60 protein-coding genes, 1 tRNA gene and 2 pseudogenes (2 of these 63 cut by a window edge) are annotated in these 56,993 nt (G+C 55.2%); 21 read left to right on the top strand and 42 right to left on the bottom strand.

The genetic code is table 11. From position 1 onward, the window contains the following. On the bottom strand, positions 1-877 hold the 5' portion of the coding sequence (locus tag J2Z49_RS06800) for a D-alanine--D-alanine ligase (protein WP_307401196.1). The gene continues 257 nt to the left of window position 1, outside the view; the window shows 877 of its 1,134 coding nt (coding positions 1-877); the start codon lies at positions 875-877; its stop codon lies off the left edge, out of view. A 311-nt stretch (positions 878-1,188) separates the two neighbouring features. Next, positions 1,189-1,539, bottom strand: coding sequence for an aspartyl protease family protein (locus J2Z49_RS06795; RefSeq protein WP_307401194.1), 351 nt, complete (start codon positions 1,537-1,539; stop codon positions 1,189-1,191). A 230-nt stretch (positions 1,540-1,769) separates the two neighbouring features. Between J2Z49_RS06795 and J2Z49_RS06790 the strand changes: the two genes are divergently transcribed. After that, on the top strand, positions 1,770-2,003 hold the full coding sequence (locus J2Z49_RS06790; RefSeq protein WP_307401190.1) for a putative signal transducing protein: 234 nt from the start codon (positions 1,770-1,772) through the stop codon (positions 2,001-2,003). A gap of 361 nt (positions 2,004-2,364) precedes the next feature. On the opposite strand, the gene J2Z49_RS06785 is transcribed toward J2Z49_RS06790, so the two are convergent. The 20 genes and pseudogenes from J2Z49_RS06785 to gltX all read right to left on the bottom strand — a co-directional run bounded on the left by J2Z49_RS06785 (position 2,365) and on the right by gltX (position 19,911). After that, the gene (locus J2Z49_RS06785; RefSeq protein WP_307401188.1) at positions 2,365-4,287 is read right to left on the bottom strand and encodes an aconitate hydratase; all 1,923 of its coding nucleotides are present in this window, start codon (positions 4,285-4,287) and stop codon (positions 2,365-2,367) included. A gap of 87 nt (positions 4,288-4,374) precedes the next feature. Beyond that, entirely contained in the window at positions 4,375-4,572 is a 198-nt protein-coding gene (locus J2Z49_RS06780) for a hypothetical protein (protein ID WP_307401217.1), read from the bottom strand. 53 nt (positions 4,573-4,625) lie between these two features. Beyond that, a pseudogene (locus J2Z49_RS06775) lies at positions 4,626-4,703 on the bottom strand (hypothetical protein); the annotation flags it as partial. A 169-nt stretch (positions 4,704-4,872) separates the two neighbouring features. After that, complete coding sequence (locus J2Z49_RS06770; protein WP_307401185.1) at positions 4,873-5,205, bottom strand: DUF3870 domain-containing protein; 333 nt, start codon at positions 5,203-5,205, stop codon at positions 4,873-4,875. A gap of 93 nt (positions 5,206-5,298) precedes the next feature. Further along, positions 5,299-6,513: an MFS transporter gene (locus J2Z49_RS06765; RefSeq protein ID WP_307401182.1), complete on the bottom strand. Its 1,215-nt coding sequence runs from the start codon at positions 6,511-6,513 to the stop codon at positions 5,299-5,301. 214 nt (positions 6,514-6,727) lie between these two features. Beyond that, complete coding sequence (locus J2Z49_RS06760; protein ID WP_307401178.1) at positions 6,728-7,285, bottom strand: 2-oxoacid:acceptor oxidoreductase family protein; 558 nt, start codon at positions 7,283-7,285, stop codon at positions 6,728-6,730. 20 nt (positions 7,286-7,305) lie between these two features. Further along, positions 7,306-8,127, bottom strand: a complete 822-nt coding sequence (locus tag J2Z49_RS06755; RefSeq protein ID WP_307401175.1) for a 2-oxoacid:ferredoxin oxidoreductase subunit beta — start codon at positions 8,125-8,127, stop codon at positions 7,306-7,308. Then, the gene (locus tag J2Z49_RS06750) at positions 8,111-9,271 is read right to left on the bottom strand and encodes a 2-oxoacid:acceptor oxidoreductase subunit alpha (protein ID WP_307401172.1); all 1,161 of its coding nucleotides are present in this window, start codon (positions 9,269-9,271) and stop codon (positions 8,111-8,113) included. The genes J2Z49_RS06755 and J2Z49_RS06750 overlap by 17 nt, the downstream gene beginning before the upstream one ends. After that, entirely contained in the window at positions 9,268-9,489 is a 222-nt protein-coding gene (locus J2Z49_RS06745; RefSeq protein ID WP_307401169.1) for a 4Fe-4S binding protein, read from the bottom strand. Before J2Z49_RS06745 ends, J2Z49_RS06750 begins: the two co-directional genes overlap by 4 nt. 284 nt (positions 9,490-9,773) lie before the next feature. Beyond that, complete coding sequence (locus tag J2Z49_RS06740; RefSeq protein WP_307401167.1) at positions 9,774-10,415, bottom strand: 2Fe-2S iron-sulfur cluster-binding protein; 642 nt, start codon at positions 10,413-10,415, stop codon at positions 9,774-9,776. A 106-nt stretch (positions 10,416-10,521) separates the two neighbouring features. After that, positions 10,522-12,420 carry an NADH-quinone oxidoreductase subunit NuoF gene (locus J2Z49_RS06735; protein ID WP_307401164.1) on the bottom strand — a complete coding sequence of 633 codons (1,899 nt, stop codon included), beginning with the start codon at positions 12,418-12,420 and terminating at the stop codon, positions 10,522-10,524. Between the two features lie 4 nt (positions 12,421-12,424). Then, positions 12,425-12,955, bottom strand: coding sequence for an NADH-quinone oxidoreductase subunit NuoE (gene nuoE, locus J2Z49_RS06730; RefSeq protein ID WP_307401160.1), 531 nt, complete (start codon positions 12,953-12,955; stop codon positions 12,425-12,427). Between the two features lie 154 nt (positions 12,956-13,109). Next, positions 13,110-13,448 (bottom strand): nucleotide pyrophosphohydrolase, encoded by a 339-nt coding sequence (locus tag J2Z49_RS06725; protein ID WP_307401158.1) that lies wholly within the window; start codon positions 13,446-13,448, stop codon positions 13,110-13,112. Between the two features lie 120 nt (positions 13,449-13,568). Then, positions 13,569-14,213, bottom strand: coding sequence for an RNA polymerase sporulation sigma factor SigH (sigH, locus tag J2Z49_RS06720; RefSeq protein ID WP_307401155.1), 645 nt, complete (start codon positions 14,211-14,213; stop codon positions 13,569-13,571). A 245-nt stretch (positions 14,214-14,458) separates the two neighbouring features. Continuing rightward, positions 14,459-14,971 (bottom strand): NYN domain-containing protein, encoded by a 513-nt coding sequence (locus tag J2Z49_RS06715; protein WP_307401152.1) that lies wholly within the window; start codon positions 14,969-14,971, stop codon positions 14,459-14,461. After that, complete coding sequence (gene rlmB, locus J2Z49_RS06710) at positions 14,949-15,719, bottom strand: 23S rRNA (guanosine(2251)-2'-O)-methyltransferase RlmB (protein ID WP_307401151.1); 771 nt, start codon at positions 15,717-15,719, stop codon at positions 14,949-14,951. Before rlmB ends, J2Z49_RS06715 begins: the two co-directional genes overlap by 23 nt. Continuing rightward, positions 15,712-16,119: a Mini-ribonuclease 3 gene (locus J2Z49_RS06705; RefSeq protein WP_307401212.1), complete on the bottom strand. Its 408-nt coding sequence runs from the start codon at positions 16,117-16,119 to the stop codon at positions 15,712-15,714. Before J2Z49_RS06705 ends, rlmB begins: the two co-directional genes overlap by 8 nt. A 20-nt stretch (positions 16,120-16,139) precedes the next feature. Then, positions 16,140-17,591, bottom strand: coding sequence for a cysteine--tRNA ligase (gene cysS, locus J2Z49_RS06700; protein ID WP_307401148.1), 1,452 nt, complete (start codon positions 17,589-17,591; stop codon positions 16,140-16,142). Between the two features lie 94 nt (positions 17,592-17,685). Continuing rightward, the gene (gene cysE / locus J2Z49_RS06695) at positions 17,686-18,423 is read right to left on the bottom strand and encodes a serine O-acetyltransferase (protein WP_307401144.1); all 738 of its coding nucleotides are present in this window, start codon (positions 18,421-18,423) and stop codon (positions 17,686-17,688) included. 39 nt (positions 18,424-18,462) lie between these two features. Continuing rightward, positions 18,463-19,911, bottom strand: coding sequence for a glutamate--tRNA ligase (gene gltX, locus J2Z49_RS06690; protein ID WP_307401142.1), 1,449 nt, complete (start codon positions 19,909-19,911; stop codon positions 18,463-18,465). 247 nt (positions 19,912-20,158) lie between these two features. Between gltX and coaE the strand changes: the two genes are divergently transcribed. Next, on the top strand, positions 20,159-20,770 hold the full coding sequence (gene coaE, locus J2Z49_RS06685) for a dephospho-CoA kinase (protein ID WP_307401139.1): 612 nt from the start codon (positions 20,159-20,161) through the stop codon (positions 20,768-20,770). Between the two features lie 10 nt (positions 20,771-20,780). Here the strand turns inward: coaE and J2Z49_RS06680 are convergent, their stop codons facing one another. From J2Z49_RS06680 to J2Z49_RS06665, 4 genes are all read right to left on the bottom strand, one after another. Then, positions 20,781-21,485, bottom strand: a complete 705-nt coding sequence (locus J2Z49_RS06680; protein WP_307401136.1) for a DVU0298 family protein — start codon at positions 21,483-21,485, stop codon at positions 20,781-20,783. Between the two features lie 36 nt (positions 21,486-21,521). Further along, positions 21,522-22,748, bottom strand: a complete 1,227-nt coding sequence (ispD, locus tag J2Z49_RS06675) for a 2-C-methyl-D-erythritol 4-phosphate cytidylyltransferase (protein ID WP_307401133.1) — start codon at positions 22,746-22,748, stop codon at positions 21,522-21,524. Beyond that, complete coding sequence (locus J2Z49_RS06670) at positions 22,741-23,880, bottom strand: PIN/TRAM domain-containing protein (RefSeq protein ID WP_307401131.1); 1,140 nt, start codon at positions 23,878-23,880, stop codon at positions 22,741-22,743. The genes ispD and J2Z49_RS06670 overlap by 8 nt, the downstream gene beginning before the upstream one ends. A 157-nt stretch (positions 23,881-24,037) precedes the next feature. Beyond that, positions 24,038-24,514: a CarD family transcriptional regulator gene (locus J2Z49_RS06665; RefSeq protein ID WP_307401129.1), complete on the bottom strand. Its 477-nt coding sequence runs from the start codon at positions 24,512-24,514 to the stop codon at positions 24,038-24,040. A gap of 203 nt (positions 24,515-24,717) precedes the next feature. On the opposite strand from J2Z49_RS06665, the gene J2Z49_RS06660 reads away from it, so the two are divergent. Beyond that, complete coding sequence (locus J2Z49_RS06660) at positions 24,718-25,113, top strand: nucleoside triphosphate pyrophosphohydrolase family protein (RefSeq protein WP_307401209.1); 396 nt, start codon at positions 24,718-24,720, stop codon at positions 25,111-25,113. 23 nt (positions 25,114-25,136) lie between these two features. Here J2Z49_RS06660 and disA read toward each other — a convergent pair whose 3' ends face one another. From disA to J2Z49_RS06640, 4 genes are all read right to left on the bottom strand, one after another. Then, positions 25,137-26,210 carry a DNA integrity scanning diadenylate cyclase DisA gene (disA, locus tag J2Z49_RS06655; protein ID WP_307401126.1) on the bottom strand — a complete coding sequence of 358 codons (1,074 nt, stop codon included), beginning with the start codon at positions 26,208-26,210 and terminating at the stop codon, positions 25,137-25,139. Between the two features lie 12 nt (positions 26,211-26,222). Further along, positions 26,223-27,584 (bottom strand): DNA repair protein RadA, encoded by a 1,362-nt coding sequence (gene radA / locus J2Z49_RS06650; protein WP_307401122.1) that lies wholly within the window; start codon positions 27,582-27,584, stop codon positions 26,223-26,225. A 269-nt stretch (positions 27,585-27,853) separates the two neighbouring features. Continuing rightward, positions 27,854-28,309 carry a type II toxin-antitoxin system VapC family toxin gene (locus J2Z49_RS06645; protein WP_307401119.1) on the bottom strand — a complete coding sequence of 152 codons (456 nt, stop codon included), beginning with the start codon at positions 28,307-28,309 and terminating at the stop codon, positions 27,854-27,856. Further along, on the bottom strand, positions 28,221-28,499 hold the full coding sequence (locus J2Z49_RS06640; protein WP_307401115.1) for an AbrB/MazE/SpoVT family DNA-binding domain-containing protein: 279 nt from the start codon (positions 28,497-28,499) through the stop codon (positions 28,221-28,223). Before J2Z49_RS06640 ends, J2Z49_RS06645 begins: the two co-directional genes overlap by 89 nt. A gap of 519 nt (positions 28,500-29,018) precedes the next feature. Between J2Z49_RS06640 and J2Z49_RS06635 the strand changes: the two genes are divergently transcribed. Continuing rightward, the gene (locus J2Z49_RS06635) at positions 29,019-29,309 is read left to right on the top strand and encodes a UPF0175 family protein (protein ID WP_013824162.1); all 291 of its coding nucleotides are present in this window, start codon (positions 29,019-29,021) and stop codon (positions 29,307-29,309) included. Continuing rightward, positions 29,287-29,772, top strand: a complete 486-nt coding sequence (locus tag J2Z49_RS06630) for a DUF3368 domain-containing protein (protein ID WP_307401111.1) — start codon at positions 29,287-29,289, stop codon at positions 29,770-29,772. Before J2Z49_RS06635 ends, J2Z49_RS06630 begins: the two co-directional genes overlap by 23 nt. A 415-nt stretch (positions 29,773-30,187) precedes the next feature. Here J2Z49_RS06630 and J2Z49_RS06625 read toward each other — a convergent pair whose 3' ends face one another. Further along, positions 30,188-30,871, bottom strand: a complete 684-nt coding sequence (locus tag J2Z49_RS06625; RefSeq protein WP_307401110.1) for a response regulator transcription factor — start codon at positions 30,869-30,871, stop codon at positions 30,188-30,190. A gap of 233 nt (positions 30,872-31,104) precedes the next feature. Here J2Z49_RS06625 and J2Z49_RS06620 point away from each other — a divergent pair, with 233 nt between their 5' ends. The 13 genes from J2Z49_RS06620 to J2Z49_RS14885 all read left to right on the top strand — a co-directional run bounded on the left by J2Z49_RS06620 (position 31,105) and on the right by J2Z49_RS14885 (position 41,980). Beyond that, complete coding sequence (locus J2Z49_RS06620) at positions 31,105-31,653, top strand: hypothetical protein (RefSeq protein ID WP_307401107.1); 549 nt, start codon at positions 31,105-31,107, stop codon at positions 31,651-31,653. Between the two features lie 181 nt (positions 31,654-31,834). Next, positions 31,835-32,053 (top strand): hypothetical protein, encoded by a 219-nt coding sequence (locus J2Z49_RS06615; RefSeq protein WP_307401104.1) that lies wholly within the window; start codon positions 31,835-31,837, stop codon positions 32,051-32,053. A 119-nt stretch (positions 32,054-32,172) separates the two neighbouring features. After that, the gene (locus tag J2Z49_RS06610) at positions 32,173-32,730 is read left to right on the top strand and encodes a PH domain-containing protein (protein WP_307401101.1); all 558 of its coding nucleotides are present in this window, start codon (positions 32,173-32,175) and stop codon (positions 32,728-32,730) included. Further along, positions 32,727-33,713 (top strand): radical SAM protein, encoded by a 987-nt coding sequence (locus J2Z49_RS06605; protein ID WP_307401099.1) that lies wholly within the window; start codon positions 32,727-32,729, stop codon positions 33,711-33,713. The genes J2Z49_RS06610 and J2Z49_RS06605 overlap by 4 nt, the downstream gene beginning before the upstream one ends. Continuing rightward, positions 33,697-34,269, top strand: coding sequence for a hypothetical protein (locus J2Z49_RS06600; RefSeq protein ID WP_013824172.1), 573 nt, complete (start codon positions 33,697-33,699; stop codon positions 34,267-34,269). The genes J2Z49_RS06605 and J2Z49_RS06600 overlap by 17 nt, the downstream gene beginning before the upstream one ends. Before the next feature lie 39 nt (positions 34,270-34,308). Then, positions 34,309-36,135, top strand: coding sequence for an ABC transporter ATP-binding protein (locus tag J2Z49_RS06595; protein ID WP_307401097.1), 1,827 nt, complete (start codon positions 34,309-34,311; stop codon positions 36,133-36,135). Between the two features lie 125 nt (positions 36,136-36,260). Next, positions 36,261-36,959, top strand: a complete 699-nt coding sequence (locus J2Z49_RS06590; RefSeq protein WP_307401095.1) for a YIP1 family protein — start codon at positions 36,261-36,263, stop codon at positions 36,957-36,959. Positions 36,960-36,977: 18 nt separating this feature from the next. Next, a complete protein-coding gene (locus tag J2Z49_RS06585) occupies positions 36,978-38,222 on the top strand; it encodes an efflux RND transporter periplasmic adaptor subunit (RefSeq protein ID WP_307401093.1) in 1,245 nt (414 codons plus the stop codon). After that, positions 38,215-38,895 carry an ABC transporter ATP-binding protein gene (locus J2Z49_RS06580; protein ID WP_166349115.1) on the top strand — a complete coding sequence of 227 codons (681 nt, stop codon included), beginning with the start codon at positions 38,215-38,217 and terminating at the stop codon, positions 38,893-38,895. The genes J2Z49_RS06585 and J2Z49_RS06580 overlap by 8 nt, the downstream gene beginning before the upstream one ends. Continuing rightward, positions 38,892-40,097: an ABC transporter permease gene (locus J2Z49_RS06575; RefSeq protein ID WP_307401090.1), complete on the top strand. Its 1,206-nt coding sequence runs from the start codon at positions 38,892-38,894 to the stop codon at positions 40,095-40,097. The genes J2Z49_RS06580 and J2Z49_RS06575 overlap by 4 nt, the downstream gene beginning before the upstream one ends. A 120-nt stretch (positions 40,098-40,217) precedes the next feature. Beyond that, positions 40,218-40,442: a beta/alpha barrel domain-containing protein gene (locus J2Z49_RS06570; RefSeq protein ID WP_307401086.1), complete on the top strand. Its 225-nt coding sequence runs from the start codon at positions 40,218-40,220 to the stop codon at positions 40,440-40,442. 9 nt (positions 40,443-40,451) lie between these two features. Continuing rightward, a complete protein-coding gene (locus tag J2Z49_RS06565) occupies positions 40,452-40,910 on the top strand; it encodes an alpha-hydroxy-acid oxidizing protein (protein WP_307401083.1) in 459 nt (152 codons plus the stop codon). Between the two features lie 863 nt (positions 40,911-41,773). After that, a complete protein-coding gene (locus J2Z49_RS14885) occupies positions 41,774-41,980 on the top strand; it encodes an AbrB/MazE/SpoVT family DNA-binding domain-containing protein (protein WP_456151683.1) in 207 nt (68 codons plus the stop codon). Here J2Z49_RS14885 and J2Z49_RS14880 read toward each other — a convergent pair. After that, positions 41,974-42,169 (bottom strand): annotated as a pseudogene (locus tag J2Z49_RS14880) (IS481 family transposase); the annotation flags it as partial. The gene J2Z49_RS14885 and the pseudogene J2Z49_RS14880 sit on opposite strands and share 7 nt — an antisense overlap. A gap of 220 nt (positions 42,170-42,389) precedes the next feature. Between J2Z49_RS14880 and J2Z49_RS06555 the strand changes: the two are divergent. Further along, on the top strand, positions 42,390-43,412 hold the full coding sequence (locus J2Z49_RS06555) for an AAA family ATPase (protein WP_307401077.1): 1,023 nt from the start codon (positions 42,390-42,392) through the stop codon (positions 43,410-43,412). 85 nt (positions 43,413-43,497) lie between these two features. Next, a complete protein-coding gene (locus J2Z49_RS06550; RefSeq protein ID WP_307401073.1) occupies positions 43,498-45,966 on the top strand; it encodes a S8 family peptidase in 2,469 nt (822 codons plus the stop codon). Positions 45,967-46,106: 140 nt separating this feature from the next. Here J2Z49_RS06550 and J2Z49_RS06545 read toward each other — a convergent pair whose 3' ends face one another. From J2Z49_RS06545 to J2Z49_RS06520, 6 genes are all read right to left on the bottom strand, one after another. Beyond that, on the bottom strand, positions 46,107-48,593 hold the full coding sequence (locus tag J2Z49_RS06545) for an ATP-dependent Clp protease ATP-binding subunit (protein WP_307401070.1): 2,487 nt from the start codon (positions 48,591-48,593) through the stop codon (positions 46,107-46,109). Between the two features lie 28 nt (positions 48,594-48,621). Beyond that, complete coding sequence (locus J2Z49_RS06540) at positions 48,622-49,695, bottom strand: protein arginine kinase (RefSeq protein ID WP_307401068.1); 1,074 nt, start codon at positions 49,693-49,695, stop codon at positions 48,622-48,624. A 4-nt stretch (positions 49,696-49,699) separates the two neighbouring features. Next, positions 49,700-50,221 (bottom strand): UvrB/UvrC motif-containing protein, encoded by a 522-nt coding sequence (locus J2Z49_RS06535; protein ID WP_307401065.1) that lies wholly within the window; start codon positions 50,219-50,221, stop codon positions 49,700-49,702. A 55-nt stretch (positions 50,222-50,276) separates the two neighbouring features. Then, positions 50,277-50,747 (bottom strand): CtsR family transcriptional regulator, encoded by a 471-nt coding sequence (locus J2Z49_RS06530; protein ID WP_307401063.1) that lies wholly within the window; start codon positions 50,745-50,747, stop codon positions 50,277-50,279. A gap of 259 nt (positions 50,748-51,006) precedes the next feature. Then, positions 51,007-51,081, bottom strand: a tRNA-Asn gene (locus J2Z49_RS06525). 123 nt (positions 51,082-51,204) lie between these two features. Further along, positions 51,205-52,503, bottom strand: a complete 1,299-nt coding sequence (locus J2Z49_RS06520; protein ID WP_307401061.1) for a Glu/Leu/Phe/Val family dehydrogenase — start codon at positions 52,501-52,503, stop codon at positions 51,205-51,207. A gap of 209 nt (positions 52,504-52,712) precedes the next feature. Here J2Z49_RS06520 and J2Z49_RS06515 point away from each other — a divergent pair, with 209 nt between their 5' ends. Next, positions 52,713-52,880 carry a helix-turn-helix domain-containing protein gene (locus J2Z49_RS06515; RefSeq protein WP_307401059.1) on the top strand — a complete coding sequence of 56 codons (168 nt, stop codon included), beginning with the start codon at positions 52,713-52,715 and terminating at the stop codon, positions 52,878-52,880. A gap of 190 nt (positions 52,881-53,070) precedes the next feature. Here J2Z49_RS06515 and J2Z49_RS06510 read toward each other — a convergent pair whose 3' ends face one another. From J2Z49_RS06510 to J2Z49_RS06495, 4 genes are all read right to left on the bottom strand, one after another. Then, positions 53,071-53,727 (bottom strand): anaerobic ribonucleoside-triphosphate reductase activating protein, encoded by a 657-nt coding sequence (locus J2Z49_RS06510; RefSeq protein WP_307401057.1) that lies wholly within the window; start codon positions 53,725-53,727, stop codon positions 53,071-53,073. Then, a complete protein-coding gene (locus tag J2Z49_RS06505; protein WP_307401055.1) occupies positions 53,724-55,796 on the bottom strand; it encodes a ribonucleoside triphosphate reductase in 2,073 nt (690 codons plus the stop codon). The genes J2Z49_RS06510 and J2Z49_RS06505 overlap by 4 nt, the downstream gene beginning before the upstream one ends. Positions 55,797-56,031: 235 nt before the next feature. Continuing rightward, a complete protein-coding gene (locus J2Z49_RS06500; RefSeq protein WP_307401052.1) occupies positions 56,032-56,358 on the bottom strand; it encodes a DUF2250 domain-containing protein in 327 nt (108 codons plus the stop codon). A gap of 44 nt (positions 56,359-56,402) precedes the next feature. After that, positions 56,403-56,993 carry the 3' portion of a TatD family hydrolase gene (locus tag J2Z49_RS06495; protein ID WP_307401049.1) on the bottom strand. Its footprint extends 171 nt past the window's final position, so 591 of the gene's 762 nt are visible here — the last part of the coding sequence; its start codon lies off the right edge, out of view — the gene reads right to left on this strand; its stop codon occupies positions 56,403-56,405.

Here is a 56,993-nt window from a genome sequence, read left to right as displayed (position 1 = left end):
GGGCCTTAAACGCGCGGATCGCCAATTTTTGCAACTCCAGCATGGTTTCTCCCGGCAACTGGGCCGGTATAACCAGCCGGGATTTTCCCTCCACGTATTTGGCTTCATAATCGTAGAACTCGTTTAAAGGAATGATTTCCCCCGGCAGGGAAGCCATGGGATCATCGTTGCCCAGGACGCTTACTTCCACCTCCCGGACATCCGCAAATTCCTCCACGATAATCTTGCGATCGTAGCCGGCGGCTAGGTCTATGGCCTCCCGCAGTTCCTCCCGGTTCCTCACCTTTGATATGCCCACACTGGAACCCAGGTTGGCTGGCTTGACAAAGACGGGATAACCCAACTGTTCCACCCTGTCCAGCACCGCCTCCGGATCCCGCTCCCAATCACGGCGCAGGAAGTGGCAGAAACGCACCTGGGGCAGGCCGTGCCGGGCAAAGACGGTCTTCATCATTACTTTATCCATACCCACTGCCGAAGCCATCACCCCCGCCCCTACATAGGGGATGTTGGCCAGCTCCAGAAGTCCCTGGACGGTACCATCCTCGCCAAAGGTACCGTGCAATACCGGGAAAGCCACATCGATAGGACACAACTGTTCCACCCTTACGCACCCGTCCCCCACAGGAGCCAGGCCCCCATAAGTGGGGTCCGCCAGCAGAACGACCCTTTGTCCCAGTTGCTCCGGGTCCTCTCCGGCCAGCAATTGTGCCGGCTCAATGCCTGCGAACCATTTTCCTTCCGGAGTAATGGCCACGGGAATAATCTCGTACCTTTCCTTATCCAGGGCGCCAATCACCGAAGCTGCCGAGTTTAAGGAGACCTGGTGCTCTCCCGAACGCCCGCCAAAAATGACCGCCACCCGTTTTTTTGCCATCGACCGTCCTCCCCACCATAGTTTTGTAATAATCTATTCGAACTTGCTCTTTTTTAGATTTATTTCCCATCAATGATACCGGAATATCATAAGTATACCACAAAAAAAGGGCGGAATGGGTTCACACCGGGATTATAACCGGCCGCCGACTTAAAGAAACGAAGAAACCCCAAGGGTAGCAGACCCCTTGGGGCTTATTTACTAGATGCCGGCATTCAAACAAACTGATCTACTGACCATACCAGTGGAAGACTGAACCCCCGGAGCTTAATAACAGGTCCCTATCCCGGTAAACTGTCAGGCACCACTCGCTAAAGGGCCATCCGCATGGGCTGGAGAATCCGGTTGAACGGGTTTAAAACCAAACCGAGAATCTCCAGCGTAACCACTCCCAGCAAGGCCTCATCCCCCGGTTCACCAAGGATAACCGGCGTATGGGCTTCTCCATGGGGAAGGATTATATAACACTCCGATACGTGTCTTTCCATCTCGGTACCATCGGCCAGGATAAAGGTCATTTTTCTTTTGGGTACCAGTTCGATCTTCTGCCAGACATCCAGGGGAAGCAAGGAGTATTTGGCCCCGCTGTCCACCAGGAAACTGACCCTGGCTTCCTTGCCAGTGGGTCCGATTACCGTACCCTCGATATACGTGATGCCCATGTTCATCTCACCTACCAGGAGGTTTTGCTACCACATTTTATCTCCCGGCAACCAGACCTGTCAACCGGGCCTCTGCTTTTTACGCCCTCACCCGGCCGGCGATACGCCGCCCCAGGGCCCCATACTGGTACCCGGTTTATTTTACTTCCTGACCACGACGTTATTCTAAGGGCCAAAATGGTATACAAAAATGCGGCCGGGCCGGAAAGAATAATTAAAAAAAGAATGAGGTGGGGGAAGTGGCCTGGGAAAAACTGTGTACTGCCGCCAATGACCTGGAAGCGGACATGATTGCCGGCCTGTTGAATCATGCCGGCATCCCCACCCAGCGCAAATATTCCGGCATCAACCGCTGCTTGAAGGTTATCATGGGTCCGGTAGTCGCCCTGGAAATATGGGTGCCGGCGGCAAGAATCCAGGAAGCCCGGGAGATCCTGGCCGCCTTCACCCAAAATCAGGCATAGAGTGGCTCTTTTACAGGAATTAACGTCTTTCAGCCGTGGTTGCTTCCCAGTCCGTGCGGGAGGAAAGGTTATATTTGGCAATTTTGCGGGGCGGCTTGTTTTGCCCCCGGCGACACCGGCCAAAATACGCGCCGCTGCGACCATGCCCATGTAATTATCCCGGGCCAGGGGAAATACTGTTCCGCAGCAGGTCCATTGGGGCAGCTCGGCCAGCTCCAACCCCAGAGCGGCCAGGGAGGCCCGGGTAGAATTATCCAGACCTCTTGCTTTATTGTATAACGCATCGGGCTCCTTTAATTATTTCCGGATACCGTACCGTCCTTATTTCATGTCAAGCACTGATGCTCCCTGTTACGCATGTCTAGCCCCTGCGCGTATAATTAAGCAAGCCTCCCGCCAGGATGATCTCCACCTGCCGGGGCGTTAGCTGCGTCCGTGCTTTAATGGTAAAATTACGGGTGACATTTTTAACCTCCAGGTCCGCTCCGTCTTGCAGTGCCTGGTGTATCTGATCGATCTGCAGCACATCGTCCTGCTCCAACCTGTCGTAATCTGCAGGTTCAATGAAGGTGAGGGGCAGAATACCAAAGTTGATCAGGTTGTCCCGGTGAATGCGGGCAAAGGATTTGGCCAGCACGGCTTTCACACCCAGGTACATGGGAACAAGCGCGGCATGCTCCCGGCTGGAGCCCTGGCCGTAATTTTCCCCGCCCACGATAATCCCGCCTCCGGCCTCCCTGGCTCTGCGGGAGAAAGAAGGATCTACGGCGGCAAAAACATACTCGGCCATGGCCGGGATATTGGAACGCAGGGGCAATACCTTGGCCCCGGCAGGCATAATGTGGTCGGTGGTGATGTTGTCGCCTACCTTAATGAGCACCCGGCCCTGTATGCTCCGGGGTAGAGATTCAGCCACCGGCAGGGGCTTTATGTTTGGACCGCGCACGATTTCCACGTCATCCGGGTTATCAGCAGGGGGTAAGATCATGCGGTCATCCACATGGAATCTTTCAGGCAGCGCGATTTCCGAAGGGTCGCCCAGTTCCCTTGGATCGGTCAGCCTGCCCGTAAGGGCAGTTGCTGCCGCGGTTTCCGGGCTTGCCAGGTACACCAGGGCATCGGCCGTACCGCTGCGTCCCTTGAAGTTCCGGTTGATGGTCCGCACCGAAACCCCGCCGGAAGGGGGGGCCTGCCCCATGCCAATGCACGGCCCGCAGGCGCACTCCAGGATCCGGGCACCGGCGGCCACCAGATCCGCCAGGGCACCGTTTTGTGCCAGCATGGCATATACCTGCCGGGAGCCGGGGGCGATAACGAGACTCACCCGGGGATGCACCACTTTCCCCTTGAGAATGGCCGCAACCTTCATCAGGTCCAGGTAAGAAGAGTTGGTACAGCTACCAATGACCACCTGGTCCACGGCCAGCGGCCCTACCTCGCGCACGGGCTTTACGTTGTCGGGACTGTGGGGGCAGGCCACCAGGGGCTCCAGGGTGCTTAAATCAACATCCAGCACTTCATCATATGCGGCATCCGGATCCGGCCCCAGTTCCACCCAGACCTCTTCCCGGCCCTGGGCCCGTAAAAAGGCCCTGGTTACTTCATCACTGGGGAAGATGGAAGTGGTGGCTCCCGTCTCCGCCCCCATGTTGGTGATGGTAGCCCGTTCAGGCACGGTAAGGTATTTGATCCCTTCCCCGCCGTACTCCAGGATCTTGCCCACCCCACCCTTAACGGTAAGGCGGCGTAAAACCTCCAGGATCACGTCCTTGGCCGTGGCCCACGGCGCCAGCCGGCCGTGCAGCCGGACGTTGACCACCCTGGGCATCACCATATGGAAAGGACCTCCGCCCATGGCCACCGCCACGTCCAGACCACCCACCCCAATGGCCAGCATGCCCAGGCCCCCGGCCGTGGGGGTATGGCTGTCCGATCCCAGCAGGGTTTTGCCGGGTACGCCGAACCTTTCCAGGTGAACCTGGTGGCAGATACCGTTACCCGCCCTGGAGAAATAAGCCCCGTATTTAGCCGCCGTACTTTGTAAAAACCGGTGGTCGTCGGCATTTTCAAAGCCGGTCTGCAGGGTATTATGATCCACATAAGATACGGAAAGTTCGGTTTTAACCCGGGGGATGCCCATAGCCTCAAACTGCAGGTAAGCCATGGTACCGGTAGCATCCTGGGTAAGAGTTTGATCTATCCTGATGGCGATCTCCTGACCCGGTTGCATGGTACCGGAAACTAAGTGATTGAGCAGGATCTTTTGGGTGAGATTATAGCCCATAAATACCACCTCTTCTATTGGAGTAACGAAACCAGGCCGCTTCCAGCGAAGGGTAAATGCTTATTATCCAATTATATCATTAATAATTTAACTATAGCGACGCTCTTTAACTTCGGGACGGGTATAATCGGGAAGCAACAGCGGTGAGACGCGCCCCTTTTCAATGCCTTCGGCAGCCAGTTCCCGATGATAACGGCGCACGTGTTCCAGCGTAAGCTTTCCAGGTGAAGGACCCCCCTGGCAAAAAGCGCCGCTGCCTGTCCGGCCCGCCGGCCAAAGACACAAATGTCCACCAGGGAGTTCCCGCCCAGGCGGTTCCTGCCCTGCACTCCTCCCGCCACCTCGCCGGCCGCAAAAAGGCCGGGTATATCTGTTCTCCCTTCCGGATCAATTCCCCAAACATCACTCCCCTGCACGAATATAAGTAAAAGTCCAAACCAAACCAAAAATCCGAAAATAAAAATAGGTAACCGTTGACGCCCGGCGTACAACTGGCTACCTATCTACTCGCACCGCCCGATCGCTCGGGCGATTGTAGATATTACAGTTGACGACCCTAATTACGGGACGCTGACTTATTTTATACTACCTGGCCTTTTGACTTGCCTGCCCGGCACCGTTAAGGTAAGTCCGGTACAAGTCTTTGAGGGCGGCAATTAGGGCATTCTGCGCCGCCCCGTGATAATATTCTTTAATTTCCTGAATTGGCCCTTCTATGCCATCTAAAAGGCTGTGGCCCACCAGAATTGATCTGATATACTCCTGAGCCAGCGGAGTAACCAGTGTGCAGGATGCCTGAACAATAACGCCGTACTTCCGATCAATTTCCGCTACAATGGCCAGCGTGCCGTATATACCCTTGGCGGCCATACCCTGGGGAAGACTGGCATGGCCGGCCACAAACACCGTCTTTTTCACCTTCAAGCCTCCATACCATCCCCGCTGAAAGCATTAAAGTCCCTGTTGTAAATTTTTTGAAAACCGACTTAATAGTGTATTCGCCATAAATATTTAATTTTCCTCCTGCCGGGGGTTAAAAATTTTTCTGGGTTCCATCAGGGATTTAACCACCCACACCGCATTGATCAGTAACAGTGCACCGGTAACCGGGAAAACGGCATGCACACTAAACCGGGCGGCAATCAATCCCCCGGTCAGCGGCCCGGCAAAATTGCCCAAAAAAGTGGCGCTGGAAATTATGCCGTAGGCCTTCCCCCGCTTTTCCTTCGGGAAAAGGTGCCCCACTATGGCATTGGCGGACGGGAAAATGCCAGCCATGCAAAAGCCCAGGAAAAATCTTAAAATGCCCAGTTGCCAGGGGGAACTGGCCAGAGTTTGGGCCAGATACAGAAGACCCGCACCGGTAAGGGACAGAACCAGGGTTAACTTATAGCCGGATCTGTCACTGCGGCGCCCCAGCACAGGGGCGCCCAGCACATTGGCCACACCCGTGGAAGCAATGACTATCCCGGCAATTAAGGACAGAAAGCGCTCATCCTGGTATAAGGATTTCACAAAGATAGGTACCATTGGTTCCACAATACGTACGGACAACTGGGCAATGAAAATAACAACAAAAACAACCCAGAGAGGGGTTTGTCCGGGGGAAGATCCATTTTTCTCCGCCGGATCGCGAATATCCCGTACGGTGCAGCCAGGGCCAAAACTTTCCCTGATCAAAATATAAACCATTACCGCAGCCAGGCCATTAATCAATGTAATCAGATGGAAAACCTGATGGTACCCGTAAAGGCTGGCTATTACTCCACCAAACAGGGGGCCTGTTATGGTTCCCGCCACCTGGGCCGTTTGCAAAAGCCCAAGGGCATAACCCAGGTGCTGTTCGGGCGTGTTCACCGCCACCAGGGCAATGGCTGCCGCATTAAAGCCACTGAAGGCCCCCATCAAAGCTCTGATGGCCGTAAACTGGTAAACATTCTGCGCCAGACTTAAAAAGACGGCAAATGTCGCCAGGGCAACCAGTGAACGCAGAACCATAATTTTACAACCAAGGCGATCCGTCATATTCCCCCACACCGGGGACATAATGGCCGAAGCCAGAAAATTGGCCGAGGCAATGATACCCGTCCAGACGGTTACGGCTCCTGGTTCTGTAACGCCCAGTTTCTCAATATAGAAGGGAAGAAAGGGCATGATCAACTGCATTGAAGACATGGCCAGAAACTGGGTCAGGCACAGAACATACAAATTTTTCTTCCATAGCAATCTTTTTCCCCCCGATGGCCCCCGTGGTCCAATTCAGCCCGTAATTAAGAAACTGTCGCAAAAGCAGCCGGAAGGAAATCTTCCCCGGACTGGCGACAGTATCAATTACAGCCCTATTTATTTCTTCTGCACCGGGAGTGTTTTCCCTCCCGCAGTTTCTGGCAGCCAAATAATTTTCTGGTAATGTGTTCCCCGTCTGGAACAACCCTTCTTTTTAAGCCGGAACCTTTACCGAAGAGGCCTTCGCCATTTCAAACCCCGCTTCCAGGGCCTGCATGTTCAAGGTTTCGGTACCTTTGGGGATGCGGAAAAGCAGCGCCTGCTGCAGCGCCCGGCGGGAAACGGCGCCGGTGAGGCCCACCAGGACGCCCAGGGCCACCATGTTGGCCACCAGTTCCTTGCCGGTCCTTTCCCGGGCCAGGCGGCTGATGGGGAAGCTGTACACCCGGGCGGGAGTGGGCGGCACATTTTTCACGTATGTGCTGTCCACAATCAGCAGGCCGCCCTTTTTGACTTTCCCGGCATATTTATCGGCCGCATCCTGGCTCATGGCCAGGACTACATCGGGCAAGACCACCTTGGGGTAATCAATTTCACCGTCACTGATAATCACTTCCGCCTTGCTGGCGCCACCCCGGGCTTCCGGGCCGTAGGACTGGGCCTGTACGGCGTTTTTGCCGTCCCGGATGGCCGCATCGGCCAAAATCACCCCCGCCAGAATCAGGCCCTGGCCACCCGAACCGCTCAACCTGAATTCTATCGTTCTGGACATTTTACTCATCTCCTTTGCTCTCACTGGTTTTTGCTCTTTACCCTGGCAATAATTTCTTCGTACATGGCGGTGTATTCGGGGGCTTCCCCCCTGTACAACTCACCAATGATTATTTTATCCTGAAGCTCCTCCGGGTTCATTTTTTCCGCCTGTTTCACCGTTACCGCGTGTTCCTTCTGCCAGAGAAGCATTTGCAGCCCGTTGCCCATTTTGTTGCGCCGCCCGTACCCCACCGGGCAGGCGGTAATGGCCTCAATGACACTGAAGCCCTTGTTTCTGGCTCCGGCCACAATCAGTTTTTCCAGCATGGTGGCATGATAGGTGGTGGTCCGGGCTACATAGGTGGCGCCGGCACCTTTAGCCAGTTCGGCAATATCAAAGTTCCGCTCTATATTCCCGTAGGGGGCGGTAGTTGCCCTTTTGCCGGGAGGAGTAAGGGGCGAATATTGCCCCCCGGTCATACCATAGATGCTGTTGTTGAAAATGATGGCCGTGAGGTCTATATTGCGCCTGGCCGCGTGTATAAAGTGATTGCCGCCGATGGCCGTGGCGTCGCCGTCTCCCATCAGGACGAAGACATCCAGTTCAGGCCTGGCCAGTTTGATCCCGGTGGCAAAGGCCAGCGCACGACCGTGGGTGGTATGCAGGGTGTTGAAATCGAGGTAACCCGCCGCCCGGGAGGAACAGCCGATGCCGGAGACCACCACAGTTTTGTCCGGGTTTAAGCCCAGTTCCTCAATGGCCCTGACCAGCGCCGCTAAAACTATGCCGTTGCCGCAACCGGGACACCAGATATGGGGAAACCGGTCAGACCGCAGGTGGGATTCAACCTGACTGAGCATCTGATGTCACCTCCTTGACGGCGGACAGGATTTCGTCAAAGGTGATCAGTTCCCCGTTCAGCCGGTTAACCCCCGTCACCCTCACCCGGCCCTGCACCGCCCGTTCCACTTCTCCCTTGAGCTGGCCCAGGTTCATTTCGGCCACGATGATGTGCCGCACCCGGACGGCCAGTTCCGCCACCTCTTTTTCCGGGAAGGGCCAGATGGTTACCGGCCGGAACAGCCCCGCCTTGATCCCCGCCGCCCGGGCGTCTTTGACCGCCCGTTTAGCCGATCTGGCCACCGCACCATAGGCGACCACAACTACTTCCGCATCCTCCAGCTGATAACCCTCTACGGTAACCACATCATCCAGATGATCGTAAATTTTCCGGTGCAGCCTCAGAATTAAGCTTTCAGCAACCCGAGGGTCGGTGGTGGGGTTGCCCTGCTCATCGTGCACCAGGCCGGTCACGTGGTAACGGTAACCGTCTCCGAAGTTGGCCATGGGCGGCACGCCGTCTTCATCGGGACGGTAGGGGTAATAATCTTTTGGCTCCCCAGCCGGCTTTTTACGCTCAATTATCTCCACTTCCCCGGCCCGAGGCAGCACCACCCGTTCCCGCATGTGACCGATCACTTCGTCCATGAGCAGGATCACCGGCACCCGGTACTTTTCCGATAAATTCACCGCCCGGATGGCCAGCATGTACGCCTCCCGCACCGAGGCAGGACAGAGGACGATAACCGGGTGATCGCCGTGGGTTCCCCACCTGGCCTGCATCACATCCCCCTGGGAGGGAGCGGTGGGAATGCCCGTACTGGGACCCCAGCGCTGCACATTGACAATCACGCAGGGAATTTCAGCCATAGCAGCATAGCCGATGTTTTCCTGTTTCAGGGAAAAGCCCGGGCCGCTGGTGGCCGTAAGGGCCTTCACCCCAGCCAGGGAAGCACCGATTACCGCGGCCATACTGGCGATCTCATCTTCCATTTGGATGAACTTACCGCCTAACCCGGGCAGGCGCTCGGCCATCAGCTCGGCAATCTCCGTGGAGGGGGTGATGGGGTAGCCAGCAAAAAAACGCACGCCGGCTGCCAGAGCCCCTTCCACCACAGCCTCGTTGCCCTGCATCAGACGGGCCATTTCCACCACATCGCTCATTGTTCCTTCACCTCTATGCCAATGGCAAAGTCCGGGCAGTGGATTTCACACCGTCCGCAGCCGATGCACTGGCCGGGATTGGCCACCGCGACCTTGCCGGAATCATCCAGGACCAGCACTCCTTTGGGGCACAGGGCCACGCAAATCCCGCAGCCCTTGCACCAACTCTGGCGCACCTCTATGTTCACAGCTTGTGGAGCGGCTAGAACTTTAGCCATTGCCATCACCTCGCGCGGTTTGGAGCCTTTACTTGATTATACACGCAAGAGTTGTGCCAGACTCTTTGTAATTGCTGGCGGTTGGGGGAATAAGCGGCAGGGCCTTGAGCCGTCCAGGCAGCAGAAAAAATAAAGCAGGAAGAAAGTACTTCCTGCGGCAGTATTTTTTCAGCATCCATCTCAAAGCGAAACGTGAGTTTATCTCATTCTGCGACGATGGGGTAAACTTTGGCAGCATTACAGCTAAATTCGGTACTTCCGGTATTGATCTCAAATTGGGAAGATCAGACCTCTTTCCCCGTCAAGGCACCCACGGGACAGACTCTGGTACATTCGCCGCAACCGTTACAGCCCGACTGGCCAAGGGGAACATCCCCAAAGGTGGTTACTTTGCGCTCGAATCCCCTTCCGGCAAAACCCAGCACTCCGGTACCTTTTTCCCGGCAGACCCACACACACCGCCCGCAGAGGACACATCTGTTGGGGTCGTAGCGCAATACCGGGCTGGAGTCGTCCAACGGCAAGTTCCGTTCCAGCTTTCTCAGCCGTTTCACCCGCAGGGGGAAGCGGCGTTCCCGGGCAATCCTTTGTAATTCGCAGGAGCGGTTGCGGGGACAGGTGGCGCAGTCCAGGCGGTGATTGGACAAAAGGAGCTCAAAGGCCGTACTCACCAGCCGGTCGACCCGCGGGCTGCGGGTGGACACCACCATGCCTTCCACCACGGGCTCGGTGCAGGCGGTCACCGGACGCGGGTAGCCCTCGATCTCCACAAAACACAACCGGCAGGCGGCAGCCGGGTGTTTTACTCCGGGAATGGCGCAGAGGTTGGGAATGTAGATGCCGTTTTCTAGGGCCACCCGGAGCAGCTTTTCCCCTTCCCGCGCCTGCACGGCCCGGCCATCTATGGTTAAGGTGACTGTTTTCATGTTGAATCCTCCGGCTATATTTTTACAGGATCATGTGGTCAGTGAACCTGGTTGGATGCGGGGCTCGGCTCAATGTCGCTCGCTCAGTGCAAAACGGCGGCCATTTTCATCCTCTGTTGGTAGCACCCCTTTCGGCCACCAGCTCCGGCGGCGAGAGCTTGATGACCGCTTTATACTGGGGCGGGCATGCTTCCAGGCAGCTTGCGCACTTAACACATTTCTGCTGATCAATAACTTTAATGCGGTCCTCGTTGGGGTAAATGGCCTCCACCGGGCAACTGCCCACGCAGGCATCACAGGAGCGCTCGCATTTTTCCGGCAGGATGTAATAGGCAATCAACTCCCGGCACATCAGCGCCGGGCAGCGGCGTTCCTTGATGTGGGCCTCGTATTCGTCCCGGAAATAGCGGATGGTGCTTAAAACGGGATTGGGCGCCGTCTTGCCCAGCCCGCACAGCGAGCCGGACTTCACGTCTTCAGCCAGTTCCAAAAGAAGCTCTATATCCCCGGGCCTGCCCTGTCCCTTTGTAATTGCCTCCAGGATGTCCAGCATCTGTCTGGTTCCCAGGCGGCACATGGTGCACTTGCCGCAGGATTCCTTCTGGGTGAAATCCAGGAAAAAGCGGGCTATTTCCACCATGCAGTCGTCCTCATCCAGGATGACCATTCCGCCGGAACCCATCATGGCCCCGGCCTGGCTTAAAGAGTCGAAATCTATGGGCATATCCAGGGCTGCTTCAGGCAGGCACCCCCCCGACGGACCACCAATCTGCACGGCCTTAAAGGACTTACCTTTGGGAATACCGCTGCCCACGTCATAAACCAGTTGTCTTAGGGTGGTGCCCATGGGCACCTCGGCCAGGCCGGTATTGATCACTTTCCCGGCCAGGGCAAAGACGGCTGTACCAGGGCTGCCGGCAGTACCGGTCTCCCTGAACCATTGGGCACCCCGCTCAATGATATGGGGCACGTAAGCCAGGGTCTTTACGTTGTTAATCACCGTGGGCCTGCCCCGCAACCCGGCAGTGGCGGGAAATGGCGGCCGGTGGCGGGGCAGGCCCGGCTCCCCTTCCATGGAGGCGATCAGGGCCGTTTCCTCGCCGCAGACAAAGGCCCCCGAACCCTGAAAAACATCCACGTCAAAGCTAAAACCGCTGCCCAGGATATTGGTCCCCAAAAGGCCGGCCCGACGTGCCTGTTCGATGGCCTTTTTCACCCTTTCCACGGCCAGGGGATACTCGGCGCGGATATAGAAATAGCCCCGGCGGGCTCCCACCGTGTAGGCGGCAATGGCCAGCCCCTCCAGCACCTCGTGGGGGTTTGACTCCAGGATGGCCCGGTCCATAAAGGCCCCCGGGTCCCCTTCATCGGCGTTGCAAATGACATACTTCTCTTCCCCCGGCGCCAAACGGCAGGTTTCCCACTTGCGCCCGGTGGGAAAACCGGCCCCACCCCGCCCCCGCAGGCCGGAAGCCTTTATTTCTTCAACCACCCAACCCGGTTCCCGGGCCAGGGCTGTGGCCAGGGCGGCATACCCGCCCAGGGCGATGTAGTGCTCAATTTGCTCAGGGTCAATTAGACCACATTTGTCCAGAATAATGGGCCTTTCAATCATTCCCCGGGGAAAGTCGGTGAGGGCCGGAACCATATCGTTGGCCTCCAGCGCGGCCAGGGCAAATTCCAGGCAGGGATCGTCACCGGCCAGAAAATCCTCCACCAGCCGCCCGGCAATGCCCGCGGTAACGTAGCCGTAGCTGATGGGTGGAAAACCGGGCTTGTAAACGGTAACCAGGGGTTCCGCATAGCAATGGCCCATGCAGCCCACTTCCAGGACCTGGGCGTCAATACCGTGTTTTACAAGCTCTTCTTTAATTACCTTTAAAATCTCCAGGGCTCCGGCTGCGCGGCCGCAGGTGGCCGTGCCCACCAGAATCAGGGGCCGGTCCCGCAGGCTCTGCCAGACAGCCCTGGACTTTTGCTGCAATTTTTCAAAAATTTCTGTCACTATGCTACTCCCGCCCAATTGCTTCCCCTTCTTTCTGCTGGCCTTTTGGGATTTTTACGCCAAAGGAAAAGAGCAATCCGTCCACCCGGGTAGGGGTTACCCTGCCGTGCACCTCTTCATCGATCACCGTTACCGGTGCCATGGTGCAGCATCCCACGCAGGCCACCCTTTCCAGGCTGAATTCCCGGTCCGGCGTAACCTGGTTAACGTCAATGCTCAGCCGCCTCTTCCAGCAGTCCAGGATGATATTGCCCCCCTTCATGTGGCAGGCCGTGCCCATGCATACTTTGATCTGGTGTTTCCCCGGGGGAATGAGACGAAACTGGTTGTAAAAGGTGGCCACGCTGTAAACATCCACGGGGGGCATACCCAGGTGCCGCGCCACTTCTTCCATGGCCACCAGGGGCACATAACCCAGCTTTTCCTGTACCTGCTGTAAAATAGGAATCAGGTTACCCCGCTCACGAGAATAACTCTCCAGGATGTTCCCGGTTTGTTCTAAGGCAACCTTTTTTTCTTCTTCCGTTAAATGCATGGACATCTCTCCCGACTGACTTATTGAAAAACCGCTCAATTACCCGGTTATTCTGAAAACCTCTCCATAATCATAACGCTAAACATGTTAATGGTCAACAGTCTTAAAATTATTTTAAGAAATTATTCTGCACTTACTTTAATTAGCCAAAAAACTACCGGTACCTGCCCCGGTAGAGATCTGCAGGATATTTCCTGGCATTGGCCGCCATTTTTTGCTTTACCACCCGGGCCAGGTCAATGCCTGCGGTGTTGGCCATGGCCAGACAGTAAATCAATACATCGGCCAGTTCTTCCTCCACCCGCTCTAAAAGCCCGGGTTCCAGCTCCCGCCCGTCGGACCACTGGAAAAGCTCCATTAGTTCGGCGGCCTCAATGGCCACAGACATGGCCAGATTCTTGGGCGTATGAAACTGCGCCCAGTCCCTCTCCTCCACAAAGGCGGCCACCATATTTTTTAAATCCTGCAGGGTGGTTTGAACGTCTTCAAGCATTTGGACACAGCTCCTCACCGAAAAATGCTCGAAAATTCGACCCGAAAGCAGGAATTTGCCCTTCGAGGTCAAATATAAAAATGAAAAGGGCTACCTTCTAAAGTAACCCTTCCTGGCTAATTAGTTGTTTCGCTTTTCCAGGTACCTTTCCAGCTTGCGCTTGACTCGCTGTAAAGCGTTGTCAATGGATTTGACGTGGCGCTTCAAGTCCTCAGCAATTTCCTGGTAGGACTTACCCTCCAGGTAGGACATCAGCACTTTCCATTCCAGGGAGCTCAGGATCTCGCCCATTTTTTCTTCAATATCATAAAATTCCTCCCGGCTGATAATCAACTCCTCCGGGTCGGCAATCCTGGTACCGGAGATGACATCCAGAAGGGTGCGGTCCGAATCTTCGTCGTAAATGGGCTTATTCAAGGAAACATAAGAGTTCAACGGGATGTGTTTTTGCCGGGTGGCCGTCTTGATGGCTGTAATGATCTGCCTGGTAATACAAAGTTCTGCAAAGGCCCGGAAAGATGAAAGCTTGTCCAACCGGAAATCACGGATGGCCTTATAAAGGCCAATCATTCCTTCCTGAATGATATCCTCCCGATCAGCCCCGATGAGGAAGTAGGAACGTGCCTTGGCCCGCACAAAGTTCTTGTACTTGTTAATAAGGTACTCCAGGGCCGCGTCATCACCTTCGCGGGCGTATTCCACCACTTCCTCATCCTCCATCATGTGATAACAGCTCGCACATTCCCTCTGGACGCTCAGACTCACAATATCCCCCCCGCTTTGTGTGTCCGGCTTTCCCGCTCAAAACGCTCAACACAAAAGAAAAAGAAAAGCCTTTCCGCCGTCAATCAGAAGCCCGGGCCAACATAGATCCCGACTCTCTTCTCTTTGAACGGATCAAGGCATTCTCCCCGTACCTCTTTCTTTAATTTTGTCTAACTAATTATATCTCAGCCCCGGTAACCCGTCAAGAAAAATTAGGACTTGCTTTCGTTCCACAATCGTCCTGGCTAGTCTTTTTTTCTTCGCCAGCGTTCAAAAATTAGGCGAATTTCGTCCACCAGGCGGTTTTCTAAGTAGGCATCGGCCGGCCGGCCGCTGTCGTAATGCTTTTTCCCTTCCTCCTGCGTGCGCTGGACCTTTTTCCACAGCTCCCTGGGCGTGATCCGGTAGGCACCCCGTCCCAGGATCATCCGTTGTTCGGCCCAGTCGTAGGTAGCTACGTAGACCGTTCCCCGCCGGGACAGCTCACCAACCAGTTTCTCAATGACCGCGTCGGCAGTTTCTCCCTCGGGGGTATATATCACCTGCACCCCGTCAACGGTTTCCGACCGGTCCCCGCTATGTTTCACCTGGTGGGCATCAAAGACTACCACCACGTGCTCCCCGGTTAAAGCGGCATAATTGACTAAAATATCCACCAGCCGGGTGCGTGCATGCTCCAGACTTGACCCGGAAAGCTGTTCCAGTTCCGGCCAGGCATGAATGATATTATAGCCGTCAACGATCAGGTACTCGTCCATGGGCCCGTCTCCTCTGCCTGACCACCTCGTAGGCCAGCAGGGCCGCCGCCACCGAGGCATTTAGGGAGCCAACCCGCCCGGCCATGGGCAGTCTGACCAGTTGATCGCATTTTTCCCGCACCAATCTCCCCAAGCCTTTGTCTTCCCCGCCAATGACCAGGGCAATGGGGCCGTCCAAATGTACATCCCAGTATATGTCCCTGGCCGTCCCGCAGGCCCCGACCACCCAGAGCCCCCGCTCCTGGAGGTAAGTAATGGTCCGGGCCAGATTGGGCACCCGGGCCACCCGGACATATTCCACCGCCCCGCAGGAAGCCTTGACCACCGCCGGGGTAAGGGGTGCCGAACGGCGCCGGGTAACAACCACACCGTGTACCCCGGCGGCATCGGCCGTACGTAAAATGGCTCCCAGGTTGTGGGGATCGGTGATTTCGTTCAGCAGGATTAAAAAGGGATCTTGAGGGTACGCGGCAGCCAGGATGTCATCCACGGAAACGTATTCTTTGGCCGCCGCCACGGCTACAACTCCCTGGTGCGGGGCATCCTTAACCAGCCCGTTCAGATGGGACCGGTCCACATATTGGACGGGTATCCCCCGTTCCCGGGCCAGGTTGAGGATTTCCTGCAGGGCGCCGCTGCCGGCTCCTTTAGCCACCAGGAGCTTGTTAATGGACCGGTTGGCCGCAAGGGCCTCTTTTACCGGGTGGCGGCCGGCAATGATATTTTCCCAAGCCGCCTTTTCAGTCATCCTTTTCCACCACCTGGCGGGCCAGGGCAAGGATTTCTCCCAGCCGCTCGCTTTGCCCCGATAGATACAGGTAACCGACAAGACTTTCCAGCCCCGTACTGTAGCGGTAGCTGATCACATCGGAGCCCCGGGGTGGGTGGCCGCTCCGGGCATTGCGGCCCCGCCGGGCAACGGCAGCCTCAACTTCGGTAAGTTCATCTTTCAGGGCATGCATCACCCGGGCCTGGGTATCGGCCCGTACATATTTTATGGTTTCCTGATGCAGTTGATTCACGCAAACGATCCCCCGGGCCACCAGATATTGACGGATGGCCAGCTCATACACGGCGTCTCCAATATATGCCAGCACCAGGGCCGGCAGTTGTTCCGGGTTGGGAATGATCTTCCCGGGTAAGGACATAGCCAAGGCAACCGGTCCCCTTATCCCTGTCTCTTCCAGCGCACGCCGCCGGGCGTATCTTCCAGAATAATGCCCAGTTCCTTCAGGCGATCCCGAATGTGGTCGGCAGTGGCCCAGTCTTTCTTCGCCCTGGCCTGCTGCCGCACTTCCAGCAACAACTCGATCAGGGCTTCCTCAAGACCATCGCTTTTTGCATGCCGCCCTTCGATGAGTATGCGCCCGGTCCTTTCATCAACCCGGAAAAGGCCCAGCACTTCGTTAAAGGAGCGGAAAAGATCCATGGCCTTTTCCAGGGCCGCCCGGCAGGGAGACCCGGCGGCGCCATGCAGGTAAGCATTGACTTCCCGGGCTAGTTCAAAGCAAATGCCCACCGCCAGGGCGGTATTAAAATCGTCATCCATGGCAGCCACAAAATCCCGGTGGTATTTTTCCAGGGCGGCTATAAATTCTTCATCTTCGGGTTTTGAATGTTCCCGGGACGGCCGTTCCAGGGCCTCGGTCAACAGGCGGATGCTGTTTTTAAAGCGTTCCAGTCCCCGCCCGGCTGCAGCCATCTTTTCGTCGTCGAAATCCAGCGGGCTGCGGTAATGGGTGGAAAGGAGGAAGAAGCGCACTACCTCCGGGGGAAACTTGTCCAAAATTTCCCGTACCAGAAAGAAGTTGCCCAGGGATTTGGACATTTTTTCCTGGTTAACGGTAATGAAACCGTTATGCATCCAGTAGCGCACAAACGGCCGGCCCGTGGCCGCCTCGGCCTGGGCAATTTCATTTTCATGGTGGGGGAAGACCAGGTCAAAGCCCCCCCCGTGAATGTCGAAGTTATTCCCCAGGTATTTTAAAGCCATGGCCGAGCATTCAATGTGCCAGCCGGGACGCCCTTTACCCCAGGGGCTGTCCCAGGCCGGTTCGCCTGGTTTGGCCGCCTTCCACAGAGCGAAATCCATGGGGTGTTTTTTGCGGGGATCCACCTCCACCCGGGCTCCTGCCTGCATTTCCTCCAGGGTGCGCCCGGACAGCTTGCCGTACTCGGGAAAGGCGCTGATGTCAAAGTAGACATCCCCATCTACCACATAGGCAGCCCTCTTTTCGATAAGGGTACTGATGAGATCGATAATTTCCGGGAGGTGCTCGGAAACCCTCGGGTGTACATCGGCTGGCCGCACATTTAAGGCCCCGGCGTCCCGATAGTATTCGTCAATATATTTGCGGGCCAGGGCCAGGGCATCGACACCTTCTTCCCGGGCCCGGTTGATGATCTTGTCGTCGATGTCTGTAAAATTCTGAACATACTTTACCCGGTAGCCCCGGTACTGGAAATACCGCCGCACGGTGTCAAAAAAGACCAGGGGGCGGGCGTTGCCCAGGTGGATGAAGTTGTAGGTGGTCGGCCCGCAGACGTACATATCCACCCGTCCCGGATGCCGGGGAATAAACTTTTCCTTACGCCTGGTTAAAGTATTGTATATTTCCATGGAACAATCGCTCCTCTAAATCCACGTTATGAAGCGGCCTGTACGCCGGTCCCGAGCTCACAGTGCTTCGTTTCAGGACCGGCGTACCGCCCCCTCACGACTCGTTTGGCCGGGAAAAGGCGCCCTGCACCACGGCGTCACAAGATTTTAAGGGTTCGGCCGGCTTGCTGTCCGCCAGCTTTTTCTCCAGTTCCAGGACCCGTTTTTCCAAGCGCTCAATGTTGTGCATCAGGCAGTTAATTACTTCCGCCACCGGGTCGGGCAGCAAGTCGTGGCGCAGGTCAATATCCGGCGCGCTGGCCGAACCCACCCGCTTGCCGTCCTGGATGACTACCTTGCCGGGCACCCCCACCACGGTGCTGTTTGGAGGTACGGGCTTGAGCACCACCGACCCGGCGCCGATCTTTGAATTGTCCCCGACGGTAAAGGAGCCGAGAATTTTGGCGCCGGCGCTGATGACCACATTGTTGCCTATGGTGGGGTGGCGCTTGCCCTTTTCCTTCCCCGTCCCCCCCAGGGTTACTCCCTGGTAGATGGTTACGTTATCGCCAATTTCCGCCGTTTCCCCGATGACCACCCCGGCTCCGTGGTCAATGAAAAGTCCCTGGCCGATCTTGGCCCCGGGGTGAATTTCAATCTGGGTGAGGAAGCGGGAGATATGGGAAATCAACCGGGCAATGGTGAAGAGTCGTTTCCGGTAAAAGAAATGGGCTATCCGGTGCATGATAATGGCATGCAGGCCGGGATAGCAGAGCAGCACTTCCAGAAGGCTTTTGGCCGCCGGATCCCGTTCAAATACCACCTGTATATCACGCTTAAGTTGCTTGAACATAACCCACCCTCCAAGTGGCAAACCGGAGCATTGATACAATTAACCTGCCCGGGCCAGGCGGGCCAGCACCTTTTCCTTGCCCAGGAGGGGGATGACCTGGTAAAGTTCCGGGCCGTGGGTCCGGCCGGTGAGGGCCACCCGGATGGGCAGGTAAACTTTGCGGGCGCCCAAACCCAGTTCCCTGGGCAGCCTTTTCAAAATGCTCCGGGCAATTTCTTCATCCAACCCATCTGCCGATTTGATTTTCTCTGCCAGGGCGGCCAGCACGCGGGGAACCTGCTCCCCGGCCAGCACCGAGCGGGCCTCTTCATCTTCCGGCTCCACTTCCGGCGCAAAGAAAATGTCCACGTGCCGGGTAATCTCAGACAGGTTGGTCAGGTAATCCCGTACGGCCGCCACCAGTTGTTTCAACCATTGATACTGCTCCGGTGTTACCTCGCCAGAAATATATCCGGCCTTTTGCAAAAAGGGTACGGCCAGATCGGTAACCCGCTCCAGGGGGCTTTGACGAATGTAGTGGCCGTTCAACCAGTTTAGCTTGTCCAGGTCAAAAACGGCCGGATTCTTGGCCACCCGCTCGAGGGAAAACTGCCGTTTTAACTCTTCCAGAGTAAAGATTTCCTCTTCCCCGCCGGGAGACCAGCCTAAAAGGGCCAGGAAGTTGACCATGGCCTCGGGAAGGTAGCCCATCTCCCGGTACTGCTCGATGGAGGTGGCTCCGTGCCGCTTGCTCATTTTGGTGCGATCCCGGCCCAGGATCAGCGAAACGTGGGCAAACTGCGGCACCGGCCAGCCGAAGGCCCGGTAAATGAGAATCTGCCGCGGCGTATTGGACAGGTGCTCCTCCGCCCGGATGACATGGGTAATGCCCATGGTGTGATCATCCACCACCACGGCAAAGTTGTAGGTGGGAATGCCGTCAGACTTAACGATAATAAAATCGCCGATGCCGTCAACATCAAAGGATACTTCCCCACGGACCAGGTCCTGCACGGTTATGGTTTCCCCGGAGGGGACCGCGAAACGCAGTACCGGCCGGCGCCCCTCGGCTTCCAAACGGTGCCTGTCCTCCTCGCACAGGTAACGACATCGGCCGGTATAGCGTGGCATCTCGCCCCGGGCCAAAAGGGCTTCCCGCTCGGCAGCCAGCTCCTCTTCGGTACAGTAACAGCGGTAGGCCCACCCGCTTTCTAAAAGCTGCCGGGCATAACGTTGATAAATGGGAAGCCGCTCCGTCTGCCGGTAAGGGCCGTGGGGACCGCCCACTTCAATCCCCTCGTCCCAATCGAGGCCCAGCCAGCGCAAAGCGGCCAGGATGTTTTCCTCGGATTCCCGGGAAGAGCGCTCCAGATCTGTGTCCTCGATGCGCACAATAAAAGTGCCGCCTTGATTGCGGGCAAACAGCCAGTTAAACAAAGCCGAACGAGCCCCTCCGATATGCAACGGGCCGGTGGGGCTGGGGGCAAATCTTACTCTGACGCCGGACAAAAAAGGTCCTCCTCTGCAATTTAAAATTACAAGACTTTAAAGCACATTATTCGACCCATATTATATCACCGGCCCGGTAGAGAGGCAACTTTTGAATGTAATCGGGGCCTTGCCGGGCCGTTCGCGCGGGGTTAGAATAATGACGTAGAAAAAGCGCCTTTCTCCGGTTCGAACAACCGGGGGCGAGATTCATGCCCGGCACGGCCGCCTTCATGGCCGTGACAGGGGAAAAGGATGGTAGTGGGAGATGATCGCAGGTCTTACCGGCGGCATTGCCACGGGCAAAAGTACGGTAGCCAGGTTGTTCCAGGAACTGGGAGCCCACGTCATCGATTTTGACGTCCTGGCCCACAAGGTAATGCGCCCGGGGTTGAAGGCCTGGGAGGAAATTGTCAGGTTTTTCGGGGTGGAAATTTTGAACCCCGATCAAACCATCAACCGTAAAAAGCTGGGCCGCCTGGTTTTTGACGACCCGGAAAAGCTGGCGCGGTTGAACCGGATCGTTCACCCGGCAGTTTTTAAAGAGGACCAAAAAATTACGGCAGAAATTTTAGCCGGGAATCCCGGGGCGGTGATTATTAAAGAAATCCCCCTGTTGATTGAAGTAGGAGCCGGGCACCTGGTGGACAAAATCATTGTGGTCTACGCTTCCCCCGAGGTGCAGCTTCAAAGGCTTTTAGCCCGGGGTCTCGACCGGGATGAGGCCCTGAAAAGAATTAACGCCCAGGCTCCCCTGGGCGAAAAAATGAAGTGGGCCGATTTTGTCATTTATAACGACGGCAACCTGGAAGAAACCAGAAGGCAGGTGGAAGAAGTTTATCAGCAGCTGGTAAGTTGCGCGTCCGTCGAGGGTCAATAATTACACCTGTCTATTTTACGCCGGGGCATAAACAGCCTGGTTCGGCAATTTTTTCAACTACCCCGGCGGCCAATTCGGCAACAGTCAGTTGACGTATCTCCCCGCTCCCATAAACGGGTACGGTACTGGTATCCTGCAGCAGATGCCCGTATTGCTCCCTATCCAGTTTCTCGCCCATGATGCCGAGAAATCGCAGGGTATATCCCCTCACCACCGGATCGGGATCGTCAACGTAGGGAGCCAGCATGGGTATGTATCTCCTCACCAGGTCCGGGCTGACCCGGGCAATTTGTCCTGCCGCCCACATTACTCCGCGGCGCAGCATCTCCTCCTCCACGTGAAAAAGGATGATGGAAGCATAATCCCCATATAGATCCGGCCGGCGGGCAACAATTTCCCCCATGGCTTCCACGGAGGCCCAGCCAATGCCCCCGGATTCCTCGTTAATGGCCCAGAGCAGGTTGCGCAAAATCAACCTTACCGCCTGGGGATCTTCTTCGGCCAGGCGCCCGGCCACCACACCCATGGCCTCGATGGCTCGCCAGCAGAGGAGCGTACCCGGCTCGTACAGGAGCCTCCTCAAGTACCTGATCCTGGCTCTGTCCCCGGCCACCATTTCGGCGATTTCATCATACTTCCGCTCTTTTAACAGGGTCACCACGAGGTCTTTAGTATTCAAAATAGACTCCACTCCTTCGCCGGGTATAAAAGCCATGCCGGTTGCCCCCGGAAGAATTCCGTCCCTGCGCGGTTAATCCAGAGCTCCTGTGGGCAATGGATTTTCAGGACGACCCCGAGAAGAGACAACGGCGGCCACGGCGTAAGCCGCTATTCCCTCACCGGTGCCGGTAAACCCCAGCCCCTCGGTGGTTGTAGCCTTGACGTTAATGCGGCCGGCATCAATATCGAGCGAGCGGGCAATGTTAAATTCCATGCTGGGAATGTATGCGGCCAGCCGGGGTGCCTGGGCCACCACCACGGCATCAATGTTGTTCACGGCAAAACCCTTCTCAGCCAGCAGGCGGCCCACCCGTTCCAGCAGCAGAAGGCTGGAAATGCCGGCATACCGGGGATCATGATCGGGGAAATGGCGCCCGATGTCCCCCTGCCCGGCCGCACCCAGCAGGGCATCCATAACGGCATGCACCAGCACATCGGCATCGGAGTGGCCCTCCAGCCCCCGGTCAAAGGGTACGTTGACCCCTCCCAGAATCAGGGGGCGCCCGGTGACCAGCCGGTGCACGTCATAACCAAAACCCACCCGCAAAGGGGCAAGAGGCATGGAAATTCCCCCTTCAATTCCGAGCAGCGCCTCCGCCACGGCTAAGTCCTCGGGGGTGGTGATCTTGATGTTCCGGTAGGAGCCGGGCACTAGCTTCACCCGGTGGCCCAGAACCTCCACCAGGGAAGCATCGTCGGTGGCCGTAATTTTTTCCGCCTCCGCCCTCTGGTGGGCTTCCCGGAGCAGGGAATACCTGAAACCCTGGGGGGTTTGGGTCAGCCACAGTACCTCCCGGGGGAGGGTGCGGACCACAAAGCCGTCGGTACCGGCTTCTTTGACCGTATCTTTCACAGGCACGGCCAGGGTGGCCGCCCCCCAGCGGGCGGCCTCGGAGGCCACCGCCACCAGCTCTTCCACCCCCACCAGCGGCCGGGCACCGTCGTGAACGAGCACTATCTCCGCTTCCGCCGGCAGGGCCTCCAGCCCCTTGCGCACGGAATCCTGCCGCCGCTCACCACCGGGCACCACCGCCAGCAGCTTGCGGCAGCCCCATTCACAGGCCAGCCGGGACGCGCGGTCTACCTCACCCTCTGCCATTACCAGAACATAACCTTTAACCGGCACAGCCTCCTCAAAAACCCGCAGGCTCCGGGCCAGTACCGGCAAACCGGAAAGGGGCAGAAACTGCTTGTTTACTCCCTGCCCCATCCGTACAGATCGTCCCGCGGCCACCACCACGCCAAAAACACTATCCAAGGGCGTTCACCCCGTTGTACCGCACATTTTGTGCCTCCTGGCGCTGTTCCTGCCGGGGGCGGGCAAAGATCATCCGTCCGGCCGCGGTTTGCAGAACGCTGGTCACCAGCACGCTGATGGTTTGACCTATATATTTTTTGCCCCCGTCCACCACGATCATGGTGCCGTCGTCCAGGTAGCCCACTCCCTGGCCGGCCTCCTTGCCGTCCCGCACCACCTGCACGGTCATCTCTTCTCCAGGCAGGACCACCGGCTTGATGGCGTTGGCCAATTCATTTATGTTGAGCACCTTCACGCCGTGAAGCTCGGCCACCTTGTTCAGATTAAAATCGTTGGTCATTATTTTGGCCCCCAACTTCTGGGCCAGTTTCACCAGCTTGGAGTCAACCTCGGCCACATCATCCAGGCCCCGCACGTTGTCGATAATCTGCACCTTCACCGGGGAATTCTTGCGCATCTGGTTTAAGATATCCAGGCCCCGGCGGCCGCGGTTGCGCTTCAGCACGTCCGGGGAATCAGCGATATGCCGCAGTTCCTCCAGCACAAAGGCGGGGACCAGAAGGGTGCCTTCGATGAAGCCGCTCTCAACCAGATCCGCAATGCGGCCGTCTATGATCACGCTGGTGTCCAGCAGCTTGTAATTGGACTGGCGGTTTTCCGACCGGGAAACCTTTTCCTTGCCGAAGCGGGGAAAATTGCTAAACAGACCCAGCAATTCTTCCCGCTTTTTTATGGCCACACTCATGCCCAGATAACCCAAAAGCAGCGTACCCAGGATCCAGATTAACCTGCCCAAAGGTCCCAGAACGAAAAGAATTGAACCTAATAAATTAGCAATTATGAGTCCAATAATCAAGCCCACAGAACCCATGACCAGGTCCTGGGTCGGTGTCCTGGAAAGGCGCTGTTCCAGGAAAGAAGTCAAGCGCAGCGCCCCACGGATAATCGGAGAGGCCAGCACTAATCCCAGAACCAGCCCCACCAGGGTACTCAGGGCCAGGATGCCAAACTTAAGCTGGGGTAAACCGGCCGGAAGGGATAAAAGACCCTTGTCCAGGATGAGCAAGCCCACATAAAAGCCGGATGCCGAAAAAAGGGAGATCAGCAGAAAAAAAATAATGCGCCTGAGCAATTTCTTCACCTCCTTATACCATTTTACCATTTGCTGTTTTAGTTATTATTTGCACTGCTGACACTTATATTATAGTCCCAAGGGACAGCCACTTCAACTAAAAAATGGAGAATCTTACCTGTAAAAAAGAAAACACGCCAGTAATTACTGACGTGTATCAGGCGAAAGCGCTGTCCACCAGGGACTGGGCCTTTTCTTCCTCCAACTCGGTAGCCAGAGCCAGCTCACTGATTAGTATTTGACGCGCATTTTCAAGCATTTTTCTTTCCCCGGAAGAAAGGCCTTTTTCCTTCTCCCGTTTGGCCAGGTTACGCACCACTTCGGCTACCTCATATATATCACCGCTACGCATTTTTTCCAGGTTGGCCCGGTAGCGCCGGTTCCAGTTGGAGGACATGGCGGTACTTTTCCCCTTGAGAACATTGATCACCTTCGGAACGCTTGCCCGGTCTATAACCTCCCGCAGGCCAACCTCCCGGCAGTTGGCGATGGGAATCATTACTTTCATATCACCCACGGGTAAGCGCAAAATATAATACTGCTTCTTCTCTCCCAGGACTTCCTTTTCCTCAATGGCTTCGATGATCCCTGCCCCGTGCATGGGGTACACGACTTTATCACCAACTTTAAACAACGCCGGACCCCCTTAAACTAAAACTTTACCCGTGCATTATTATAACACGGGACCTGACTTTTTGTCAAGAAACTATAATTTTAGCATAGCTGCTATGTGGTGTCAACAGCAATTTTGGCAGCCAACCTGGTTTGACAGGACAAGTCCCCGGTGGGTATAATTATCAAAAAGGGCCATTTTTACAAAGGAGTGGTACCGTTTTGATCAAAAATGTGGTCTATGATGACTTTCAGCGCACGGTTTCGGAAGTGCTGGTCTGCAACCGCAGTGTACTGGATGTCCTGGCCAAAACCCAGGAAGCAAACGCCCGCCTGAACCGGGCAGTGATTAAAACGGTTACCAGTTGTGGATGCCTGAGAATAAACGCCCGTAAAAAAGAAATTCCCCCGGAAGCCACGCTGGCCGATCTGCGCCATCTGCTGGAATCACACCTGGCGGGGGAAATGTGCGAGGAATGCCGGGAAGCGGTAGAAAACGCCATCGGGCGCTGTCTGTTCTACCTGGCGGCCCTTTGCCACTTGCTTGATTTAAATCTGGACGATATAGTAACCAGGGAACAAAAACATCTGCGCATTCTGGGTATATACAACCTGGCCTAAAAAAGGCGTTTGGCAACGCCTTTTTAATTATGGCGCTCCTGGACGAGCTGCTCCCGGTAACGGGCCAACCCTTCCTTAATGGAGCGGGCCCGCGCCTCCCCGATGCCTTCCACCGCATCGAGTTCTTCAATGCTGGCATTGAGAATATTTTTCAAAGAGCCAAACTCCTTGACCATGTTCTCAATTACCGGAAGGGGCAGGCGGGGGATTTTATCCAGAATGCGGTACCCTCTGGGCGAAACGCTCTGGTCGAGAATGCTGGCACTCCCGGGATAGCCCAGGGCGCGGGCAATGAGGGAAAGGTCTAAAAGATCCTCTGCCGGCCAGCTATTGATCATACCCAGAATAGTGCCCGGCGGCTTATCCCCGGCTGTGGTATAATCACGAATGATCAGGAGACCCTCATGTTCCACGCCGGTCACCAGTTCTTCCAACTGCATGGTGATCAGCCTGCCCTCTACGCCCAGTTCACTGATATATTTTTCAATCTCCTTGACTACCCGCAGTACCATCTCCACGCGCTGGATGGCCCGGCTCACATCAAAGAGAGTCACCGCCTCTTCAAACTCCAGGATGCTTAATTCCGTCACCACCCGGTCCAGCACCAACCGATATTTTTCCAGGGTCTGAATAGCCTGGTTTGCTTTGGCCAGAATTACCCCCACATCCCGCAATACATACTTCAAATTCCCCTTGTAGATGGTAATCACTCCACGGCGCTGGGAAATGGAAATGACCAGGGCACCGGTTTGTTTGGCCACCCGCTCGGCCGTACGGTGCCTGATCCCGGTCTCGGTGGAGGGAATGCTCAGGTTGGGAATGAGCTGGGTGTTCGCCGCCAGAATCCGCTTTAAATCCGAACTTAAGATAATGGCCCCGTCCATCTTGGCCAGCTCATAAAGGTTGGCCGGCGTAAATTCCGCGTTGACGGCAAATCCCCCTTCAGCAATCTCCATCACTTCCGGCGAGTCGCCAATAACAATTAGCGCCCCCGTTTTCGCCCGCAGAATATTCTCCAGGCCTTCCCGCAAGGGGGTGCCGGGAGCCACAGTACGCAGTAACTGCAACAGCCTGTCTTCCACGCGTTCCTCCTTCAAGGTTTCACCCCTTCATTGTTCCAGGGCTATTTCAAGGGCTTCGGACAGCGTTTGAGCCCCCCAAACGGTCATGGATCCCAACCGGGACGGGTCCACCTGGCCCAGATTGGCCCGGGGCAGCAGGCAGTGGGTAAACCCCAGCTGCATCGCCTCCTGAACCCGTTTCTCTATCCCGGTGACGGGGCGAAGTTCCCCGGTCAGGCCTATTTCCCCCACCACCGCCAGGCGGCAGTTTACGGGAATATCCCGGAAACTGGAAGCCAGGGCCACCGCTATGCCCAGGTCTACCGCCGGCTCCACCAGGCGCACCCCGCCCACCGCGTTGACATAGGCGTCATAGCTGCCCAGATGCAGGCCGACCCGCTTTTCCAGCACGGCCATGATCAGGATCACCCGGTTGTAGTCCACTCCTGCAGTCATGCGCCGGGGATTGCCAAAGCCCGTGGGCGACACCAGGGCCTGTATTTCCACCAGCAGCGGTCTTGTTCCTTCCAGGGTGGGAACCACCACTGCCCCGGCCACCGGCCCGGCGGGATGCTGGATCATAAACAAGGAAGAAGGATTGGCAACCTCCACCAGACCGTCATCTTTCATTTCAAAAACGCCAATCTCGTTGGTGGAACCAAATCTATTTTTCACACCCCGCAAAATACGGTAGGATTGGTGCCTTTCCCCCTCAAAGTAAAGCACTGCATCCACCATATGCTCCAGAACGCGGGGGCCGGCCAGAAGCCCTTCCTTGGTTACGTGCCCGACCAGAAAAATGGCTACTCCCGTTTCTTTGGCCAGGCGCATAAACTGGGTGGCGCACTCCCGCACCTGTCCCACACTGCCCGGAGCCGAACCAAAATCGACCTTATGCATGGTTTGGATGGAATCCACAATTACCAGGGCGGGATTCAAGGATCTGATGCTGTTTTCTACCGCATCTATATCTGTTTCCGCGAGAAGATACAGCCGGCTGGACTCTACACCCAGGCGGAAGGCCCTCAAGCGCACCTGCTGCACCGATTCCTCACCGGTAACATAAAGCACCACCCGTCCGGCACCGGCTACGCAGGTAGCTACCTGCAAAAGGAGAGTAGATTTACCGATCCCCGGATCTCCCCCCAACAAAATTAGGGAGGCAGGCACCACACCGCCACCCAGCACCCGGTCCAGTTCCCCGATACCGGTGGAAAAGCGTTCTTCCTTATTCAGCGAAATCTGAGTAATGGGAAGGGGAGTGGGAGTATCTATACCGGGGCGCTGCTTTGTCCCGGCAACCGCCTCCTCCACCAGGGTATTCCAGGCCCCGCATTCAGGACAGCGACCCAGCCAGCGGGGGGTGCAGTGTCCGCATTCCTGACAGCAAAAGCGGGTTTTACCGGCCATGGTCACTCTTCCTTAACATGAAATCAGGATTTCTTCCTTAAAGTATCATTTCGTCAAGTATCATTCCGTCACTCCTGCTCATGTTTTTACAGAGGATAACATTTCTAGTATAACATTTATTAGTTTGTTTCCACAAGTTAAAAACGATGCCAGAACAGGATTTAATCACCGTAATCCGTCCTTTGGGTCCGGAAGACCCTATTGGCGGCGGTTGGAACCGGTAATAAACTATGAAGGCGGGTTTGTCCGCCCACCGGAAAACCAGTAGCTTAGCGGCCCCTACTTTTCCGGGGTAACCAGTAGATCGGAACCAGATTTCCGACCTTCTCAAACTCAGGATCACCGGTTACCACGGTTCCCCGGACGTGGCGTGCCAGAGCCAGGGCGAAACAATCTCCGAACGAAATGGCATGTTCGGCTTTAATGTCCGCCGCGCCAAGGGCGAATTCCCTGTCAACTCCGGTTATCTCAATGGGAAGTGCGTTCATTATCGAAAGGAACAGGTATTTTTTCTCCTTGCCGGCTTTCCGCTGGATTATGTAGGCCACTTCACCATAATTGATCACAGACATGAACAGGGCAGCCTTCCCGGCCGCCGCTTCCACCAGCAGTTTTTCCACGTCGTCAGCCCCGGCCTCATTCTGGAAGTACGCCAGCATCGCGTAGCTGTCTAGTACGTAATTCTTCACGAGCGACCTCTTCCTTTCGGGCTTCCAGTAATTCATCCACCAGGGGATATTCTTTAAAAATACCCTTGAATGATTTGATTGGGTCTTCGGGTAACGGCACGATGGTTAGACCGCTTTCGCTTTCTGTAAAAAGTACCTTTCCCCCGGGACGGATTCCGTACCGTTCGCGAAGCTCCCTGGGTATAACTACCCAACCTTTCGAGGATATAGTAGCGATATAAGACATATAAAATCCTCCATGCGTAATACCATTCTAAAATAAGTATAACTTAACCAGCTAACCTGGTCAAGAAGCGCACCCGCTGAGTTATCCCCACTTTCCAACTACCCTGTTTTGGCTCCCGCTCGCTCCAGTGACCCAGCACTCACCGGATCCATTTACCTGCCCGGAGGTTGAAAGCCTATATTTAGGTAGCAATCATCCTATCAAAGAACTCCGGTTACAGTGAGTGCTGGGGGGCCAAACTAGTGCTCGGCTCAAGTCGCTCGCTACCGAGCCAAAACAGGGGCTTTAAAAAACTGGGGATACTTCAGGCGCACCCGACCAGCCGGACTGCTTCTTTAAGCCCGGCGGAAGCGCTGAGGCACTTGTGAGAATGGAAAAAATTTATCTATGGCTCATGAATTTTACGAGGCGTGCGCGGTGGCCAAAAATCATCAAACAAAAAACAATCACCAAAGGGGAAATACAATGGCTGGTAATCCATTTGGTCCCCGGGTTATAATACCTTTGGGGGTGTGCAAAATGAAGCAAGTGACCGTGAGCGTCAATATACCGGAAGAAGTGATCCATCTGTTGGGTCTGAAGGAAAAAGAGCTGGAAAGGGAATTAAAGATAAGGTTCGCTGTAACCCTCTACAGTGAGGGCCGGGTAAGTCTCGGCAAGGCAGTAGAAATATCGGGACTGCCTTACGCAGAATTCATGGAACTGCTTGCCGACTACGGCCTGGGGATCGATTACGGCCTGGAGGACCTCCAGGAAGACCTGCAGGCCATCAAGGAGCTGGATGCCCTTGGAGAAGATCGTAGTAAGTGATACGTCGCCGCTCATCGGGCTGGCACACCTGGGACTGCTGACAATACCCAAAATGCTCTGGGGGAAGCTATACATCCCCAATGCAGTTTTTGCAGAAGTTCTCAGGAAATCACCCGGGCGTGAAGAAATCCAGAGGGCCGTCAGTGACGGCTGGATAATTGTGAAGAAAGTCAACGATATGGCCACCGTCAAAATCCTAAATGACGTGTTCGGCCCGGGCGAATCCGAATGTTTCGTCCTGGTCAGAGAACTTAAAACTCACCTTTTGGTAATGGACGAAAAGCGGGGAAGGAAAGCGGCAAAGCGATTCGGCTTCCGCTTAACGGGTACTGTAGGAATACTTACAACAGCGGTAGAGAAAGGCCTGCTGCAGGCCGAAGACATGCCCGCACTGCTTAAAAAACTTAAAAACTGCGGTTTCAGGTTATCCAACGACCTGGTGCGGCAGTTCGCGGGAAGTTGAAAGTCTTGCTTGGAAGCAAGGCTTTTATTTTTCCTAAAAGGGGTGACTCCACTTCATTGTCTAAAATCCTGGTTCCATTATACCTCCTTCAGGGCCAGGATCTCCAACAAGGAAATTGCCGTTTTCAGGCTTTCCACAGAAAGCTTTTGCAGAATACCGGTTGCTTTCTCCAAATTGTTTTCCATTTGAATCACCTCAAAACCATTATATCATAAAGCTGAGGCACTTGTGAGAATGGTAAAAGGAGGTGCGGATGGCCGCCTCCATCACCCCCCCGGTGGCGGCAAAGATGGCCCTGGTTCCCGTGGACAGGCCCTGGGGCTGGTCGAATTCCCCATGCTGATCAAAGCTTGATGACGGCCCGGCGGATCATCCGGGCCAGTTCCCGGGTGGTCAAAATATAATGCCCGTCCTTTTAGTCAGGCTTAAAAAGATAACCGGCACCCCGGATTGTTTTAATCAACCTGGGTTTATCCGGCCGGTTCTCCAGTTTGGCCCTCAGCCTGCTGATGTATATATCCACTGTTTTGAGCTCTCCCGAATAATTATCACCCCATACATGGTTTAAAAGCTCTTCCCTGCTGATTATCCGGTTGGGGTTCCGGGCCAAAAAAAGCAGCAGGTCGTATTCCTTGGGCGTCAGCGCAACAGGTACTCCCTTCCTGTAAACTTGCCTGGTCGAGGGGATGATTTTTAAATCACTGTAAGAAACAGGTATATCCCCGGGAGTATGCGAAAGGCGGCGAAATACCGCCTTTACCCTGGCCGCCAGTTCCAGTGAATCAAAGGGCTTAACAATATAATCATCGGCACCCAGCTCCAGCCCCTTCACCTTATTTATGCCCTCGTCGCAGGCGGTAAGCATGATAATACCTGCGCCGGGGTGGTTATTCCTGATTCTGCGGCACACTTCGTAACCGTCCACTCCAGGAAGTTTTATATCCAAAAGCACGAGGTGGGGCTGTACACAGGGCACCAGTTCCAGTGCTTTTTCCCCGCAGGCAGCTTCATAAACGGTGAAACCGTTTTGCTCCAGAACAAAACGAACATAATTTCTTGTACCTTCCTCATCCTCTACAATAAGGATTTTCTTTTCCATAGATTATTCCATAACCTCCATTTCCTGTTTTATGGAGCCTTTTCGACATAATGTAGAAAATTCCTCTTTCAGAGCGTATGTTAACGTTTTGTTACCAAATTGATACCGACTTGAAACGACAACAGGAGGAAAATTTTTTATAATTGAAGCAAATCCGGACAATGGGATGAAAGGGGTGAAGACTGTACGATTAGTCTGAGGTAGGCCGGATAATGGTCAGGGGGGAGAAGGCTTTGGAAGAAGTACTTAATGTGGGAGCTAAAGACTTGGAAAGTAACACATTGGAAAAAGATAACAGGGAGCTGGAAGCTTTCAGCAAGGGAGCTTTGTTAAAATCGCTTGCTACTATGAATCTGGCTTACGTAGCTCCCTACCTGTCCCTGGCGCGGGTGGCGGGTAAAGAAGCAGGCGCGGGGGCAGTGGTGACCATTCGGGTTCGGGATGTAAATATTCTGGCCACAGGTAGTTACACGGTTGTCCGCATGTGCACTTTAACGGATATAGATGCTTCCAGCTCCAAAAAGAGCATCGAAAATGTGTTGTACACTTCCCGGAACCTCTCCAGCCAGGTTTTTGAGCCCTTTGTCTACATAGGGAGAACAGGTGACGGTCAGGAGGTGTTTGCTTACTCGAACGACAACGAGTTTTTGGTGGCGAGGATGGGCGGCGACGACGAGACCGTGCTGCGGGAAGTGAAGAAAATGGCCGCCGAGAAGGAAATGCGTTCGCTGGCCCGGTTTGTGGATTTAATAGAGCAGGAGATAAAGGCGGCTGCCATTTAATAAAGAGTGGCAGCGGAGGTAAACGAGAGTAAGGTGGTCTCCACCCCGGTCAACCCACCCTTAAACGGTTCGACAAGGGGAAAACCCACCCTACCCTCGGCGATTATTATACACCAGGGGAGAGTGATTTTCAATGGAGACCACCTTCTTCTAAATTCAAAAAGGAAGGAGGTGGGTACCGGTGAGGGAATTCGAACTTGACCGCCCGGTCGATGCTGTTGCGGTGATGGCTGGTAATTCGTCGCCGGATACTGGAATAAGGCCTACAGCGATTTATACCCCATTTGTCGTTCTTCCTATTGCCGTTGGTGCATATGTGTATGCTGCGCTAATCAATCAAGTTTACGCTGTCGTTGCTTATCGGACATATGTAGGCACTTCGACAAAAATTAGTGGTTAACATTACTAGTTAGTTTATATCTTATTCATGAGTTGGTTGGGAGGGGCGTCCCCTCCTAACCAACGTCTCTCTTATCTAAATTGAGGAGGTGTTAAACAATTAACCAAGAATTTTTTAAAATGGCTTCATGGGATAAGGGTGTAATGTTATGGACTGCTCTTGGCTTGGTAGCACTTATTCCACTTCTTTTCATCGCTTCCCCGCTGAATAATGTTTTTATTTACATACTCCCCAGGGAAACATACCTGCATTTCGAAGATTGGTTCCTGGAGGGAGCCGAAGGATATTTTGCTGGTGGTCTGTCTTTCTCTATTATATTCTTGAGTTATTTTTTTTCACCTCGCGGGTACCTTGTCGGCAATCATTGTTTGGCAATCAATAGATTAGCCGGAAGTATATCTATAACTTACAGTTCCATACATGCTATTAAAATAGTAGAAAATGTTTGGTTATCTAGAGAAATAGGAGTAGGGGGTTTTTGGAGCTGGTATGGTATATTCCGCACACAAGAGGGCGACAGGGTAAAGGTTTATGCTACTAATCTCACCAAACAAATGGTGCAAATTAAAACCACTGATGGAAAAACATACTACCTTTCCCCCGCTGAGCCGGAGAAGTTTGTCGAAGCGGTGAAGCGGCATTTAAACCAGAATCATCAAGGAGGAGAAAAATCATGATTCCGCAGGTTCTGGCTTTTATTACCACGTACAGGTGCAACTTTTCCTGTGATCATTGCTCCGTCGCTGCCGGACCGGAGCGCCGGGAAGTGCTGGCGGCAGGTGTTATGCAGCGGGTCATAGAACAGGCTTATGCCCTGCCGTCCATCCGGGTGATCGTTTTTACCGGTGGCGAACCTACACTTTACCCGGAACTCATACAAGAAGGGATTAAGCTGGCGCATGAAAAAGGTTTCGTTACCCGGTTGGTGACCAACGCCTGGTGGGCCCAAACGGCGGAGAAAGCATATCGTTTTCTGCAGGATTATCGAGCAGCGGGTCTTGACGAACTCAATATCAGTTACGACGACTTTCATGCAAAGTATCTTGAGTCGTTCGGCGGTGAGCGGAATCTGCTCAACGCCATAAGGGCGGCAACTGAACTGGGCATGACCACGCTGGTGGGCTCGGTACTGTACCATGGGGCCAGGATAAGATCCGGTTACTTACGCAGGATCTTCAAAGATGCCGGCATCCAGCAAGAAATCAAGTTCCTGGAGGATTTCGTGTTTCCTTTAGGCCGCGCCCGGCGGAAACTGCCTTTACACCTTTTCCCTTCCGACATGGAAAAAAGAGAGCAAGGGGCCTGCCAGGAGGCCGGGCATACTTTAACAATTTTGCCGGATGGAAAAATATTGTTTTGTTGCGGGCACATCATAAACAGTAAGGCGCAGGCCATTCTGACGGTAGATAGTATGGCTTCCGGGGTTTCCCTGCCCGAAATTGTCGGGCGGATGCAGCGTAACGTATTTTACTGGTGGCTGCACCTCGAAGGACCGGAAGCGGTACTGGCCGAACTGGGGGTGGAAAAAAAATTTTACCGGAGGTGTGAAGCCTGCTTTTACCTGGGTACGGCCTGCCGGAAAAAGTTGCTCACTCTGGCGGCGAGGAAAGAGGAAATTTTCGCGCGGTGGGAGGCGAGAAAAATTGGCCTACCAGCTTAGCTTTTGGGAAGTACTTAAGGCCTTTTTCGTTCCCGTGGACCCTCTTTTCTATATTTTATATCTTGCGGTTTTCGGCTTTCCTTTGCTTTTTATGCTGTGGCGGGTGTGGAAATTACGAAAAAAAGGGATCTCACCCAACCTCCGTCCTGTACTGATGGTAGAAGTGTTTATTGTAACCTCAGGGCTGGCGGTATTCCTGATCATGGCCCTGCTTTACACCGGTTCGGGCTGGCGACTGGAAGACGGAAAGTTGCAGATTAAAGGTAATCCTGGATCTCCGGAGATCGTAGAGCTGGACAAAACCCGCATTGCCCTGGTAGAAAGCACAGGATCGTGGCAGGCGACTCTGCGCACGGGAGGGATTGGCCTTCCAGGTTTTTCTGCCGGCCGGTTCAGATTTGAAAATGGCAAAAAAGCGCTGTATTTCCGGCATCTCGGATCGTCCCATGAGGTAGTGCTGGAGTTCGACGGTCGCTACTACGTGCTTTTGTATCCTGGTGTAGAAGATCTCTACCGGGAACTTATAGCCAGGGGCGCACAACCAGCAAAACTGTGACTTATTGTTCACTATTTATATGGTGAGGTTTTAAAACTTATGTGGAAGGATCTAGTAGCTTTGTGGAATCTGGCGAAAATCTACCTGAAGGGCAAGACGGGCGCAATTCTTCTCGGTCTTTTTACCAGTATCATCTTTTCCCTTACCGGCCTTGCCACCCCTTACTTAACCAGGTTTCTGATCGATGTTGTTTTTCATGCCAGCCGCGGGGATTTGCTCTTGCCGCTTTTGATCATCTGCGGGGTTATACTCATCATTCTGTTCTTCACAGGGATTATTTCGGACTACGTTCTGGTCAGGACTTTTGAGCGAGTTAAGTTGTTAATGCGGCACGACCTTTTCAGGCGATTGCTAAAAGCGCCTGTGGATTTCCTGCTGATGCAGCGCAGCGGGGAGCTGAATTATCGTCTCTTCGGGGATACGGAGACCATTCAAAGTTTCTTTAACCGGTTACTCATTGGACTACCTATTGATTTGCTCTTTATCGTTATCATTTCCTCTATAATGGTCGGCTGGAATTTGCGGATGGCGCTTTTCGTGTTCGCCGTGTTATGTTTGCAGGTACTGGTGATTATTGGGTTTCAGAAACCATTGTTAAAATACGCCCTTCTTCAGAAAGGCAAAGCACAATTTTTATCCGGTTTCGTGGTCGAGAGGTTTAGAAATATTCAGCTCACCAGGACGTTAAATGCCGGGGCGATGGAGACAGATAGCTTTAAGTCCGGTCTGGAAGAACTGATGGGTATAAACGTGAAAGCTTATATGCTCGGCAAGTTTTCTGAGTTATCCGTGGTGCTGGTTAACAACATCTGGTCCTTCGGCATTTTATGGTACGGGGGGCGGTTGGTATTAGCAGGGCAAATCACTCTGGGGACGCTTATGGCATTTTTGCTCACCGCAGGGATGCTATATCCCCGTATTGCCTCTGTTGTTGGTAGCGTCCTTTCTTTCCAGGATGTGCGTGCCAGTCTATACCGGTTTCTGGAGTACCATCGAGTAATGCCGGCGGTACACGAGCCTCCGGAAGCGGTCGAACTACTCTTGGAGGAAGGCAAGGTAATTTTCGAGAACGTCTGGTTCGGGTATAAGCCGGAAGAGCCGGTTTTAAAGGGATTAAGTGCTACCTTTGAGCCGCGAAAAATCACCGCGGTGGTCGGGAGAAGTGGAGTCGGTAAGAGTACGCTGGCGCGATTGCTGGTAAGGCTTTACGATCCCTGGGAGGGAAGAATTCTAATTGATAATGTCGATATCAGACAGGTCACAATAGAATCCTTGCGGAACAATATCAGGTACGTTATCCAGGGAGAGTTCCTTTTTAGCGGTAGTATCTGGGATAACATCTGCTATGGGGTGGGTTCCTGTAGTGAGGAGCAGGTTTTCGCTGCTGCCGGGAAGGCTGGAGCTGATGAGTTTATCATGCAACTGCCCGAAGGATTCCACACCCGGATCGGAGAAGGAGGGTTCCAACTATCCAGTGGCGAAGCCCAGCGGATTGCTCTCGCCCGGTTATTTTTGGCCAATCCCAGAATAGTTGTTCTGGATGAGCCCACCTCCTTCCTGGACCCGGAAACGGAGAGCGCCATATATCAGGCGATCATGGATCTTAAGGAAACCGCCACCGTTATTGTGATTGCACACCGGCCGTCCACCGTCAAGATAGCCGATCACATAATCGTGTTGGATAACGGCGTGGTTGCCGAACAAGGAACGCATGCCGAATTACTTGGTAAAAAAGGGTTATATGCGGCCATTTACACTGAACTGTGCCGGCGGGAACCCGGTTTGCCGGTAAAGAAAGAAGTATGCACTCCGGCACCGGCTGGAGTGTCCTCAAATGTGATTTCGCACGGGGAGGGTGTATCTTGAACAGCGAGATAGGGTATATTCCCTGGTTTCACGAAGGTCTCTTACAATAAGAAAATTTTGGAGGAATGTAAAAAAGTCTGGCGAATGTACTAACCGAGTAAATTTTTACCGGGAGGTTTACATGAATGAGTGAAAATGGTCAAATACACTACGGGAGGCTTAAAGTGTTGACAAGTCCCGGGAAAGCTTTTGAAGCAATTGTTGAGCAACCAGCCTTTTTCAAATCATCCCTGCTTATCAGCGGAGTAAATTTTCTTCTGGCACTGGTTCTGGTACCCAAAATTCAGGCTAATGTTTTGTGGATGATCGAACAGGGGACAATCCCCATACCACCCGATCAAGTAGAGATGATGCGAGCGGTGGTGCCGAAAGTAACCGCTGCAGGAAGTCTGATCTCTGCCCTGGTGATTCCCTGGGGCGTCTGGCTGGTGGTCGCCGCTTTGCTGAAACTGTTCTCTGCGTTTAGTGCTAAAAGTACCCCCTTCAGAGTTCTTTTTGCCGTAGCCGTTTACGGCTACATCCCCATACTGATCGGTACAATAACAGCAACTCTCATTGCCCTTGTCGTACCGGCGGAAAACCTGCAGCAGGTAAGCCTCAGCCTGGCCTCCTTCTTGCCCCATCAAAAAAGCTTTATTTACTCTTTCCTCACCCAGTGCAGCCCCTTTACCTGGTGGAGCCTGATCCTCTGGGGAACAGGCGGTGCGGCAGCGATGCAGATCCGGCCGGGTGGCACGGTCGCCTACCTCTTCGGGTGCTGGCTGTTGTTTGCCCTGCTCTCATCTGCCCTGGCTTTCTGGAAAGCCCCGACCGGCATCGGCTAGAGGAAGGAGAGAAGGTTGTTGCGCAGTATTAAACTCTCGCTGGCCATAGCCGGTGCCATTTTGTTGATTGCTGTGGTGGTGGCCAGTATTATTCGGGGTTCCAGCACTGCCGCGGTAGAGGTTAAAACCGCCCAGGCCGAAGAGAGGATATTTGAGGATAAGGTCCTGACCACAGGCAGGATTGAAGCCTTCCGCCGGGCGGAGGTGGTGGCTCCTTTTCCTGCCAGGCTTTTAAGCTTAAAGGTAAAAGATGGCGACTATGTTGCTGCCGGCCAGTTGCTGGGCGTGCTGGATACAGATGAGATGGAGAAACGGCTCGGGGAAACCCGGGCGGCCCTCGCCGTTGCCGAAGCAGAACTGGCCCAGGCACAAACCCCGGCTGCGCTTGAAGTGGCCCAGGCTGAGGCTGCTCTCAAAGAAGCTGAAGCCCAGTTTCAGGACGCACGCCGGAAATTGGAACGCTATCGCTCCCTGTTCGAGCAGGGCGCCGTTCCAGAAGCCGATTTGGAGGCAGCCGAAACAGAATACGTCAAAGCCGAAGCAAACCGGCAATCAGCCAAGGCGCGTCTAACAGCGCTGCAAAAAAGCCATGACGAAAAGATTAGAGTGCTTCAGGCCCGGGTAGAACAGGCCCGGGTGGCCGTGGACAATGCCCGGCAGGAAGCGGCCAAAGGACGGCTTACCGCTCCCATTGGCGGCGTGGTTCTCACAACGGCCCGGGAAGGAACCTTCCTGCAACCCGGCACCATAATCTTAACCATCAGCGACAGGAATTCCCTTCAGGTGGTAGCCGAAGTAAGCGAGCAGGATGTCCGCAGCATAGCAGCCGGGCAGGAAGCGGAGATCCACTGGGCCGGGAGTCCGGGTAAAACCCTGCCGGCAAAAGTTTCCCGGGTTTCTCCCGCCGTAACCAGAAGTAACATTCATGAAACGGAAAACGTGGTGCGAGTATACCTGGATATGGAGCGAAACGACATTCTGCCCGGAGCTACGGTTGACGTGGTCATCCACCGCGTAAAGCCAGGAAAATCCCTCCTGATACCTAACGAAGCGCTGCTTGACGAAGGTAAGACAAAAGCCGTTTTCGTAGTGGAAGGCAACCTCGCCCGTAAACGCACGGTGACGGTGGGCCGCTCCAACGAACTATACACCGAAATTCTGGCCGGGCTGAAACCGGGGGCTGCGGTAGTTGTTAACCCCAAAAACATTAAAGACGGCCAGCCGGTTCGTAAAATTCAGGCGGGGGCGAAGGCCAGTGATTAAGCTCACGGGAGTAAGCAAGGTATACGGTAGAGGCCAGGCGGCGGTTCAGGCGTTAAAAGACGTGACCCTGGAAATCAAACGGAATGAATTCGTAGCCGTGATGGGCCCGTCGGGCTCAGGCAAGTCCACTTTTTTAAGTATACTGGGTTGCCTGGAACGACCCAGTGGAGGCGAGTATTGCTTTGACGGGCGGCAGGTAAGTTCCATGAGCGAAGACGAGCTGGCAGTTTTGCGCAACAGGCGGATCGGCTTTATCTTTCAGACCTTTAATCTACTCCCCCGCTTTAACATCCTGCGCAATGTGGAGCTACCGCTGGCCTACACCGGCGTGCCGCGCAAAGAACGGCGGGAGCGGGCGGCAGCACTGCTCACCAGGGTGGGACTCGCCCACCGCCTGCAACATAAGCCCCCGGAGCTTTCCGGCGGCGAGCAGCAGCGGGTGGCTATCGCCCGGGCGCTGGTTACCGATCCCCCCCTCATTCTTGCCGACGAACCCACAGGCAATCTGGACAGCCGGACCAGCCACGAAATCATGGCCATTTTCCGGGAACTGCACAAGGAAGGTCGTACCATTATTATCGTCACTCACGAACCGGATATCGCCCGTTACGCCGGCCGCATCCTGCACTTCCTGGACGGAACGGTGGTCAGGGAGGAGGTAACGGTGCAATGAGGCTTGACGACCTCATCCATTTTGCAGCCGGAAATCTCGCCGCTTACCGGCTGCGAGCGGCATTGACCATTTCCGGTATTGCCATTGGCATTGCCGCGGTTATTGCTGTGGTGGCCATCGGCCAGGGCGGCCGGGCGGTGCTGGTCGCAGAATTGGAAAAACTGGGAAGCACCCGTGCTTTTGAAATCACAGTGGATCATATGCGGGGGGAAATGGCCACGGTTGGTACTTTCCGGCTGCAGGATGCTGTTCTGATTAAAGAAGTTTCCCCGTATGTGGAAAAGATGGCTCCCCTCACTTTCAGCCAGATGATCGACGTGCGGCGGCCGTACAGCGGGACAAAGCCCGTTTTATCACAGCTCATCGGAACCACCGCCGACTTTACCGCCGTCAGAAATATACCCCTGCAAAAAGGACGCTTTATCTCCCCGGCGGATGTAACAGGGCGCCAGGGGGTGGTGGTGCTGGACGCAGCGCTGGCGGAAGATCTTTTTCCGGACACGGATCCCCTTGGGAAACAGGTGTTTATCAAGAACATTCCGGCCACAGTGGTAGGCATCCTTGAAAGAGAATCCTCGTTGTTTATGGGAATGATGAACATAAGGAGCGCTTACGTTCCCATTACGTTTGCCCAGGAAATCTTAAACTCACAGGTCATCCACCAGTTAGCCGGGGTGGCGGTATCCAGGGAAGCCGTTCCCCAGGCTATAGAGGATAGCCTGAAAGTTCTCAAAGCCAGACACCCCGGCTCAGGTGTGCATTACACAGGCCTGTCAGTGGAGGAACAACTGGCTGCGGCAGGCAAGGTCACCTCGGTCATGACCCTGATCATAGGGGCGGTGGCCGGCATAGCTCTGCTTGTCGGAGGTATTGGAGTGATGAACATTATGCTGGTGGCGGTGACCGAACGCACCCGGGAAATAGGGCTTTTGATGGCCCTGGGCGCCCGCCGGCGGGACATTTTGCAGCTTTTTTTGACTGAAGCCGTAACCCTGTGCCTGGTAGGCAGTATTTTCGGCGTGCTGCTGGGCGCCGGCGGAGCTCTGGCTATTGCCCATTTTGCCCACTGGCCGCCGCTCATCTCTTTATGGACGGTGCTCCTGGCTTTCAGTTTTGCCGCTGCAGTAGGCCTGTTTTTCGGGCTGTACCCGGCCAGCCGGGCTGCTTCTTTAAGCCCGGCGGAAGCGCTGAGGCACTTGTGAGAATGGAAAAAGGAGGTGCTGAAAAGCCCGCACCTCCTGCGTTTTTCTAAAACCCGGCCTGACCTGTTTCTTCCTTTCCGGCCGGTATTGGCACATAAGAGCACAGAAGTCAACCGCACGTTGGCGCGCTTTGCATACAAGTACGGCCTGACCATGGCGGTAGGCTCGCTAAGCGCTTTTTTTCATGACCCCGGCTGCCGTGAGTCCTTTTATGTGGCCAGGGAGGAAAATCCTAATGGTATCATTCTTGCAAGCGTCAGTTGCGGGACCCCGGTCGGTTTGGTCCGGGAAGGCGTTAGCATACTGGAGGCCAGTGCAGTTCAGGTTCACCTCAATACTGCCTAGGAACTGATCATGCCCGAGGGTAGGCGCCGGTTCTTCGGCATCGTGGAATACATCAGCATGTTACAGGAAGCAATTTCCGTACCTGTAATCGCAAAGGAAGTAGGGTTCGGTATTCCACGCGAGACATGTCTGCGGCTGCTGGAGGCCGAAGTCTCGGTGATCGATGTCGGGGGCCGCGGTGGGACCAATTTTGCCTTGATCGAGCATCTACGCCGCCGGGATGACTTCGCCGCCTGTTTCGCCTCCTGGGGGATCCCCACGGCGGTACCCTTGCTGGAATGCCTGGATGTAGCCCGACAGTCTGGTCGGCCGGTGGACGTTATAGCTAGCGGCGGAGTGACTTCTGGGTTGGATTGCTTTAAACTGTTGAGCCTGGGTGCCCGCGCTGTCGGGGTGGCTGGCCACTTCCTGAGGAGTTTGATGCTGGGGGAAGCTATTCTGGAACATGAGATCCGCAAATTCCACTAGCAGATCGCCACGGGCATGGCCATGTGCGGTGCGCGGGATTGGCATGCCCTGCAGAACGTGCCGGTTGTAATCACAGGCCAGACCCGCGAATGGCTGGAACTGCGAGGCGTGGACGTTGCTTGCTACGCCAGGAGGATTCCCGGATGATGTCATTGGTTTGGTTTTTGGCCGTCAGGGGCCTGATTCGAGAAAAGGGGCGCTTCCTGATCCATCTGAAAAACACCGAGAATAACCCCTTGCCGTGCCTTGGTGTCGGCTTCCGTCCTTGCTCCCTTGTTCGGTGTGGTTCCTTGGGGCATGGGCTCCATGATGCTTCCCGCCCTCCACCGCCCCGTTTTTCCTTCCTCCTCCCGCATCACCCTGTGGCCGCAGCCGGCCTTGCGGCCAGGAGCCGGGCCATGAGCTTTAGGTTCAGCACGAGAAACGTCAGCAAGACCTGGATGCGCACCCGTCCGGCGCCGCGGTAACGCGCCCGCGCCAGGGCCATGCCAGGTGCGAGTTTGCAGCCTACCTTCGAAACGGGTTACCTGCCTTGCCTGGCTTATCCGGCAGGCCTCCCCGGGTAAGAGCGTTAACCTTCACCCCGCGCCCGCCCCATCTACTCTACCGTCCCTTGGCAGCCTGGGATTTCGCTGTGTTTCGCCAGCTCATCCGAACGGTCTAGCTCCTTATGGGGTTCTTGTTCATCGGGCCGTGGTTTTGCCGCCGGCGCACCGATCCGATTCCCTGCAGTGGACTTCCACCACCAAGTTAACGCCCATGCCGGGCGCACAAACAACAGGGTCGAACAGCCCCTGTTTTTCCTTGCTCTTCCGGCAGGATTTTCCGGGCTTACGTTGAATTGGTTCAGAAAACCGGAATCTATGTTTCCTGGTCAGGTGATTTTGTTGGCCGATAAAGTTAAGGTCTACACACCAAAAGTGGGCTCCAAAGGCCTAATGACACTCCCTAAAGAGATAAGAAATGCCCTTGGAATTGAAGAAGGCGACCGCGTATTGCTCAAGGTTGAGCCGGACGGGAAGGTTTTGCTACAAAAAGCCCTGGTCGTTCCCGCTCCTGCTCCGTCGTGATTAATTTTGCGCGTTACCCGCAAAAGGAAGCTTTCGTCTAAAAAAACCGGGTTGGAAACCATTTTCACCGCATGTGCCTGGGACATAAAGTAATCCAGGGGGCTCATACCAAGTGCACTGTGCGTTTTGCGCTGGTAATCCGTCTCCAGCCACTGCGTGATGCGCAAGGTTCAACTCCTCTAAGGATTTCTGGCCGAGGCCCGGGCCGAGATTCTGAAATGAAGTAACCATGGAAATCCATGCTCACGTGCCTGATGGCGTAAAAGACGACGTCCAGCGTACAGTTACCGAGAACTGCCGCACGCTGAAGTTCATAAACTACGGGTTTGAAGCACACTGCATTGGTATCAGGCCTGTATTCTCAGATATAATGTAAGTCAAGGAATACAGGTAGAGAAGGGTGAGAAGCGTGGCACGTTCCGACTTGCTGCTCAGTTTAGTGCGGGCAGGAGCTATGGGAGATCAAATACTATTTCGAAAGACCGTAGAGGCCATGGCCGCCGAAGAGCGGGCAAAACAGCATCATGTTTTGGCCGACCGGTTACTTGAAAATGTACGTTCCCTTCCTAATAACACCCAGGCTCTTCATCCAGTTGTTGGTGAGCAGCTACAGAGCCTGTTTTACGAGATTGTCCCCCGTCGATCCTTGCAGGATTTGATTCTACCCGAGGCCGTGTTGACTGCCTGCCAGGAGTTGTTGGAAGAGCAACACCGGATGGATCTGCTTCGCTCCTACAACCTGGAGCCCCGGCACCGGGTGCTCCTGGTAGGCCCACCAGGCAACGGCAAAACCGCCCTTGCGGAAGCCCTGGCCGAAGGCCTGACAATTCCCCTTATTCAAGTTCGCTACGAAGGGATTATCGGAAGCTACCTGGGAGAAACGTCCCAGCGTTTAAAACGTTTGTTTGATTATGTCAGAACCCGGCGCTGTCTACTGTTTTTCGATGAGTTCGATGCTTTAGGCAAGGAGCGGGGCGACATCCATGAAACGGGGGAGATTAAACGGGTTGTCAGTTCCCTTCTGATGCAGATTGATGATTTACCGAGCCACGTTGTGGTGGTCACGGCGACCAACCATCCGGAACTTCTGGACCGGGCTGTCTGGAGGAGGTTTCAAATTCGCCTGACTCTGCCGGCACCCAGTCCAAAAGCCCTGGAAGAGTGGTTTCGCCGGTTTGAAGCACGTATAGGCAAACCCCTGGGGTTTGCTCCGCGCATCCTGGCTGAAAAGTTGAAAGGGTTGAGTTTTGCAGAAGTTGAAGAATTTTGCATGGATGTACAGCGCCGTTATGTTTTATCATTGCCCCAAGAAGACCTAAAACCCATTGTAGCCGAGCGATTAAAACAATGGAAGTTACGTTATAACCCGCCTGCCGCTGAACAGGGAGCGAAAAAAGATGGAAAAAAGAAGACATCTGTTAATCTTTCCTGAACCCGTCCAGGCGGACCGGAACCTTAGGAAACCGATTGTTCCGCCGCGGTTACATAAACCAAGCATAGATCGTCAAAAAGAACGCTTGACGCCGCGGTTTCAGGAGTTGGAAAGGGTTTTTGCCGCCCGGCGAGCAGCCCTGCTGGACGACCCCTCTGGTACGGTGCCGGAGCAGGTATTGGTACTGGAAACGGTAGGTTCCATAAAGGATTTCATTAATGCTGTCAAAAGAATAGATGGTTTGGAATGGATGGCTGAACTGGAAGCAGAATTCGAGCCCGACGAGGACTTTTTCCTTGAAAAAGAGCCGGAAAAGTCTTTGGGCGGGCGCCTTTACCTGGTTCTGTTCAATCAGCAGGCTCTACTATCTCTGCTCTCCCTCTGGAAGCAATACGTAACTGATCCCGGGATACGCTTTCAATATGGACAGAATAAGTGGAAGTCCCTTTTTGAAAACTTGCGCGATATCCGTCCCTGGGACTGGACTGATCGGTTAAGAGATACGGGGATAGAAGATTTCTGGCGGGAACGAGTAGAAGTGGGGGAGGAACGGGTACGATTTGAAGCTGAATTATGGTACAGGCAACACAGGGAAGACCGGCACAGAAGCGAACAAATACTTCGCCAAGTGATTGCGGAACTGGAAGGGCAGGTAATTTCCAGTGCAGTCATACCAGAAATCCACTATCACGGGGTACTGGCGGAGTTGCCCATTGGGAAGATTCAGAATATTTTAGAACGCGTTGATTTGCGTCTCTTGCAGTGCGAGCAGGTCATGTTTTTCCGGCCAATGGGCCAGGCTGAAATCCTTGTTTCTGGGGTTGAACCGTTGCTGGAAGAGGCCGTTCCCAGTCAGGAGGCATCTTTTTTACAAGGTGAAACACCCGTGGTAGCCCTTCTGGATGGATTACCGTTAGAAAATCATCCTTGCCTGGCCGGGCGCCTGATCGTTGATGATCCTGACGGGTGGTCTCGTGAGTATCAGGCCCGTGAACGCAAACATGGCACAGCAATGGCTTCCCTGATTATTCATGGTGATTTAGAAAACAGAGAACCGCCCTTAACGCGACCCATTTATGTCCGGCCTGTTATGAAGCCGAACCCCCTTGACTTTAATGATCCACGTGCAGAAGAAATGCCTTGGGATTGCCTGCCTGTTGATCTTCTACATAGGGCGGTTAAAAGGATCTTTGAAGGAGAAGGCGGGGAGAAACCACAAGCTGGAAACATCAAGATAATCAATTTTTCCATTGGTGACAAAAACAGGCCATTCGACCGGGTTATGAGCCCCTTAGCCCGGTTAATTGATTGGTTGGCCTGGCATTACAATGTTCTGGTGCTGGTGAGCGGTGGAAACCAACGGGACGATCTGGTACTGGATGCATCCCGTGAGCAAGTGGTCAGTATGGCTCCCGAGGTTTTGGAAGAAAAGGTCCTGCAAGCTGTGGTCAAATATGCAAGACAACGGCGCCTGTTGTCACCCGCCGAGGCTATAAATGCCTTGACCGTTGGGGCTACCCACGAAGACACATGTAACAATTTCTATACAGGCTACAGCCTTAACCCTTGCGTTACCAAGGGCATGCCCAGCCCTCTTAACCCTGTCGGATTAGGGTACCGGAGGACTATTAAACCTGAGATATTAATGCCGGGCGGAAAACAACTCTATCAGGAGCGGTATACAGGTAGTGGAACGGAAACCAAGATGGGCATAGTCGTGTCCCCTGGAAGACCGCCCGGCCAAAAAGTGGCTTGGCCTGGACCCAATCGGGGAATTTCGCAAAGCGTGGCTTTTACATGCGGGACCAGCAACGCAACGGCATTGGCCACCCGAACGGCAGCCCAGCTTTATGAATATATAGTCCGGGAATTAAGAAGCGAGCCGGGCGGGGAACAATTGAAGGATCAGCATATCGGGGTGTTGCTCAAGGCTTTGCTGGTTCACGGAGCCGAGTGGGGGGAAGCGTACAGAAGATTTGAACATTTGTTTCGGACCCCTCGAAACGCACAAACCTTCAAGGAGTTCGCGGCTCGCTTCTTTGGTTATGGCCGGGTAAACACGGAAAGGCTGTTTGGCTGTACGGAGCAGCGGGCCACTTTGATCGGATGTGGGCAATTAGGGGATGGGCAGGCTCATATTTACAGAGTACCATTGCCCCCATCTTTGAGCGGACGGCGCGATAATCGCCGATTAATCATCACGCTGGCCTGGTTTACTCCCATTAACATAGGACATCAAGCCTATCGGCGGGCAGCCCTCTGGTTTGAGCCGCCCCTGGGGCCATTGGGTGTCCAAAGACAGGACGCTCACTGGCAAGCGGTGCGGCGGGGAACTGTACAGCATGAGGTTCTTGAAGGGGAAAAAGCTGTTGCTTATACCGACGGCAGTTTTATGGAAATAAAAGTTAACTGCCGGGCTGATGCCGGTCAGTTATCAAATCAAGTTCCTTATGGACTTGCAGTTACGCTGGCGGTGAAGGAAGGGGTAAATCTCCCCATTTACCAGGAAATACGTGAACGGATCGCGTTACTGGTTCCTGTTTTACCTACATGAAACGGAACTGTTTCACTTTACCATGTTTTCTTGGTAAAGACATTTGCAAAGGAGGTGCGGGAAATCCCGCACCCCTGCGTTTTTTTAAGATCCATCCCTACCGCTCCGCCTTTTCAGCGGGTGCGGCATACAGGCGGGTACTATTCACTTTGAGCACTTGCGGGCGCCCCACCCGCCGCCTGGTTGTCGCCGGCTTTGCGTACCACAATCCGGCCGTCTTCGCCGTCCACCACCACCCGGTCGCCCTTGTGGAAAGTGCCCTTCAGGAGCTCCTCGGAGAGGCGATCTTCCACCAGGCGCTGGATGGCCCGGCGCAAGGGCCTGGCACCATAGGTTTCGTCGAAACCTTCCCTGGCCAGGATTTCTCTGGCCGCTTCGGTAAACTCCACTTCCACATCGTGTTCCTTCATCCGCCCGGCCACTTCCTTGAGCATCAGGCCCACAATTTCCTTAATGTGCTCGGCGGTCAGGGAGTGGAACACGATGATTTCGTCGATGCGGTTTAAGAATTCCGGCCGGAAGGTGCGTTTTAACTCTTCGGTCACCCGCTCCTTCATGCGCTCGTAGCTGGCTTCCTTTTCCTGTTCGGTACGGAAGCCCAGGGTTCCTTCCTTGCGCAGGGTATGCACCCCTACGTTGGAGGTCATGATGATCACCGTATTGCGGAAGTCCACCGTCCGGCCCTTGGCATCGGTCAAACGGCCGTCTTCCAGGACCTGCAGCAGGATGTTGAATACATCCGGGTGGGCCTTTTCAATCTCGTCCAGCAGTACCACGGTGTAGGGCTTGCGCCGCACCGCTTCGGTCAACTGGCCCCCCTCTTCATAACCGACATAACCCGGAGGCGCGCCCACCAAACGGGAGACGGCAAACCGCTCCATGTATTCGCTCATGTCCAGGCGCACCAGGGCATCCTCGTCGCCAAAGAGGGCTTCCGCCAGCGCCCGGGCCAGCTCGGTTTTACCCACACCGGTGGGACCGAGGAAGATGAAGGAACCGATGGGCCGCCTGGGATCCTTCAGCCCGGCCCGCGCCCGGCGCACCGAACGGGCTACGGCCCGCACCGCCTCGTCCTGGCCCACCACCCGCTGGTGCAGAATTTCCTCCAGGCGCAGCAGGCGCTCGGTTTCCTCTTCGGCCAGCTTTTTCACCGGGATGCCGGTCCAGCTGCTGACAATCTGGGCGATGTCTTCCTCCGTAACAACCAGTTCCTCCTTGCCCCTGGCCGCCTGCCAGTCCTGCCGCCGGGCTTCCAGCTCTTTTTTCAACTGCTGCTCCTGATCCCGCAGCTGGGCAGCTTTTTCAAACTCCTGGTTGTTGACGGCAGCTTCCTTTTCTTTTTGAATTTCCTCAATCCGTTTCTCCAGGTCCTTGAGGTTTGGCGGGGCAGTAAAAGCCCGCAGGCGCACGCGGGAACTGGCCTCATCCACCAGGTCGATGGCCTTGTCCGGCAGGAACCGGTCGGTGATGTAGCGGTCCGACAGCCTGGCCGCCGCTTCCAGGGCCTCATCGGTTATGCGCACCCGGTGATGGGCTTCGTACTTATCCCGCAGCCCTTTTAAGATGGCGATAGTTTCTTCCACCGTCGGTTCTTCCACCATGATGGGCTGGAAACGCCGCTCCAGGGCGGGGTCCCGCTCAATGTGCTTGCGGTACTCGTCCAGGGTGGTGGCCCCGATGCACTGGAGCTCGCCCCGGGCCAGGGCCGGTTTCAGGATGTTCGCCGCATCAATGGCCCCTTCCGCCGCCCCGGCGCCAATCAACGTGTGCAGCTCATCGATGAAAACGATGATATTGCCGGCCTTGATAATTTCGTCAATAACCTTCTTAATGCGCTCCTCAAACTCGCCCCGGTACTTGGTGCCGGCCACCATGGAGGCTAGGTCCAGGGTAACCACCCGCTTGTTGAGCAGCACCTCCGGTACGTTCCCCTGCACGATCCGCTGGGCCAGCCCCTCGGCGATGGCGGTTTTTCCCACCCCCGGCTCACCGATGAGCACCGGGTTGTTCTTGGTGCGCCGGCTCAAGATCTGGATGACCCTCTCAATCTCCTTCTCCCGGCCCACCACGGGATCCAGCTTATCATCCCGGGCCAGGGCCGTAAGATCCCGGCCGAACTGGTCCAGGGTGGGGGTGCTGGAGGCCTGGGGTCTGGCCGCACCCGGTTGTCCCGGAGCGGGTCCCCCTGCCGCGCCGCCGAGCATCTGCATGATCACACTGCGCACCTTGTTAAGATCCGCCCCCAGGGAAGCCAGGGCCCGGGCAGCCACACCCTCACCTTCCCGGATCAACCCCAGGAGAAGGTGTTCCGTCCCCACATAGTTGTGGCCCATGCGCCGGGCCTCATCCACAGCCAGTTCCAGCACCCGCTTGGCCCGCGGGGTTAAAGGAATCTCCTGCGGCATGGGGCCGGATACCTTTTCCACCATCTGCTCCACCGTGGCCCGCACCTTATCGGCGTCAATGCCCAGGCTGGCCAGGGTTTTGGCGGCTACGCCTTCCCCTTCCCGGATCAGCCCGAGCAGCAGGTGTTCCGTCCCTACATAGGGGTAATTAAGCCTTCTGGCTTCTTCTTGAGCAATAAACAGTACTTTTTGTGCCCTTTGCGTAAAACGACCGAATAACATCGTAACACACACCTCCTGTTTTATTTTTTTAAGACTGTTGAGCTGCCGATAGCTTTTTGCGGATTAACTGGGCGCGGTATATATCCCGCTCCACCGGGCTTAAATCTTTACCGGTGACCTTCACCAGGAAGGCCGGCCTGGTAAGCACCATCAGTTCAATGATCAGTGGCGCCGGAATGTTTTTGATAATACCCATATCGATGCCCAGGCGCAGGTCGGAAAACAGGCTCATGGCCTCTTCCGACGTCATTACCCGGGCATGCTTCAGCAGGCCGTAGGCCCGCCCCACCCGGTCCTCCAGTTGCTCCCGGCGCTCCCGGTAGAGGGCCTCCCGGGCCGCCCTTTCCTGCCCCAGAAGCTGGCGGGTCACCGAAATGAGATTGGCAATAATATCCTCCTCCGCCTGTCCCAGGGTAACCTGGTTGGACACCTGGAACAGGTTGCCCTTGGCCTCGGTGCCCTCGCCGTAAAGGCCGCGCACGGTCAGCCCCAGTTTGGTAATGGTGCCCAGTACCCCCTTGATTTGATTGACCATCACCAGGCCGGGCAGGTGCAGCATCACCGAGGCGCGCAGGCCCGTGCCCACATTGGTGGGGCAGGCCGTCAGGTAGCCCAGCTTCTCGTCAAAGGCATAGTCCAGGGTGGCTTCCAGGCCGTCGTCAAGGCGGCTGACCAGCTCCCAGGCCCTGTTCAGCTGCAGGCCGGGCAGGAGGCACTGGAGACGCAGGTGGTCCTCTTCATTAACCATGACGCTGAGCACTTCGTCGTCCCGCAGCACCACCGCCTTGCGCTCGAAATCCTCCAGCAAATCGGGGCTGATCAGGTGTTTTTCTACTAGTATCTGCCTTTCTACAGGGGTCAATTCGTTCATGCGTGTTAATTCCATTTTCCCCACTTTTTCCCGGAAGACCCTGTTTTCTATTGCCGTTTGTACGGCATGGATCACCTCTTCGGCCTTTTCCCGGGACAAAAGATGGGGGAATGGCAAATGGGCCAGATTCCGGGCCACCCGCACCCGGCTGCTGATCACGATATCCGACTCGGGACCAGTTCCATCCATCCAGCGACTGTGGGGATTGTTTACGGTTTCTCTGATGGACATCACCTTATCCCTCCTGCAGTTGCTTTTCCAGTTCCCGGATGGCATCCCGCAATTCGGCCGCCCGCTCGAACTCTTCCCGGCTGATGGCCTCCCGCAACTGGGCCTTCAACCGCTCAATGCGGTTAATGACCCGCACTTTGCCGCCGGTACGTTCCGGCACCTTGCCCGTATGGCAGGTATTGCCGTGAATCCGCCGGAACACGGGCTCGAGCCGGGGACCAAAATAGCGGTAGCATTCCCCGCATCCCAGCAATCCCTGGCGGGCAAACTGGGCCTCCGTCAGCCCGCAGGCTTCACAGCGGGCCCCCGCCGGGGCTACCGTGGGACCGGTAGTGGGGAAGCCAAACTCGTTGTGCAACAGCCCGGCCAGGAAATTATGCAGGTTTATCTGAGGGAAAAATCCCATGGCCTGGGCCTGCAACTCCCGGGCACACTGCTCGCACAGGCGCATGGTCCGCTTTTCATTGTTGATGATTTCCGTCAAGTGAACCGTAGCCGGTCTCTGGTGGCAACGCTCGCATTCCATTTTTTTATCCCTCCTGTTGGCTGGCATCGCCAGAAGTATTCCCCGAATGCCTGTTTTATTCACCCTTTTTGCTCAACAAACTCAGGATCATGGCGCGTAGGATCAAGGCCCGCAATTGATCCCGGGCCGGTAAACCAACGCGCAGCACTTCCCGGTCAACCACCGCCCGCATCATCCGGTACTCGCGGTCGGTGATCAGTTTTTCCTCCCTCAGGCGCTCAATGATAGCCTGCGCCCGCTGCTGGGATATTTCCCTGCCCACCAGGTTTAACAGGTGGCTGATGGAATCCAGCTTTTCATCCCGGGGCAACTGCAAGATGCGCACGTATCCCCCGCCTCCCCGCCGGCTTTCCACCAGAAAGCCGTGTTCCACGGTAAAACGGGTGGCGAGAACATAATTAATCTGGGAGGGGACACAATTAAATCGTTCTGCCAGCTCGTTGCGCCGGATCTCGATCATCCCCCGGGCGCTGGCGGCCAGCAGCTCCTTTAAATAGCGTTCAATAAGGTCTGAGATGTTTGACAACCACCACCACCCTCCCTGACCTTGACCTTGACTGACTTTCACCTTTATTATAGACACAACCGCATAAAAAAATACAAGCGCCGGAAGAACCTTTTTTTGCAAATTATTGCCATTCATGACCAGCCAGCATTATACAGGTTCCCCGGACGCTTTATTTTTCGTTTTTTTATGCCTTTTTTGGGTTTTATTTATGGAATAAAACGATACGAAAATAAAAAATGACATACCTGTGATAAACCAGGTATGTCTTGCTTTCAACTGGCTCCCCGAGTAGGATTCGAACCTACAACCCTCCGGTTAACAGCCGGATGCTCTACCGTTGAGCTATCGGGGAATAACCTCAACGCCATGGATTATTATACTATAACCCCCTTGACCCGTCAAGCCCCTTTTAATCTATCTAAGCCGCGGCGTCAGGGTGAAAATTTGATGGCTTCGTGGCCCTGCAGTTCTTTTGTCAAGCCGGCAGGGCCTCGGCCCGCGGTGCAGTCATGCGGGCCGCCCCCCTGCCCAGCCAGCCGCGCACTTCCATAGCCTCGGCCACCCTCTTGACCGCCACCATGTAGGCGGCCAGGCGCATATCCACATCCCTGCCCAGCTTGCGCATGGCCACCACTTCATGAAAACCGCGCACCATGATTTCCTCAAGACGGCGGTTTACCTCTTCCTCAGTCCAGTAATACCCCATGTTGTTTTGCACCCATTCAAAGTATGAAACCGTAACCCCTCCCGCACTGGCCAGGATATCGGGTATGACAAAAACTCCCTTTTGATTCAATATCCGGTCGCCTTCCGGTGTGGTGGGGCCGTTAGCCGCCTCAGCCACAATCTTTGCCCTGACCTGCCCGGCCACACTGGCGGTAATCTGGTTTTCCAGCGCCGCCGGCACCAGAATATCGCAGTCCAGGGTGAGCAGTTCAGCAGAGGAAATGGGTTTGCTGCCGGGGAAACCTTTTACAGAACCGGTTCTCGTCTTATGGTCACGCAATTTTACCGGGTCCATGCCGGCAGTATTACAGGCCCCGCCGTTGGAATCCACAACGGCGACAATGCGGCAGCCCATTTCGTGCAACAGCCGGGCCACAATGCTGCCGGCGTTTCCGAAACCCTGTACGGCCACCGTAGCCCCGGCCAGGGATATCCCCAGCATCTTGGCCGCCTCCCGCACCACAATGGCACACCCCCGGGCGGTGGCTTCATTGCGGCCCGCCGATCCGCCCACGATCAGCGGCTTGCCGGTAATAACACCAAACTCGTTATATCCTTTATAGCGGCTGAATTCATCCATCATCCAGGCCATGATCCGGGAATTGGTATATACATCCGGTGCCGGGATATCTTTCTCAGGACCTATAATCTCGGCAACAGCCCGTACGTAGCCCCGGCTCAACCTCTCCAGTTCGCCGGGTGAGAGCTCCCTGGGATTGCATACCACCCCTCCCTTACCCCCACCGTAAGGCAGGCCCACCACCGCACACTTGAAGGTCATCCACATGGCCAGCGCCTTCACTTCTTCCAGGGTAACGTCCGGGTGAAAACGTATACCGCCCTTTGCCGGCCCCAGGGCGCTGTTATGCTGGACCCGGTAGCCGGTAAAAACACGGACGGTCCCGTCGTCCATTTCCACCGGAATGACCACGGTGAGCACCTTTAAAGGCTGCTTTAAGATTTCATACACCGCCGGGTGCAGGCCCAAGCGACAAACCGCCCGCTTGATCTCCTGCTGCGCGCTGGCAAAGGGATTTACCTCGGCCATCTTTTCTACCCCCATTTTCGCCATATGAACACTAAACGTATACTGTATGCAATTTATATAACTAGCACAAGCAATAACTGTGCCAATGATAATTTACTTTCTATCTTGAATTCAGCCGGGGGTAGGAATTAGAGCCGGCGACAATCTGCCGGCCATCTGTAACAAAATAGGATCTCAATCTGGGATTTAGACATGCCGGGGTGATGGTTATGCTTTCACTATTGAAATCCCGGCTAGTCAACATCGAAAAGGATATTCTGGCCGCCTACGTTAAAAAAATTGAGGAAGGCACCATGAGTAAAGGCCAGCTGGCCAAATTGCTGGGCATCAGCCGCATCACGCTTCACCGCAAGCTGAAACAATATGGCCCGGGGTAGTAGGTGTATGCATCCACCCCAAACAGCTGCTTGAGGAACATGTACCAGGCTTCCGTGATGTTGCAGGCCTGGATAGAGACAGGCTGCAGGAGTTCGCGCACGTTACTTCTTCTCCCTTCTCGCCGCTTCTACACCGCAACTCTCCCCGTTGCCGGGAGTCCGGCTTACGCCTTAAAGTACCTACTGAACCTCAGAGCCGCTGCACAGCCCTCGGAGTTGCTAGAAGCAGTTCTCCACGCCGCCGGAACTCCTGGAGCACCCATTCCCTCGTCCCGGTGGCAACGTCAAATCCCGCAGCGCGGAGGTCGGCCCTCATTTCTTCCATGACCTCCGGCGTATGCAGGCAGGGGACGACTGTTGTCCTGACACTGCCTCCGGGTAAATTTAGCGCCAGGCACAGGCTCTCCAAGACGGCACCAGGATTGCTCGCGTGAACCCACTCCCGGTAAAGCCGAAGCGGAGCCTTGTAGTCTACCGCCAGGCAATCCACCAGGCCCTCCCCGAGCACCCGGCGCAGGACATCCGGACGGGAGCCGTTGGTGTCGAGTTTCGTTTTGTAGCCCATACGCCTGAGTTGCCGCAAGAAGTCCAGCAGATCGGCCTGCAGGGTCGGCTCGCCACCGGAGACCACCACGGCGCCGAGTAAGCGGCGCCTTTGCTCCAGAAACCGGAGGACTTCCCCCAGCGGTACTTCGGGAACGTAGCGTGCTGGATCCACCAGGCAGGGGTTATGGCACCAGGGGCAGTAGAAGTTACAGCCCCTGGTGAATACCACCGCGGCAGGTTGACCCGGGTAATCGGACAACGAAAACCTGACCAGCCCCCCAATTACCATTCCAAATCTCACCGCCCAACCCGGAAAACCTTTCGATTCTGGAACTCCTCGCGCTTTCCGGCGTTGTAACAAGAGACAGGTCGGTAGTAGCCCGTGACCCGCGACCAGACCTCACATTTCGTACCGCAATGTGGGCAAGTTCCATGCTCTCCGGGGAGATAGCCGTGCTGCAGGCACACGGAAAACGTGGGCGTGAGAGTGATATAGGGCACCCGCGACGATTCAAACACCCGCAGCACGAACTCCCGGCAGGCCCCCGGGTCGGGTTTTTCCTCACCCAGCCAGAAATGGACAACCGTGCCCCCCGTATAGAGCACCTGGAGGTCCTCCTGGTGTTCCAAAAATTCAAGCGGGTCGTCCGTCCAGTCAACAGGTGCATGGCTGGAATTGGTATAATATGGCTCAGCCCCTTTCCTCACGGCCTCCTCGTTAGCCGTCACAATGTCCGGGTAGAGCTTCTTGTCGATGCGGGCGAGCCTGTAAGCACACCCCTCCGCAGGAGTGGCCTCCAAATTATAAAGGTTCCCCGTCCGCTCCTGGGCAAACTGGCAGAACTCCCGCAAGGACTCCAGCACCCGTACTGCAAACGCCTTCCCCTCCGGGTGCGTGATCGGTACGCCCAGCAGGTTCAGACACGCTTCGTTGCCGCCGACCACCCCGATGGTCGAGAAGTGGTTGGCATAGTACCTCCCGAAGCGCTCCTTCACACCCCGCAGGTACCGGGTGCTGAACGGGTAGAGGCCCGCGTCCGCGAACCGTTCCAGGACCTTGCGCTTTATCTCCAGCGCCGTCACCGCAACAGACGACAGCCGCGCCAGCCGGGCAAAGAAGTCGTCCTCATCTCTGGCCAGGTAGGCCAGGCGGGGAAGGTTCAGTGTCACCACGCCAATGGAACCGGTCAGCGGGTTCGCTCCGAAAAGGCCGCCTCCCCGTTTCAGGAGCTCGCGCCTGTCCAGTCTCAACCGGCAGCACATGCTCCTGACGTCATCCGGAGACATATCCGAACTGACAAAGTTCGCAAAATATGGTGACCCGTACTTAGCCGTCAGCTTCCAAACCTCGCCCGGCACGCCGCCATCTCTCCACTCCGGGGTAACGTTGAACGTTGGCACCGGGAAGGTGAAGCACCTTCCCTTTGCATCCCCCCGCAACATGACCTCACAAAACGCCCGGGCGACCACCAACCGCTCCTCCCGATAGTCGCCGTAGGTGCAGGGCTTCTCCTTACCGCCTACAATGGCAAATTCTTGATCGTAGGCGGAGGAAAGTACGTCCAGCGTCAAGTTGGTGAAGGGTACCTGCATCCCCAGGCGGGTCGGTGTGTTCAGGTTGAACACGGCCTCCTGAATCGCCTGGAGGACCTCCTCGTAGGTGAGGCCGTCCTCCCTGACAAAGGGTGCCAGAAGAGTGTCGAAGCTGGAGAACGCTTGGGCACCGGCAGCTTCATTCTGGAGCGTGTACAGGAAGTTGTACATCTGCCCCAGGGCCGAGCGAAAATGCTTCGGCGGCTCCGCCTCGACCGCACCGGAGACGCCGTTGAAGCCCTCTCGAAGGAGCGCCTGGAGATCCCACCCGCAACAGTAATTTCCGAGAAATCCCAGGTCGTGCAGGTGCAGGCTACCGCTAACGTGCGCCTGACGCACCTCTTCCGGATAAATCCTTTCTAACCAGTACCGGGATGCCATCGTCCCGGTCAGGTAGACATGCAAACCCTGCACGCTGAAGCCAACGTTCGCGTTTTCCCGCACGCGCCAGTCGGCTTCTTCCAGGTACCGGTCAATGAGGTCAACAGAGATGAGCGACCTCATCTCCCGCGCCTGGCGCCGCTGTTCCCGGTAGAGGATGTAGGCCTTCGCGGTCCTGTAGAAACCCATCCGCATCAGCGTCTCCTCCACAGCGTCCTGCACCTGCTCCACTGTCGGGACATCCGCCGCGGAGAACCAGTCCAGGACGCACCGGGCCACCTGGACCGCGTCACCCGCTTCTCCTGTGGCAACGAACGCCTTCCTAACGGCCGCCTCAATTCGCGCCGGATCGAACGGAACCACCCGTCCATCGCGTTTGATAATACTGGGCAGCATATGTACATCCTCCTGCTTTGTCTTGGGTATTAATCTCGAAGCCTCGTCCTGATGCAGGTTCGACCTGTAAACCAACGGTTAAAACTTAAGGGATAGTTAACCTTCGGAGAAAGAGGTTCGGCCTCTCGGCCGAACCTCCAGTTCATCTCTCTTTATGTAGTCCCGGTGTCTCCATTGCACCTCAGGTCCGCGCAGAATGGAGCACCTCTTACAACCGGAATCCCAGAAGACCGTTTTACCTGTCAGGGTACTCGATATCAATATGAATATCCATTTTCCTCCGGCCCTCTCTTAATAGGAGTTCTCCTTTTCTTCTCAGGTAATAATAGGTATGATTCCGGTGCTTAACGCTTTTCCTCCGGCGGTGGTAATACTTAACTATCCTTCCTTCCACTCGCTTAATTAATCCCTTGGCTACCAACCTCTGAAGTCGCTCTGTGCTTTCTTCCAGGGATAAGCCCAGCCGTATCGCCAGAAGTTTTGCATATTCCGGTCCCAGCTTTTTGAGGTAGGCAAGGATTTTTAACTCAAGAAGTTCCTCCTGGTCATTTTTGGTGCCCACACTCTCCTTCCCTCCCCCGTGAATTAGGTCATACCCCTGGTTGCCTAAATACCGAACAATTCTTCAGCATTGTACCTGGCAATTCGGGTAATGGTTTCCGGAGGAGCCCCGTTCAGCTCCAGATACCGCACAGCCTTTGGAACGCTCAGGGGATCGTTGGGCTTGAGATTGCTGTAGTCGCTGTTCAGAACACCTCGCTGGAAACGTTCCAGGTGCTCCAGCAATAGATGGGGAGTAAGCCCTTTCTGGCGAATGGTGAGGCCGGGAATGGCCCCGAAGTCCTCGATTAGGTCAATAATGTCCAAATCAGCGTGGTCGATGATCACCTTTCCGGGTTCCATCCCAACGGCGGCGGCAATTTCAATCGTCCTATTGGTTATTTCCATCCTATCCTGTGGCGGGGTATGAATGATTACCGGCACCCCGTATTCCTTGGCCACTTTCAATTGCTCCCTGAGGACGTCCTGTTCACGTTGTCTCCCCTCATGCAGGCCGATTTCTCCTAAGCCAATGACATTACTCATCTTCAGATAATCTGGAAGGGCGTCGATCACCCTGGGCCAGTCTACCGGCGTCCCCATGGGGTGAATGCCGACAGCGACGAAAAGCCTGATGCCATTTTCGGCAGCATTCTT

It is taken from the genome of Desulfofundulus luciae, assembly GCF_030813795.1.
Classification (GTDB): Bacteria; Bacillota; Desulfotomaculia; order Desulfotomaculales; family Desulfovirgulaceae; genus Desulfofundulus; species Desulfofundulus luciae.
The sequence above is the reverse complement of the archived record's forward strand: the minus strand, read 5'-3'. Positions and strand labels throughout refer to the sequence as shown.

Coding starts and splice junctions, on each gene's coding strand:
- cysE (WP_307401144.1), bottom strand. CDS start 18,423: ATGTTCAAGCAACTTAAGCGTGATATACAGGTGGTATTTGAACGGGAT.
- J2Z49_RS06575 (WP_307401090.1), top strand. CDS start 38,892: ATGAGGCTTGACGACCTCATCCATTTTGCAGCCGGAAATCTCGCCGCT.
- J2Z49_RS06590 (WP_307401095.1), top strand. CDS start 36,261: ATGAGTGAAAATGGTCAAATACACTACGGGAGGCTTAAAGTGTTGACA.
- J2Z49_RS14885 (WP_456151683.1), top strand. CDS start 41,774: ATGTTTCCTGGTCAGGTGATTTTGTTGGCCGATAAAGTTAAGGTCTAC.
- J2Z49_RS06540 (WP_307401068.1), bottom strand. CDS start 49,695: ATGTCCATCAGAGAAACCGTAAACAATCCCCACAGTCGCTGGATGGAT.
- J2Z49_RS06755 (WP_307401175.1), bottom strand. CDS start 8,127: ATGCTCAGTCAGGTTGAATCCCACCTGCGGTCTGACCGGTTTCCCCAT.
- J2Z49_RS06605 (WP_307401099.1), top strand. CDS start 32,727: ATGATTCCGCAGGTTCTGGCTTTTATTACCACGTACAGGTGCAACTTT.
- J2Z49_RS06680 (WP_307401136.1), bottom strand. CDS start 21,485: ATGGCTTTTATACCCGGCGAAGGAGTGGAGTCTATTTTGAATACTAAA.
- J2Z49_RS06745 (WP_307401169.1), bottom strand. CDS start 9,489: ATGGCTAAAGTTCTAGCCGCTCCACAAGCTGTGAACATAGAGGTGCGC.
- coaE (WP_307401139.1), top strand. CDS start 20,159: ATGATCGCAGGTCTTACCGGCGGCATTGCCACGGGCAAAAGTACGGTA.
- J2Z49_RS06610 (WP_307401101.1), top strand. CDS start 32,173: ATGGCTTCATGGGATAAGGGTGTAATGTTATGGACTGCTCTTGGCTTG.
- J2Z49_RS06795 (WP_307401194.1), bottom strand. CDS start 1,539: ATGGGCATCACGTATATCGAGGGTACGGTAATCGGACCCACTGGCAAG.
- J2Z49_RS06535 (WP_307401065.1), bottom strand. CDS start 50,221: ATGGAATGCGAGCGTTGCCACCAGAGACCGGCTACGGTTCACTTGACG.
- J2Z49_RS06740 (WP_307401167.1), bottom strand. CDS start 10,415: ATGAAAACAGTCACCTTAACCATAGATGGCCGGGCCGTGCAGGCGCGG.
- J2Z49_RS06640 (WP_307401115.1), bottom strand. CDS start 28,499: ATGTCTTATATCGCTACTATATCCTCGAAAGGTTGGGTAGTTATACCC.
- J2Z49_RS06545 (WP_307401070.1), bottom strand. CDS start 48,593: ATGTTATTCGGTCGTTTTACGCAAAGGGCACAAAAAGTACTGTTTATT.
- J2Z49_RS06565 (WP_307401083.1), top strand. CDS start 40,452: ATGCCCGAGGGTAGGCGCCGGTTCTTCGGCATCGTGGAATACATCAGC.
- J2Z49_RS06520 (WP_307401061.1), bottom strand. CDS start 52,503: ATGGCCGAGGTAAATCCCTTTGCCAGCGCGCAGCAGGAGATCAAGCGG.
- J2Z49_RS06725 (WP_307401158.1), bottom strand. CDS start 13,448: ATGCTTGAAGACGTTCAAACCACCCTGCAGGATTTAAAAAATATGGTG.
- J2Z49_RS06625 (WP_307401110.1), bottom strand. CDS start 30,871: ATGGAAAAGAAAATCCTTATTGTAGAGGATGAGGAAGGTACAAGAAAT.
- cysS (WP_307401148.1), bottom strand. CDS start 17,591: ATGGAAATATACAATACTTTAACCAGGCGTAAGGAAAAGTTTATTCCC.
- J2Z49_RS06785 (WP_307401188.1), bottom strand. CDS start 4,287: ATGGGCTATAATCTCACCCAAAAGATCCTGCTCAATCACTTAGTTTCC.
- J2Z49_RS06595 (WP_307401097.1), top strand. CDS start 34,309: ATGTGGAAGGATCTAGTAGCTTTGTGGAATCTGGCGAAAATCTACCTG.
- nuoE (WP_307401160.1), bottom strand. CDS start 12,955: ATGCATTTAACGGAAGAAGAAAAAAAGGTTGCCTTAGAACAAACCGGG.
- J2Z49_RS06715 (WP_307401152.1), bottom strand. CDS start 14,971: ATGGACGAGTACCTGATCGTTGACGGCTATAATATCATTCATGCCTGG.
- J2Z49_RS06515 (WP_307401059.1), top strand. CDS start 52,713: ATGCTTTCACTATTGAAATCCCGGCTAGTCAACATCGAAAAGGATATT.
- J2Z49_RS06645 (WP_307401119.1), bottom strand. CDS start 28,309: ATGAATTACTGGAAGCCCGAAAGGAAGAGGTCGCTCGTGAAGAATTAC.
- J2Z49_RS06705 (WP_307401212.1), bottom strand. CDS start 16,119: ATGTCCTTACCCGGGAAGATCATTCCCAACCCGGAACAACTGCCGGCC.
- J2Z49_RS06635 (WP_013824162.1), top strand. CDS start 29,019: ATGAAGCAAGTGACCGTGAGCGTCAATATACCGGAAGAAGTGATCCAT.
- J2Z49_RS06505 (WP_307401055.1), bottom strand. CDS start 55,796: ATGCTGCCCAGTATTATCAAACGCGATGGACGGGTGGTTCCGTTCGAT.
- radA (WP_307401122.1), bottom strand. CDS start 27,584: ATGGCCGGTAAAACCCGCTTTTGCTGTCAGGAATGCGGACACTGCACC.
- rlmB (WP_307401151.1), bottom strand. CDS start 15,719: ATGACTGAAAAGGCGGCTTGGGAAAATATCATTGCCGGCCGCCACCCG.
- J2Z49_RS06750 (WP_307401172.1), bottom strand. CDS start 9,271: ATGAGCGATGTGGTGGAAATGGCCCGTCTGATGCAGGGCAACGAGGCT.
- J2Z49_RS06760 (WP_307401178.1), bottom strand. CDS start 7,285: ATGTCCAGAACGATAGAATTCAGGTTGAGCGGTTCGGGTGGCCAGGGC.